Annotated in this window: 54 protein-coding genes (2 of these 54 cut by a window edge); 24 read left to right on the top strand and 30 right to left on the bottom strand. The window is 71.3% G+C overall.

Annotated elements, in window-relative coordinates:
* The 11 genes from obgE to MFF58_RS07635 form a co-directional block, all read left to right on the top strand.
* Positions 1-984 carry the 3' portion of a GTPase ObgE gene (gene obgE, locus MFF58_RS07685; RefSeq protein ID WP_238286422.1) on the top strand. Its footprint begins 45 nt before the window's first position, so 984 of the gene's 1,029 nt are visible here — the last part of the coding sequence; its start codon lies beyond the left edge, outside the window; the stop codon is at positions 982-984.
* A 130-nt stretch (positions 985-1,114) separates the two neighbouring features.
* Complete coding sequence (proB, locus tag MFF58_RS07680) at positions 1,115-2,230, top strand: glutamate 5-kinase (RefSeq protein WP_238286421.1); 1,116 nt, start codon at positions 1,115-1,117, stop codon at positions 2,228-2,230.
* A 160-nt stretch (positions 2,231-2,390) separates the two neighbouring features.
* Positions 2,391-3,689 carry a glutamate-5-semialdehyde dehydrogenase gene (locus tag MFF58_RS07675; RefSeq protein WP_238286420.1) on the top strand — a complete coding sequence of 433 codons (1,299 nt, stop codon included), beginning with the start codon at positions 2,391-2,393 and terminating at the stop codon, positions 3,687-3,689.
* Positions 3,690-3,708: 19 nt separating this feature from the next.
* Positions 3,709-4,383, top strand: coding sequence for a nicotinate-nucleotide adenylyltransferase (locus MFF58_RS07670; protein ID WP_283206427.1), 675 nt, complete (start codon positions 3,709-3,711; stop codon positions 4,381-4,383).
* Between the two features lie 44 nt (positions 4,384-4,427).
* Positions 4,428-4,829 (top strand): ribosome silencing factor, encoded by a 402-nt coding sequence (rsfS, locus tag MFF58_RS07665; RefSeq protein WP_373323296.1) that lies wholly within the window; start codon positions 4,428-4,430, stop codon positions 4,827-4,829.
* Positions 4,830-4,843: 14 nt separating this feature from the next.
* Positions 4,844-5,338 carry a 23S rRNA (pseudouridine(1915)-N(3))-methyltransferase RlmH gene (gene rlmH / locus MFF58_RS07660; protein ID WP_238286419.1) on the top strand — a complete coding sequence of 165 codons (495 nt, stop codon included), beginning with the start codon at positions 4,844-4,846 and terminating at the stop codon, positions 5,336-5,338.
* A 300-nt stretch (positions 5,339-5,638) separates the two neighbouring features.
* On the top strand, positions 5,639-6,940 hold the full coding sequence (locus MFF58_RS07655) for a murein hydrolase activator EnvC family protein (RefSeq protein WP_373323295.1): 1,302 nt from the start codon (positions 5,639-5,641) through the stop codon (positions 6,938-6,940).
* On the top strand, positions 6,940-8,280 hold the full coding sequence (locus MFF58_RS07650) for a S41 family peptidase (RefSeq protein ID WP_238286417.1): 1,341 nt from the start codon (positions 6,940-6,942) through the stop codon (positions 8,278-8,280). Before MFF58_RS07655 ends, MFF58_RS07650 begins: the two co-directional genes overlap by 1 nt.
* A 177-nt stretch (positions 8,281-8,457) precedes the next feature.
* Positions 8,458-9,696, top strand: coding sequence for a divergent polysaccharide deacetylase family protein (locus tag MFF58_RS07645; protein ID WP_238286415.1), 1,239 nt, complete (start codon positions 8,458-8,460; stop codon positions 9,694-9,696).
* Between the two features lie 95 nt (positions 9,697-9,791).
* Positions 9,792-10,346 (top strand): RNA pyrophosphohydrolase, encoded by a 555-nt coding sequence (locus MFF58_RS07640; RefSeq protein WP_238286413.1) that lies wholly within the window; start codon positions 9,792-9,794, stop codon positions 10,344-10,346.
* A gap of 24 nt (positions 10,347-10,370) precedes the next feature.
* Positions 10,371-11,000: a DUF2939 domain-containing protein gene (locus tag MFF58_RS07635; protein WP_238286412.1), complete on the top strand. Its 630-nt coding sequence runs from the start codon at positions 10,371-10,373 to the stop codon at positions 10,998-11,000.
* Between the two features lie 161 nt (positions 11,001-11,161).
* Here MFF58_RS07635 and MFF58_RS07630 read toward each other — a convergent pair whose 3' ends face one another.
* Together MFF58_RS07630 and MFF58_RS07625 are read right to left on the bottom strand one after the other, a co-directional pair.
* Positions 11,162-11,527: a photosystem reaction center subunit H gene (locus tag MFF58_RS07630; RefSeq protein ID WP_238286411.1), complete on the bottom strand. Its 366-nt coding sequence runs from the start codon at positions 11,525-11,527 to the stop codon at positions 11,162-11,164.
* A 23-nt stretch (positions 11,528-11,550) separates the two neighbouring features.
* On the bottom strand, positions 11,551-11,982 hold the full coding sequence (locus tag MFF58_RS07625) for a response regulator (protein WP_238286410.1): 432 nt from the start codon (positions 11,980-11,982) through the stop codon (positions 11,551-11,553).
* Positions 11,983-12,189: 207 nt separating this feature from the next.
* Between MFF58_RS07625 and MFF58_RS07620 the strand changes: the two genes are divergently transcribed.
* The 4 genes from MFF58_RS07620 to MFF58_RS07605 all read left to right on the top strand — a co-directional run bounded on the left by MFF58_RS07620 (position 12,190) and on the right by MFF58_RS07605 (position 15,833).
* Positions 12,190-12,864 carry a YoaK family protein gene (locus tag MFF58_RS07620; protein WP_238286409.1) on the top strand — a complete coding sequence of 225 codons (675 nt, stop codon included), beginning with the start codon at positions 12,190-12,192 and terminating at the stop codon, positions 12,862-12,864.
* Positions 12,861-13,874 (top strand): WD40 repeat domain-containing protein, encoded by a 1,014-nt coding sequence (locus tag MFF58_RS07615; protein WP_238286408.1) that lies wholly within the window; start codon positions 12,861-12,863, stop codon positions 13,872-13,874. The genes MFF58_RS07620 and MFF58_RS07615 overlap by 4 nt, the downstream gene beginning before the upstream one ends.
* Positions 13,875-13,943: 69 nt before the next feature.
* Positions 13,944-14,468, top strand: a complete 525-nt coding sequence (locus tag MFF58_RS07610) for a DUF2937 family protein (RefSeq protein ID WP_238286407.1) — start codon at positions 13,944-13,946, stop codon at positions 14,466-14,468.
* 126 nt (positions 14,469-14,594) lie between these two features.
* On the top strand, positions 14,595-15,833 hold the full coding sequence (locus tag MFF58_RS07605; protein WP_238286406.1) for a peptide ABC transporter permease: 1,239 nt from the start codon (positions 14,595-14,597) through the stop codon (positions 15,831-15,833).
* 4 nt (positions 15,834-15,837) lie between these two features.
* Here the strand turns inward: MFF58_RS07605 and MFF58_RS07600 are convergent, their stop codons facing one another.
* Together MFF58_RS07600 and MFF58_RS07595 are read right to left on the bottom strand one after the other, a co-directional pair.
* Entirely contained in the window at positions 15,838-16,845 is a 1,008-nt protein-coding gene (locus MFF58_RS07600; protein WP_238286405.1) for an alpha/beta hydrolase, read from the bottom strand.
* 104 nt (positions 16,846-16,949) lie between these two features.
* Positions 16,950-18,251: an RsmB/NOP family class I SAM-dependent RNA methyltransferase gene (locus tag MFF58_RS07595; protein WP_238286588.1), complete on the bottom strand. Its 1,302-nt coding sequence runs from the start codon at positions 18,249-18,251 to the stop codon at positions 16,950-16,952.
* A gap of 211 nt (positions 18,252-18,462) precedes the next feature.
* On the opposite strand from MFF58_RS07595, the gene MFF58_RS07590 reads away from it, so the two are divergent.
* Positions 18,463-18,636, top strand: a complete 174-nt coding sequence (locus tag MFF58_RS07590; RefSeq protein WP_238286403.1) for a hypothetical protein — start codon at positions 18,463-18,465, stop codon at positions 18,634-18,636.
* A gap of 22 nt (positions 18,637-18,658) precedes the next feature.
* On the opposite strand, the gene panE is transcribed toward MFF58_RS07590, so the two are convergent.
* From panE to MFF58_RS07575, 3 genes are all read right to left on the bottom strand, one after another.
* Entirely contained in the window at positions 18,659-19,603 is a 945-nt protein-coding gene (panE, locus tag MFF58_RS07585; RefSeq protein WP_238286402.1) for a 2-dehydropantoate 2-reductase, read from the bottom strand.
* An 8-nt stretch (positions 19,604-19,611) separates the two neighbouring features.
* Positions 19,612-21,105 carry an IMP dehydrogenase gene (gene guaB / locus MFF58_RS07580; protein ID WP_238286400.1) on the bottom strand — a complete coding sequence of 498 codons (1,494 nt, stop codon included), beginning with the start codon at positions 21,103-21,105 and terminating at the stop codon, positions 19,612-19,614.
* Positions 21,106-21,360: 255 nt separating this feature from the next.
* A complete protein-coding gene (locus MFF58_RS07575; protein ID WP_238286398.1) occupies positions 21,361-22,251 on the bottom strand; it encodes a DUF3313 domain-containing protein in 891 nt (296 codons plus the stop codon).
* A gap of 207 nt (positions 22,252-22,458) precedes the next feature.
* Here MFF58_RS07575 and MFF58_RS07570 point away from each other — a divergent pair, with 207 nt between their 5' ends.
* The gene (locus MFF58_RS07570) at positions 22,459-23,904 is read left to right on the top strand and encodes an MFS transporter (protein WP_238286396.1); all 1,446 of its coding nucleotides are present in this window, start codon (positions 22,459-22,461) and stop codon (positions 23,902-23,904) included.
* On the opposite strand, the gene MFF58_RS07565 is transcribed toward MFF58_RS07570, so the two are convergent.
* The 4 genes from MFF58_RS07565 to MFF58_RS07550 all read right to left on the bottom strand — a co-directional run bounded on the left by MFF58_RS07565 (position 23,905) and on the right by MFF58_RS07550 (position 27,622).
* Entirely contained in the window at positions 23,905-24,432 is a 528-nt protein-coding gene (locus tag MFF58_RS07565) for a DoxX family protein (RefSeq protein WP_238286394.1), read from the bottom strand.
* Positions 24,433-24,506: 74 nt separating this feature from the next.
* The gene (locus MFF58_RS07560; protein WP_238286587.1) at positions 24,507-25,673 is read right to left on the bottom strand and encodes a multidrug effflux MFS transporter; all 1,167 of its coding nucleotides are present in this window, start codon (positions 25,671-25,673) and stop codon (positions 24,507-24,509) included.
* Positions 25,674-25,865: 192 nt separating this feature from the next.
* Positions 25,866-27,152: an MFS transporter gene (locus tag MFF58_RS07555; RefSeq protein WP_238286392.1), complete on the bottom strand. Its 1,287-nt coding sequence runs from the start codon at positions 27,150-27,152 to the stop codon at positions 25,866-25,868.
* 38 nt (positions 27,153-27,190) lie between these two features.
* The gene (locus tag MFF58_RS07550) at positions 27,191-27,622 is read right to left on the bottom strand and encodes a MarR family winged helix-turn-helix transcriptional regulator (protein ID WP_238286390.1); all 432 of its coding nucleotides are present in this window, start codon (positions 27,620-27,622) and stop codon (positions 27,191-27,193) included.
* A 190-nt stretch (positions 27,623-27,812) separates the two neighbouring features.
* On the opposite strand from MFF58_RS07550, the gene MFF58_RS07545 reads away from it, so the two are divergent.
* Positions 27,813-32,657 (top strand): NAD-glutamate dehydrogenase, encoded by a 4,845-nt coding sequence (locus tag MFF58_RS07545; protein ID WP_238286389.1) that lies wholly within the window; start codon positions 27,813-27,815, stop codon positions 32,655-32,657.
* Positions 32,658-32,661: 4 nt separating this feature from the next.
* Here MFF58_RS07545 and MFF58_RS07540 read toward each other — a convergent pair whose 3' ends face one another.
* Both MFF58_RS07540 and MFF58_RS07535 read right to left on the bottom strand, forming a co-directional pair.
* The gene (locus tag MFF58_RS07540; RefSeq protein WP_238286586.1) at positions 32,662-33,837 is read right to left on the bottom strand and encodes an MFS transporter; all 1,176 of its coding nucleotides are present in this window, start codon (positions 33,835-33,837) and stop codon (positions 32,662-32,664) included.
* Between the two features lie 320 nt (positions 33,838-34,157).
* Positions 34,158-34,652 (bottom strand): Ros/MucR family transcriptional regulator, encoded by a 495-nt coding sequence (locus MFF58_RS07535; RefSeq protein WP_238286388.1) that lies wholly within the window; start codon positions 34,650-34,652, stop codon positions 34,158-34,160.
* A gap of 320 nt (positions 34,653-34,972) precedes the next feature.
* Here MFF58_RS07535 and MFF58_RS07530 point away from each other — a divergent pair, with 320 nt between their 5' ends.
* Positions 34,973-36,775, top strand: coding sequence for an outer membrane beta-barrel protein (locus MFF58_RS07530; RefSeq protein WP_238286387.1), 1,803 nt, complete (start codon positions 34,973-34,975; stop codon positions 36,773-36,775).
* Positions 36,776-36,781: 6 nt separating this feature from the next.
* Here MFF58_RS07530 and MFF58_RS07525 read toward each other — a convergent pair whose 3' ends face one another.
* Both MFF58_RS07525 and MFF58_RS07520 read right to left on the bottom strand, forming a co-directional pair.
* On the bottom strand, positions 36,782-37,486 hold the full coding sequence (locus MFF58_RS07525) for an SDR family NAD(P)-dependent oxidoreductase (protein WP_238286386.1): 705 nt from the start codon (positions 37,484-37,486) through the stop codon (positions 36,782-36,784).
* Positions 37,487-37,545: 59 nt separating this feature from the next.
* A complete protein-coding gene (locus MFF58_RS07520) occupies positions 37,546-38,034 on the bottom strand; it encodes a nucleoside deaminase (RefSeq protein WP_238286385.1) in 489 nt (162 codons plus the stop codon).
* 162 nt (positions 38,035-38,196) lie between these two features.
* Between MFF58_RS07520 and MFF58_RS07515 the strand changes: the two genes are divergently transcribed.
* From MFF58_RS07515 to rsmD, 4 genes are all read left to right on the top strand, one after another.
* The gene (locus MFF58_RS07515; protein WP_238286384.1) at positions 38,197-38,388 is read left to right on the top strand and encodes a CsbD family protein; all 192 of its coding nucleotides are present in this window, start codon (positions 38,197-38,199) and stop codon (positions 38,386-38,388) included.
* Between the two features lie 74 nt (positions 38,389-38,462).
* Positions 38,463-38,639, top strand: a complete 177-nt coding sequence (locus tag MFF58_RS07510; RefSeq protein ID WP_012317097.1) for a DUF1328 domain-containing protein — start codon at positions 38,463-38,465, stop codon at positions 38,637-38,639.
* A 126-nt stretch (positions 38,640-38,765) separates the two neighbouring features.
* The gene (locus MFF58_RS07505; protein ID WP_238286383.1) at positions 38,766-40,778 is read left to right on the top strand and encodes a pseudouridine synthase; all 2,013 of its coding nucleotides are present in this window, start codon (positions 38,766-38,768) and stop codon (positions 40,776-40,778) included.
* A complete protein-coding gene (gene rsmD / locus MFF58_RS07500; protein ID WP_238286382.1) occupies positions 40,775-41,332 on the top strand; it encodes a 16S rRNA (guanine(966)-N(2))-methyltransferase RsmD in 558 nt (185 codons plus the stop codon). Before MFF58_RS07505 ends, rsmD begins: the two co-directional genes overlap by 4 nt.
* A 7-nt stretch (positions 41,333-41,339) precedes the next feature.
* On the opposite strand, the gene MFF58_RS07495 is transcribed toward rsmD, so the two are convergent.
* The 4 genes from MFF58_RS07495 to MFF58_RS07480 all read right to left on the bottom strand — a co-directional run bounded on the left by MFF58_RS07495 (position 41,340) and on the right by MFF58_RS07480 (position 44,051).
* Positions 41,340-41,684, bottom strand: coding sequence for a cupin domain-containing protein (locus MFF58_RS07495; protein WP_238286380.1), 345 nt, complete (start codon positions 41,682-41,684; stop codon positions 41,340-41,342).
* A gap of 73 nt (positions 41,685-41,757) precedes the next feature.
* On the bottom strand, positions 41,758-42,177 hold the full coding sequence (locus MFF58_RS07490; RefSeq protein ID WP_238286378.1) for a helix-turn-helix domain-containing protein: 420 nt from the start codon (positions 42,175-42,177) through the stop codon (positions 41,758-41,760).
* A 393-nt stretch (positions 42,178-42,570) separates the two neighbouring features.
* Entirely contained in the window at positions 42,571-43,515 is a 945-nt protein-coding gene (locus tag MFF58_RS07485; protein ID WP_238286376.1) for an alpha/beta fold hydrolase, read from the bottom strand.
* Positions 43,512-44,051 carry a phasin family protein gene (locus tag MFF58_RS07480; protein WP_238286375.1) on the bottom strand — a complete coding sequence of 180 codons (540 nt, stop codon included), beginning with the start codon at positions 44,049-44,051 and terminating at the stop codon, positions 43,512-43,514. The genes MFF58_RS07485 and MFF58_RS07480 overlap by 4 nt, the downstream gene beginning before the upstream one ends.
* Before the next feature lie 215 nt (positions 44,052-44,266).
* Here MFF58_RS07480 and MFF58_RS07475 point away from each other — a divergent pair, with 215 nt between their 5' ends.
* Positions 44,267-45,919 (top strand): AMP-binding protein, encoded by a 1,653-nt coding sequence (locus tag MFF58_RS07475; protein WP_238286584.1) that lies wholly within the window; start codon positions 44,267-44,269, stop codon positions 45,917-45,919.
* A gap of 259 nt (positions 45,920-46,178) precedes the next feature.
* Here MFF58_RS07475 and MFF58_RS07470 read toward each other — a convergent pair whose 3' ends face one another.
* From MFF58_RS07470 to MFF58_RS07420, 11 genes are all read right to left on the bottom strand, one after another.
* Entirely contained in the window at positions 46,179-46,502 is a 324-nt protein-coding gene (locus tag MFF58_RS07470) for a DUF6285 domain-containing protein (protein ID WP_238286374.1), read from the bottom strand.
* Positions 46,503-46,504: 2 nt separating this feature from the next.
* On the bottom strand, positions 46,505-47,500 hold the full coding sequence (locus MFF58_RS07465) for a phosphotransferase family protein (protein ID WP_238286373.1): 996 nt from the start codon (positions 47,498-47,500) through the stop codon (positions 46,505-46,507).
* Between the two features lie 18 nt (positions 47,501-47,518).
* On the bottom strand, positions 47,519-48,286 hold the full coding sequence (locus MFF58_RS07460) for an SDR family NAD(P)-dependent oxidoreductase (protein WP_238286372.1): 768 nt from the start codon (positions 48,284-48,286) through the stop codon (positions 47,519-47,521).
* A gap of 1 nt (position 48,287) precedes the next feature.
* Positions 48,288-49,466: an acetyl-CoA C-acyltransferase family protein gene (locus MFF58_RS07455; RefSeq protein ID WP_238286371.1), complete on the bottom strand. Its 1,179-nt coding sequence runs from the start codon at positions 49,464-49,466 to the stop codon at positions 48,288-48,290.
* Between the two features lie 158 nt (positions 49,467-49,624).
* Positions 49,625-50,830, bottom strand: a complete 1,206-nt coding sequence (locus MFF58_RS07450; protein ID WP_238286370.1) for an acyl-CoA dehydrogenase family protein — start codon at positions 50,828-50,830, stop codon at positions 49,625-49,627.
* 39 nt (positions 50,831-50,869) lie between these two features.
* On the bottom strand, positions 50,870-52,843 hold the full coding sequence (mutL, locus tag MFF58_RS07445; RefSeq protein WP_238286369.1) for a DNA mismatch repair endonuclease MutL: 1,974 nt from the start codon (positions 52,841-52,843) through the stop codon (positions 50,870-50,872).
* 93 nt (positions 52,844-52,936) lie between these two features.
* The gene (locus MFF58_RS07440) at positions 52,937-53,293 is read right to left on the bottom strand and encodes a hypothetical protein (protein ID WP_238286368.1); all 357 of its coding nucleotides are present in this window, start codon (positions 53,291-53,293) and stop codon (positions 52,937-52,939) included.
* A 91-nt stretch (positions 53,294-53,384) separates the two neighbouring features.
* Complete coding sequence (locus tag MFF58_RS07435; protein ID WP_238286367.1) at positions 53,385-54,371, bottom strand: branched-chain amino acid ABC transporter permease; 987 nt, start codon at positions 54,369-54,371, stop codon at positions 53,385-53,387.
* Between the two features lie 23 nt (positions 54,372-54,394).
* Positions 54,395-55,282 (bottom strand): branched-chain amino acid ABC transporter permease, encoded by an 888-nt coding sequence (locus MFF58_RS07430; protein ID WP_043380394.1) that lies wholly within the window; start codon positions 55,280-55,282, stop codon positions 54,395-54,397.
* A 28-nt stretch (positions 55,283-55,310) separates the two neighbouring features.
* Entirely contained in the window at positions 55,311-56,528 is a 1,218-nt protein-coding gene (locus MFF58_RS07425; RefSeq protein ID WP_238286366.1) for an ABC transporter substrate-binding protein, read from the bottom strand.
* A 94-nt stretch (positions 56,529-56,622) separates the two neighbouring features.
* Positions 56,623-56,822, bottom strand: the final stretch of a protein-coding gene (locus MFF58_RS07420) for an ABC transporter ATP-binding protein (RefSeq protein WP_238286365.1). The gene runs 544 nt beyond the window's last position; 200 of the gene's 744 nt are visible here — the last part of the coding sequence; its start codon lies beyond the right edge, outside the window; its stop codon occupies positions 56,623-56,625.

The raw sequence follows: 56,822 nt of genomic DNA, 5'->3' as shown, positions 1-56,822 counted from the left end.
GGCGGTCCCGGCTGTGTCTCGTTCCGGCGGGAGAAGTTCATCGAGTTCGGAGGTCCGAACGGCGGGGACGGCGGCCGCGGCGGCGACGTCTGGGTGGAGTGCGTCGAGGGTCTCAACACCCTGATCGACTACCGCTACCAGCAGCATTTCAAGGCCAAGAAGGGCGAGCACGGCATGGGCTCGAACTGCCACGGCGCCAACGGCTCCGACACGGTCCTGAAAGTACCGGCCGGCACGCAGATTTTCGCCGAGGACGGCGAGACCCTGCTCGCCGATCTGACCGAGGTCGGCCAGAGGATCCGCCTCGCCAAGGGCGGCAACGGTGGGTTCGGCAACGCCTACTTCACGACCTCCACGAACCGCGCCCCGAAACACGCCAATCCCGGCCTGGAAGGCCAGGAAATGTGGATCTGGCTGCGGCTCAAGCTGATCGCCGATGCCGGCCTCGTCGGACTGCCGAACGCCGGCAAGTCGACCTTTCTGGCGAGCGTCACGGCGGCCAAGCCGAAGATCGCCGATTACCCGTTCACGACTTTGCATCCCGGGCTCGGCGTGGTGCGGTCGGATGGGCGCGAGTTCGTGCTCGCCGACATCCCCGGCCTGATCGAGGGCGCGCACGAGGGTGTCGGTCTCGGCGATCGGTTCCTCGCCCACGTGGAGCGCTGCCGGGTGCTGCTGCACCTCGTCGACGGCACGAGCGAGCATGCCGGCAAGACCTACAAGCTGGTACGCGGCGAGATCGAGGCCTACGGGAACGGCCTGGCGGAGAAGCCCGAGGTCGTTGCACTCTCCAAGGCCGATGCCCTCGATGCCGATACCTTGAAGAGCCAGGTCGCCAAGCTGAAGCGGGCCGCCGGCCGCGCGCCTCTGGTCCTGTCGTCGGCGAGCCGGAAGGGCGTGCCCGAGGCGCTGCGGGCGCTCCAAGCCGAGATCGACGCCAGCGCCGCGGCCGAGGCGCAGCCCGTTGCGGCGTGGCAGCCGTGATCCGATGAGAGCACCGCGCAAGATCTGAGTCCGGCGTCGACGGACCTGCGACCCGGGTCTGCCGCGGGGCGCTTGTCCGACGGCGCGCTGTTCTCCCGATCGTCCTGGCTCCGGTACCCTGCGAAGCATCATGATCCCGGTTCTCGAAGATTTCCGTCGCGTCGTCATCAAAGTCGGATCGGCCCTCCTGGTCGACCGGGCCGCCGGACGCCTGCGGCACGCCTGGCTCGCGGCTTTGGCCGAGGACATCGCCGAGCTGCACGCGCGTGGCGTCGACGTTCTGGTCGTCTCCTCGGGCAGCATCGCGCTGGGACGGACCGTGCTGGGGCTGCCCCCCGGCCCCCTGCGGCTGGAGGAGAGCCAGGGGGCCGCCTCGGTGGGGCAGATCACCCTGGCGCGTCACTGGGCCGAGGCCCTCGGTCATCACGGCATCGTGGCCGGTCAGATCCTGGTGACGCCGCAGGACACCGAGGAGCGCCGTCGCTACCTCAATGCCCGGGCGACGGTGCTGAAGCTCCTGGAGATGCGCGCGGTCCCCGTGGTCAACGAGAACGACACGGTGGCGACCTCCGAGATCCGGTACGGCGACAACGACCGGCTCGCCGCCCGGGTCGCCACCATGATCGACGCCGACGTGCTGGTCCTCTTCTCCGACATCGACGGCCTCTACACCGCACCGCCCTCGAGCGATCCGCATGCGAAGCATCTGCCGGTGATCGAGCGCATCACGCCCGAGATCGAGGCCATGGCCGGCGGGCCGGCCTCGGAACTGTCGCGGGGCGGCATGCGCACGAAGGTCGAAGCGGCCAAGATCGCGGTCTCGGGCGGCACGCATCTGGTGATCGCCGACGGGCGCGGTAAGAACCCGCTCCGCGCCGTGCGGGACGGGGCCCGCTGCACGTGGTTCCTCTCCGGCTCCACGCCGACTGCGGCCCGTAAGACCTGGATCGCCGGCTCTCTCGAGCCGCGCGGCATTCTCACCATCGACACCGGCGCCGTGAAGGCCTTGCGGGGCGGCGCGAGCCTGCTGCCGGTGGGCGTGCGGGCGATCGAGGGCAGCTTCTCCCGCGGCGACGCGGTGGTGATCCGCGACGGGGAAGGCCGGGTGCTCGGTCGCGGCCTCGTCGCCTACGACAATGCGGAGGCCGCTCTGATCATCGGACATCCGAGTGCGCGGATCCCGGAGCTGCTCAATTATCCTGGTCGTGCCTGGATGGTGCATCGCGATGATTTGGCATTGTTCTAGGGTTCTTGTCAGATTTTGAATTAATCACAATCTTGCGGTCACTGACTATTGTGACTTCTAGAGCTCGGACACCCTTGTGTCCGCGGCGCGCGATATGCAAATACGGCCTCACCCTTTGTCGAGCCCCCCTGAAGGCGGCCGAGCAACCGAGGACGCCAGCGTGCCCGTCCTGAATCTGAGATCGGACTTCGCCGAGGCCGAGGCCCTCCCAGAGCAGATGGCCGCCATCGGCCGCCGCGCGCGCGCCGCCGCGCGCCTGATGGCGCTGGCCTCCGCCCGGACCAAGGACGTCGCCCTGAAGGCGATTGCCGAGCGCCTGCGGGCCAGCCGCGACGAGATCCTCGCCGAGAATGCCCGCGACGTGGCGGCCGCCCGGAGCGCCGGCCAGACCGCCGCGCTGATCGACCGGCTGACTCTGGATCCCGGTCGGCTGGGGGCTATGGCGGACGCCGTCGAGAAGGTCGGATCGCTGGCGGACCCGGTTGGGCGCCAGCTCGCCGCGATCGAGCGCCCCAACGGTCTGCTGATCGAGCGCGTCGCGGTACCGCTCGGCGTGATCGGCGTGATCTTCGAGAGCCGTCCGAACGTCACGGCGGATGCCGGCGCCCTCTGCCTCAAGGCCGGGAACGCCGCCATCCTGCGGGCGGGATCGGACAGTCACCGCACCGCCATGGCCATCGCCCGGTCCATGAGCCGCGGCCTCGCAGATGCCGGCTTGCCGGAGAACGCGATCCAGCTCGTGCCGACCCGCGACCGGGCCGCCGTGGGCCTGATGCTGGCCGGCCTCGACGGCTGCGTCGACGTGATCGTGCCGCGCGGCGGGCGCGGGCTCGTCACGCGCGTCCAAGCGGAGGCTCGGGTTCCCGTCTTCGCCCATCTCGACGGCATCAACCACGTCTACGTCGCCGCCGGGGCCGATCCCGAGATGGCGCGCAGGGTGCTGCTCAACAGCAAGATGCGGCGGACCAGCGTCTGCGGCGCCGCGGAGACGCTGCTGGTGGACCGAGCCTGCGCGGCGACGCAGCTCGCGCCGCTGGTGCGGTCGCTCCTCGACGCCGGCTGCGCCGTCCGCGGGGATGCCGAGACCTGCGCGGTCGATCCCAGGGTCACGGCGGCCTCGGAAGAGGATTGGCACACCGAATATCTCGACGCGATCATCGCGGTTCGGGTGGTGGAGGGGATCGACGCCGCGATCGAGCACATCGAGACGTACGGCTCACATCACACCGACGCGATCATCACCGAAGACGACGCGGAGGCGGCGCGGTTCCTAGCGGAGGTCGATTCGGCAATCGTGACCCACAACGCCTCCACGCAGTTCGCCGATGGCGGCGAGTTCGGCTTCGGCGCCGAGATCGGCATCGCCACCGGGCGCATGCACGCACGCGGGCCGGTCGGGGTCGAGCAGCTGACCACATTCAAATATCGCGTCCACGGCAGCGGCCAGACCCGCCCGTGACGCCGATTCAGGACCCGGCGTGCGGCTGACCCTGCCGCCGAGCGCCCCCGGCATGCGGATCGGCCTCTACGGTGGATCCTTCAATCCCGCCCATCTCGGCCACAGGCACGTCACCGTCATGGCGCTGCGCCGGCTCGGGCTGGACCGGGTCTGGTGGCTGGTCAGTCCCGGAAACCCGCTGAAGAACCGGAACGCGCTTCCTCCCGTGGTGACCAGGTGCGCGCAGGCGCAGCGGGTCGCCCGGCACCCGCGCATAGCGGTGACCGGCATCGAGGCGGCGCTCGACGTGCGCTTCACGGTGCAGACGCTCCGGTTTCTCGTCCACCGCCGGCCCGGGGTGCACTTCGTGTGGATCATGGGCGCCGATTCGCTCGGTACGTTCCACCGCTGGAAGGGCTTCGCCGAGATCGCCCGCCTCGTGCCGATCGCCGTCATCGACCGGCCCGGCTTCACCATGACGCCGTTGAGCGCGCGGGCGGCGCGCCGCTTGGCGAAAGCGCGGCTGCGCGAGACGGCCGCGCCCACGCTTGCGCTGCGCGAACCGCCCGCCTGGGTGTTCCTGCACGGGCCCCGCTCGACCCTGTCGTCGACGGCGATTCGCGAGGGCCTCCAGGGACGCACTGCGCATTCGGGGACGCCACGGTTGCAATCGGCGCCCGATGCCGCCAATTTCACAGGATCCCGCGAGGCGTGACTTTGCCCGCGGCACCACGAGGAACCAGGACTCTGCCCGAGACCATCCGCACGGAGACGATCCGCACCCCCGTTCAGGCTCCGGGTGAGCCAGGCCAAGCGCGCTCGGACGACCTGAAGGCCCTCGCCCTCGGATGTCTCGACGAGATGAAGGCCGAGGAGACGATCGCCATCGATCTCGCCGGGAAGACCTCTCTCGCCGACACGATGATCATCACATCGGGGCGGTCGCAGCGCCATGTCGGCTCCATCGCCGACAAGGTCATCCAGGAGATGAAGAACCGCGGCTTTGGCAACGCCCGCGTCGAGGGCCTGCCGGCCTGCGACTGGGTGCTGATCGACGCCGGCGACGTGCTCGTGCACATCTTCCGCCCCGAGGTGCGCGGCTTCTACAACCTCGAGAAGATGTGGGGCGCCGATCGGCCGATCGGACTCGCGGCCGGCTAGAACGGACTGCACGGTTGCGCCTCATCCTGGCGGCGGTCGGGCGGCTCAAGGCCGGCCCTGAGCGCGAACTCGCCTCACGCTACCGCGAGCGGGCGGCGCAGCTCGGACGCGGCTTGGGTTTCCCAGCCTGCGACAGCATCGAGATACCCGAATCCCGGGCCCGGCGTGCCGGCGACCGCTGCGCCGAGGAGGCGGCGGCGCTCCTCACCCACCTGCCGTCCGGCGGGGCGCTGCTGGCCTACGACGAGCGCGGGCGCTCCGATCTCGCAAGCGAAGCGCTGGCGGAGCGCGTGGCCGCGTGGCGCGACGTCGCGCGACCGGCCCTCGTGGTGGCGATCGGCGGACCGGATGGTCTGGACGCCTCAATTCGGACGAAGGCGGAGTTGATCCTGTCCTTTGGGGCCGCCACCCTGCCCCACGGACTCGTGCGCGTGCTTGCCCTCGAACAGATCTATCGCAGCCTGACGCTCCTGGCCGGCCATCCGTATCACCGCGGCGAGGCGGGCTGACCGGCCGTGACGATACTGGGGATCGCGGAGAGGCTTGCCGCTGCATCGGAGAAGGTTTCCGCCGAGGTCGAGCGGCGGGCGGAAGCCACGGGGGTCGGCACGGCTCCGAGGCTCCTGACCGGTGAAATCTCCCGTCGCCGTCCTTATCCCGGCATACCCCGATCGGCGGGCCTCGAAGGCGCCCTCGGGGCGGCTGCGCGATGGCTGAAACCGGCTTTCGACGCCGGCGCCGCACTCCGGCATATCGGTCCGGGCGGGACGGGTGGTGGGGGGCGTCTCGCCCGCCGCAGGCTTTCCGCCCTGGCTCTCCTGGCGCTCAGCGGCGGCACGCTGCCTGCGCGCGCCGAACCCCCCGCGGATGCGGAGGCGAACCAGCGCGCCAGCGAGGAGCGCGACCGTCGCGCCGAGAACCTCAAGCGCGTGCAGGACGCGCTCGCCGCCAGTGCCGGCCAGCGCACCCAGTTCGAGACCGAAATCGCCGCGATCGGCACCGACCGGGCCAAGCTGGACGCCGCGCTGGTCGATGCCGGTCGGCAGGCCCAGGCGACCGAGGATCGTCTGAGCCGCCTGGAAGAGCGCCTCAAGGCGATGAGCGAGAGCGAGTCGGCGATCCGGCGCTCGCTTCAGGCGCGGCGCAGCATCGTCGCCGAGATTCTGGCGGCGCTCCAGCGTATGGGACGCCGTCCGCCCCCGGCGGTGCTGGTGAGTCCCGAGGACATGCTCGCGGCGATCCGCACGTCGATGCTGCTCGGCGCCGTGGTGCCTGAGCTACGCGGCGAGGTCGACACCCTCGCGGCCGACCTGACGGAGATGATTCGGCTGCGCGGCCTGATCGCGCAGGACAAGGAAGGTCTCGCGTCCGACCTCGCCGGCTGGGCGCGCGAGCAGCAGCGCCTGCAGGCGCTGGTCGCCGCCCGCCGCGCCCGTCAGGCCGAGGTCGAGAGCGGTCTCTCCGCCGAGCGCCGACGTGCTGCCGAACTCGGCGCCCAGGCCAAGACCCTCAAGGATCTCCTCGACAGGACCGAGGCGGAGGTCGCCGCCGCGAAACGCACAGCCGACGAGGCGAAGGCCGCAGCCGAGCGCGAGGTGCGGGTTACGCAGGAGCGATTTGCCGCGGCCGGGTTCCGGGATCCGGCCCGGTTGGCCCCGAAGGTGCATTTCTCGGATGTGCGGGGCGAAGTGCCGCGGCCGGTCAGCGGGCGGGTGATGCGTGGTTTCAACCAGCCTGACGGCAACGGCGGCACCACGCGGGGCGTGTCCTACACGACGCGGCCGAAGGCGACGGTCTCCGCCCCGGCCGATGGGTGGGTGCAGTTTGCCGGGCCCTTCCGGTCCTACGGGCGACTCTTGATCATCAACGCTGGCGACGGCTACTATCTTCTGCTCGCGGGGATGGATCAGATCAGCGTCGAGGTCGGTCAGTTCGTGCTCGCGGGCGAACCGGTCGGTAGCATGGGCGAGAAGGGTGCGGGTTCGCCCGGATCCGATGGCGATCCCACCCTGTACGTCGAGTTCAAGAAGGACGGCGGCTCCATCGATCCGGAGCCGTGGTGGGCGAAGAGCCCGAACAATACGGTACTTGGCGAGAAGGTTCGCGGCTGATGCGCAAGACATCCCTGATCATGCTCGGCGCCTTCCTGGGTGCCGGCACCTCCATGGTGGCCACCCAGACCGACTTCCTGTCGGGTCCGCGGGCCGTGGCCGCCTCGGCCGAGACCTACCGCCAGCTCAGCCTCTTCGGCGACGTCTTCGAGAAGGTCCGCACCGACTACGTCGAGAAGCCGGACGAGTCGAAGATGATCGAAGCGGCCGTCAACGGCATGCTGACCTCCCTCGACCCGCATTCGAGCTACATGGACGCCAAGGCGTTCCGCGACATGCAGACCACCACTCGCGGCGAGTTCGGTGGGTTGGGCATCGAGGTCACCATGGAAGACGGCCTGATCAAGGTCGTCACCCCGATCGACGACACGCCGGCCGCCAAGGCGGGCCTGCTGGCCAACGATGTCATCACGCAGATCGACGACGATCAGGTTCAGGGTCTCACCCTGAACCAGGCGGTCGACAAGATGCGCGGTCCGGTCAACTCGAACGTGAAGCTCAAGATCTCCCGCAAGGAGTCGAAGGACCCGATCGACGTCACGCTGACCCGCGACGTGATCAAGATCAAGCCGGTGCGCTCGAAGGTGGAGGGCGGCGACGTCGCCTACATCCGCCTGACCCAGTTCAACGAGCAGACCTTCGACGGCATGCGGGCGGCCATCGACAAGCTGTCGGGCGAGATCGGCAACGACAAGATCAAGGGCTACGTCATCGATCTGCGGAACAACCCGGGCGGCCTGCTCGATCAGGCCGTGATGGTCTCGGACGCCTTCCTGGATCGCGGCGAGATCGTCTCCACCCGCGGCCGCAACCCGGACGAGACGCAGCGCTTCTCGGCGAAATCGGGTGACCTCACCAAGGGCAAGCCGGTGGTCGTGCTGGTCAACGGCGGTTCCGCCTCGGCCTCCGAGATCGTCGCCGGCGCTTTGCAGGATCACAAGCGCGCGACCATCATGGGGACGCGCTCGTTCGGCAAGGGGTCGGTCCAGTCCATCATCCCGCTCGGCGGATCCGGCGCGCTGCGGCTCACCACAGCGCGCTACTACACGCCCTCGGGCCGCTCCATCCAGGCGAAGGGCATCGAGCCGGACGTCGAGGTCCTGCAGGATGTGCCGGACGAGCTGAAGGGCAAGGACGAGACCAAGGGCGAGGCCGGCCTGAAGGGCCACCTCAAGCAGAAGGACACCGACGAGCGCGGCGGATCCTCCGCCTACGTCCCGCCGGATCCGGCCAAGGACAAGCAGCTGATCTCGGCCATCGACTTCCTGCACGGGATCCAGAAGGGGGCCGCCAATGGAACGCCGGCTGCCCAGCAGCAGAAGCCGAGCCTGCCGAACTGATCGATCCCGCTTCGGCGGATCGTGCGCGCTTCAGTCCCGTCCGGCTAGCTGCCGGGCGGGACTTCCGTTTCCGAGGGGCCGCATTAGCGGAACGTTAACCCTATCCGACGGGAATGGGGGTCGGGATCCGCACCGCGCCCGCGGGTGCAGGGACCACGATCCCGCATCGAGAGCCCGTTGACCGAGTCCACCGACGATATCCTCACGCGACCCCTCGGGGTGCCGGAGGCGGAGGCGCCGGACCAGCCCGGCCGCCGTTTCGGACGCCTCGTCGCGGGCGTACGCCGCCCCAGGATCGCCGGCGGTGCCATCATGGCAGCGCTCCTCGCAACGGCGGGGCTGGTGGTCGCTCTCGGCGACCCCACGGGTGGCGAGCCCCGCGCCGAGGCCAAGATCACCCTCCGCGAGCCGATGCCGCGGTCCGCACCGCCCGCGCCGGTCGTCGCCGCGGCGCCAATCGCTGCGACTCAGCCCGGCACATCGCCGCTCCAGCGCAGCGCGGAGGAGATCGAGACCGCCTCTGGCGTGACCGTCGTGCGTCCCGCAGGGTCCGGTCCCACCGACGCCGTACTGATCCGGGTGCCGCCGCCCAACGTGGCGCGGCTCGCGCCGGCACCGGACCCACGGATCAGCGAGGCGGGACGCCACGGGCTCATGCCGAAGCTCGGCGAGGGCCGGGTGCGTGCCCTCGATGTTTATGCCCGCACCGAGGAACCCGGCACCGGCCCGCGGATCGCCGTCGTGATCACCGGACTCGGCGTGGGCCAAGCCGCCACCGCCGGAGCGACCGCCCGGCTGCCGGCGGCCGTGAGCCTCGCGTTCCTGCCCTATGGCGGCGAGGCTGAGCGGTCGGCGGCGAGGGCCCGCGATGCCGGCCACGAGGTGTTCCTGCAACTCCCCATGGAGCCCTTCGATTACCCCGACAGCGATCCCGGTCCGCAGGCCCTGCTCACGGCCCTGAAGGGACCCGAAAACGCCGACCGCCTCGCCTGGGCGCTGGCCCGCTTTCCCGGCTATGTCGGTGTCGCGAACTTCATGGGCTCCAAGCTGATGGCGGATGCCGCCTTCGAGCCGGTTCTGCGCGAGATCGGCGCCCGCGGCCTGGGCTTTCTCGACGACGGCACCGCCGCCAAGGCGGCGAGTGCTCCGGCCAACAAGGCGCGGACGCCCATCGCCCGCGCCGAGATCGTCCTCGACGCCACGCCGCGCGCTGATGCCATCGATGCCGCCCTGGCGCAGGCCGAGGCCCGCGCCAGGGCGAATGGTTTCGTCCTCGTCTCGGCGAGCGGTGCGGCGCTCAGCGTCGACCGAATCGCCCGTTGGGCCAAGGATCTCGATGCCCGCGGGCTTCGACTCGTGCCGGCCAGCGTGGCGCTGCGCGGCGCGCGCGACAAGCGCGTCTCGACGGCCGATTGAGTGTCCGCGCGTAAATCATCCGTCAGAGTAGGCAAACCGGCTCCGTCGGGTTCGAGGTCCCTGGTCGGCGTTGCCGCCCCCGGCGTGCCTGACCTATGCTCGCCGCGATGACGACACATTCGGATACCGGCAGCACCCTGCCCTACCGCCCCTGCGTGGGCGTCGCCCTGATCGCGCGATCGGGCGGCGTCTTCGTCGGACGTCGGAGCAAGAATGCGGGCCCTGAGCACGTCGCCGGCCCGCACATGTGGCAGATGCCGCAGGGCGGCATCGACCCCGGCGAGGAGCCGGAGGAGGCTGCCCGCCGGGAACTCTACGAGGAGACGAACGTGCCGCCGGACGCGCTCGAACTGCTCGGCGAGATCCCGGATTGGCTCGCCTACGACCTGCCGCAAGACGTCATGAAGCAGGCGTGGCAGGGACGCTATCGCGGCCAGTCGCAGAAGTGGTTCGCCTACGGTTTTCGGGGCAGCGAGGACCTGATCGACGTGCTGAACCCGGGTGGGGGCGCGCACAAGCCCGAATTCGACGCGTGGCGCTGGGCGCGTTTCCCGGAGCTGCCGGAACTGATCGTGCCGTTCAAACGCCCCGTCTACGAGCGCGTGGTGGCGGCCTTCTCCGGGCTCGAGCGGTGGGCGCCCGAGTCATGACGCCGCGAAGCGGGTTCTGATCCCGTGCGCTGGCTCGCGATCCCGCTTGCCCTCGCCCTGGCATGGCTGGCCTTCACGCTGAGCCCGCTCTGGTCGCTCTACGATCTCGCGCAGGCGGTGCGCCGGCACGACGCCGCCTATGTCGAGAGTCACGTGAATTTCCGGACGCTCCGCCTGTCGCTGGTCCGGCAGATCACGGCGGCCATGCGGGTTGCGGCCGAGACCGACACGGATCTGGAACCCCGCGACCGCCAGCGGCTCAACGATGCCGCCTACGGTCTGGCACTCGCCCTGTCCGAGACCATGGTGACGCCGGAGACCGTGATCGATCTGCTCGCCAACGGCTGGCCCGACAAGCTCGATGTCGAACGGCCGGCGGGGGCGCGGCCGGAGGGTCTCGCGATCCGCAATCTCGGCCGGCTGATGCCCTATTATGCGGCGCTCGAAATGCGGGGTTTCCGCGCCGTCGTGATCCCGATCCCCCCCGAGGCGCCGCGCGCGGAGCGCACGCGCATCCGGCTGCGCCTGCGCGGGCTCAGCTGGCGGCTCGTCGATATCGAGATGGCCGACATGTTGCGCGAGCAGATCGCCGCCAAGCTCGGCCGCGCCCTCGCGCGCGCCAAGATCGGGGCGAGCGCCGGCGAGGAGCGCTAGTCGCCGGCCAAGCGTCGCGACGCTCCGGCAACGGCGCTCCCAGTTGCGCCGGAGGTGAGGGATCGGAACCACGCCCCCGCGGATGGCGGCGGCTCCAGGGTGATGGTCGGCCGCGCAGACGTGTCGGAGCGCCGCTGCCGAGAGCCCGCCGGGCCCCCCATTCACTTCGCCTTGGTGCTGCCGGCGGCGTCCTTGGGTTCGCGCGCTTCGCTGAGGCTGTCGGCCTTGTCCTCGTCGGTGTCGCCGCCCTGCTCGATGGTCTTGGACGGATTGGCCAGGAGCGATTTCGCGATCCCGAGCAGGTTCTCGCACTCGCCCGGGAACTTGTAGGTCTCGAGCACGATGGCGGCGTCGCGCAGCGTGCGCAGATCGCGCACGAGCTGGGTGTTCTGATCTGCGCGCAATTCGCTCTTGGCGGCGATCGCCTCCTCGATCTGTGCGCCCTTCACGTCGCAGGCGGCGACGGCCGGCGAGGCGGCAGCGGACAGGGCGAGGGCGAAACCGGCTGCGGAAAGGGTGCGCCGCATGGCGTGGGTCCTTGGGGGCGGGATCAGGCGTGGTCGAGGGACGCGGCGCGCAGGACGTCGCGGGTGAGGGTCACGAGCTGGCCCGGCCGGTAAGGCTTCGGCACGAAGATCGACCCCGGCACGGCCTCGTTGGCCGGCAGGCAGGCGCGGCCGCCGGAGGTGTAGACCACCGCCAGCTCAGGGCAGAGCCGCCGCGCCCACCGCGCCAGCGCGAGGCCGTTCGTGTTGCGGGCGAGATCGATATCGGTGAAGAGCATGTCGATGCTCTCGCCGGCCAGGATGGCCTCGGCCTGCCAGGCATCCGCGGCGGTGATCACCCGGTAGCCCTCGTCGAGGAGCGTCTCGGCGGCAAGCTCGCACACGGTCGGCTCATCCTCGACGACGAGGATGGTGGCGGCGGCCGGGTCCAGGACCGGCATGGACGGGCAGACGAAAGCGGCGGCGAACGGAACCATGACGCAACTCCCACTCACCCGGCGGGGGCGCGATGTCCCCGGACCGGATCGCAGGGGCAACGGCCCCTCCCGACACGGTGTTCACCCTGTTTGCATCGAATTGCCTGGGTTTGGTGAGTGTCGCGTTAACCGCAGCCCGGCAGTGCTGAACGAAGCGGCCGGAATGGTTAACGGAAAGTTACCGGCCGCGCGCCGGGGAGGCCGGGCGTGACCCGGCCATGGCAGCTCGGCATCGGCCTGCTCCTCACGGGGCTGGCCGGCTACGTCGATGCCCTGGGCTTTGTGCGCCTGGGCGGCCTCTACACGTCGTTCATGAGCGGCAACACCACCCAGTTCGCGGTCTTCGGTGCCGAGGCCGAGCTGCATCGCATGGTCCTCCCGGCGGTCCTGCTGCTGGCCTTCCTCACCGGCTCAGTCCTCGGAAGCGGGCTCGCCATCCTCACGCCGCCGCGCTGGACGACGCCGATCGTCCTTGCCTACGAATCGCTGCTGATCCTGGGCGGTCTCGGGCTGGGCCTGGAATCGCCGGAGCTGGGCCTCGCGGCCTTCTTCGTCGCCGTGGCCATGGGGTCGCAGAACGCGGTCCTCGCGCAGGTCAAGGGGTTTCGCGCCGGCACCACCTTCGTCACCGGCGCCCTGTTCAGCCTGGGCCAGAAGATCGCCCAGGCCTTGACCCGGACCGGCGACCCCCTGGGCTGGATCGGCGACGGGCTGGTCTGGATCTCCTTGCTGTTCGGCGCATTTCTCGGCGCGCACGCCTACGGCCTCTTCGCCCTCTACGCGCTGATCGCGCCGGCGGCGATCTCGGGCGGGCTCGCGTTGATTACGGCGTTCCTGGTCTTGCGCGCGGCGCCGCCCGCCGCGAAGGTCCCCCCGACATGACGAGCCCCCTCAGCAATCCGTCCCTCACCAGCCACGTGGCCGCCCTGGAGCCGGGTGCCCACGTCGTCGCGGCCCATTTCCTCAAGGACGTTCCGGTGCTCGCGCTGAGCGACGGCACGGTCGCCCTGGCGCGCGACGGTGGCCTCGATCGGCTGGCAGCCCATCCCGACAGCGGGATCCTGGTGGCCGCGGGCAGCGGCGACCGCCTGGTCACGGGCGGCGACGACGGGCGCGTGGTCGAGATCCGCGCCGACGGCGCGATGGAGCAGCGCGGCCGTTCCAACGGCAACGCCTGGATCGACGCGCTGGCGCTTCATCCGGACGGTGCCGTGGCCTGGTCTGCGGGCCGCAACGTCGTGACGCGGGACGCCAAGGGGCGCGAGAAGCAGTTCCAGGCGCCCTCGACCGCCCGGGGCCTCGTCTTCGCCCCCAAGGGCTACCGCCTCGGCGTCGCCCACTACAACGGCGTGAGCCTCTGGTATCCGAACCTCGAGACGCCGGCCGAGGTGATCAGCTGGAAGGGCTCGCATATCGACGTGACGTGGTCTCCGGACGGCCGCTTCGTGGTGTCCACCATGCAGGAGAATGCCCTGCACGGCTGGCGGCTTCAGCCGGACCGCGGCCACATGCGGATGTCCGGCTATCCCGGCAAGGTCCGCTCGGTGGCGTGGTCGTTCGACGGGCATTGGCTCGCCACCGGCGGCGCGGAGGCGGCGATCGTCTGGCCCTTCGACTCGAAGGAAGGACCGACCGGCAAGGCTCCGCGGGAATGCGGCGTGCGGCCGGCCCGGGTCTCCCGCGTCGCCTTCCACCCGAAGGCACCGGTTCTGGCGGTCGGCTACGAGGACGGCTGCATCCTGCTGGTCCGCTTCACCGATGCGGCCGAGCTGCTGGTACGACCGGCGGTCCCGGGCAGCACGGTCACGGCGCTGGCCTGGGACGGGCGCGGCGCGCGGCTGCTGTTCGGCTGCGCCGACGGGGCGGCTGGCCTGCTCAGCCTTCCGAGCTGAGTCGGGCTGGAACCCCGGCCTTCGGCATGCTCTTTGTCGAGGGACGATTCCCCGTGCCGGAGGCCAGACGTGTTCCGCGTGTTCCGTACCCTCGGCCTCGCCCTGGGTCTGCTCGGCGGCGTCGTGGCGGCGCAGGCTCCAGAATTCGCGCAGCAATACACGCAGCGTCTCGGCGGTGCCGCCGATGAGCTGCGCCGGCAGGTCGCCATCCTCGAATCGGACGCGCAGGCCTCCGGCACGACCCGCGACGACGCGGTGGACCGGCTGCGCACCAACCCGGATCAGCTCGTCGCCCGGCGCGGCGACGCAGCCCGGGCCGACATCGCCCGGCTCGCCCGGCTCAGCGCCCAGCAGCAGGCGCTTGCCTCGGCGACGAGCCCGCTCGGTCGCGTGGTGGCGATGCTGCGCGATCCCGATCTGTCGGTGGCCCAGGCCGCCTACCGCGACTTCAGCCCGGCCATTCCCACCAATGCGGACGGGCTCGCCGCGGGATTGATCGGTTTCTTCGCCGCCTGGGGCGGTTGGCGGGTGGTGTCGGATCTCGGCCAGCGTGCGGCGCGCCGCCGACCGCGCCGGACCGTGACGGCCGCCTGAGACGGCCGGAGGCCGCCTGACGCCGCATCGTGCGGCCCGAAGTGTGGCTTCGCGTCTACAGCGGCTTGCGCGCGCCTTGCGTATCGAGCAGGGATCCGGCCGTCCCGGTTCGGAAGAAGGCGCCAGATGCCTCGCGCGTCGAACTCGTCCACCATCGATCCGGCCCTCGACGCCGCCGCCCTGCTTCGGCGCATCGGCTTCTTCGGCCTGTTCGTGGTGCTCCCGGTCCTCGCGCAGGTGGCGCGCCGCGCCTCGGTGATCCTGGCGCCCATCGCCGTCATCCTGCTCATCATCGCCAGCGTGATCGACCGGCGCCAGCGCCCGGTGCGACTGGCCACGCGCCGCCTGCTCACCGCGCCGGCCTTCCTGGCGGGCATGCTGGTGGTGCTGTGGTCCGCGCTGTCGCTGACCTGGACGCCCTTCCTCGGACCCGCCCTCGAGCGACTGGCGAATCTCGCGGCCACGATCGGGCTGGCCCTCCTGGGCTACCTCGCCCTGCCCGATCGGATGCGCTCGGCCAACCTCTACCTGCTGCCGCTCGGCGTGGTCGCGGGCGCCATCGTGGCGATCATGCTCGGCCTCTTCGGCGCGCACATCGCCCCGCCCGGCACCGAGGATGACGGGGCGCTGGATCGCGGCTTGGTGCTCCTGATCCTGCTGCTCTGGCCGGCGCTCGCGTGGCTCAGGTCCCGCCGCAGGGACCGGGAGGCGCTGGGATTGGCGCTGCTGGTGGCCCTGGCACTCACGGTCCAGCCCGACGCAACCCAGATCGCGGCACTCACCATCGGAGCCCTCGCCTTCGCGCTGACCAGCTACCGGCAGAAGCTCGGCGTGGCGCTGACGGCGATCCTGTCGGCCGCTCTGCTCGCCGTGGCGCCGCTGCTGCCCTTCCTGGCGCGCCCGGTGGGCGCCGCACTGCTCGGCCCCCTGGCCCCTTCGGTTCTCTCTTTGAAGAGCTGGCAGAAGGTCGTGACGGGCGATCCGGTCCGGCTGATCACCGGCCACGGCTTCGAGACCGCGCTGCGCGGGCGCCTCGTCGGCCTGCTCCCGCTGAACGCGCCGACCACGGCGCTGTTCGAGTTCTGGTACGAGCTCGGGATCGTCGGCGCCCTCGCGGCCGCCTTCGCGCTCTACGCGTCGATCCGCCGGGCCGGTCGGGACGGGCCCGCGCTTGTGCCGGGCGCCATGGGATGCTTCGCCGCCGCCTTCACGGTGGCGTGCCTCGGCGCGGGCATGACGGCGATCTGGTGGCTCACGACCCTGGCCATCGCGACCGTCGTGTTCGTCTCCGTGGAGCGGGGTCAGTTCCGCACCAGCCGGCCGAAGGTCGCCAAGCTGCACCGCCTTCAGACGGGCGAGGGCTGACGCCTCACCGGCGCAGGAATCCGTGAAGCCGGATCCAAGCCAGGAACAGACCGGGCCACGCCGCCGCCGGCGTGCCGGGTGCGCCGAGGCCGAAGCCGTGGCCGCCGCGCTCGAACAGGTGCAGCTCGGCCGGCACCCGCGCCTTGCGCAGGGCCGTGAACATCAGCAGCGGATGATCGGCCACCGCGACCGGATCGTCGATCGCCTGGACGAGGAACGTCGGCGGCGTCTCCGGCCCGACCTGAAGGTCGACCGAGTAGGTCTTCATCTCGGCGGGGGTGACGTCATCGCCCACCAGGATTCGACGGGTATGGGTCCGGTCGAAGGGCTTGCGCATGGTGATGACGGGATAGATCAGGCCGGCCAGGACGGGCCGCACCGGCTGTGCGTCGCCCGCGTCGACCCCCGGATAGAGGTCGTGGGCGCTCCCGACCGCCGTCTCGCCCATGAGGTGCCCTCCCGCCGAGAAGCCGAGGACGCCGACCCGCTCGGGGTCGACGCCGAACTCCGTGCCGCGGGCCCGGACCAGCCGCAGGGCGCGCTGCGCGTCCTGCCGGGGGGCGTCGGGACCCGAGCCCCACCCCTCCGCTGGCAGGCGATAGACGAGCAGGAAGACCGTGATGCCCGCCGCGTTCAGGACCCGGCCGACCGGGACACCTTCGTTGCCCAGAGCGATGAACTCGTAGCCGCCGCCGGCGGCGACGATCACCGCGGCGCCGTTGGGATTGGCCGGGCGCATCACCAGCAGGCAGGGACGCGCCACCCGGGTGATGTCGCCGAACGGGCCCTCCACGTAGCGATACCCGCGCGCGTCGGGTCCGCTGCCGCCGCCCGGTGGTTCGCCCGGCCAGAGGTCGATCACCTGCAGGTCCGCGCCCGGCAGCGATTGCGGTAGGGCCCGCACGGCTTCGTGCGCCGCCGGATCCGGCGGTCCGTCGACCTCCGCTCGGGCGGAGCGAAGGCCGAGGGCGCTCCCGAGTCCGGCGAGCAGGAGTCGGCGATCGAGGCGCACGGGCATCTCCCGGATCCGGCCGCAGGCGGGAGCCCACCTCGGCGACCCCGGCTCCCGCGGGAGCGCCGGTCCAACGTCGCGGATGCGGGTGCGGGTTCCCCTCCTCAGCCCCGACGCGCGACGGTGGCCACGTAGAAGCCGTCCGTGCCGGTGCGGAGCGGGCTCATCTGGATGCCGTGGGCGGTCATGCGCACCGCGTCCCGGAGCGTGGCCGGCCCCGCGGCCAGCACCTCGGACGCCGGCACCACGTCGAAGCGCCCGCGCCAGCGCGACAGCAGGCCGGCCACCGCGGCGTCGTTCTCGGCGGCGAGCAGCGAGCAGGTGATGTAGACGATCCGTCCGCCCGGCTTCACCAGCCGCGCCGCCCGGTCCAGCACCTGGGCCTGCTCCGCCGTGCGAAGCGCGAGGCTTCCAGGCCGAAGCCGCCACTTGGCATCCGGATTCCGGCGCCACGTGCCCGATCCGGTGCAGGGGGCGTCGACCACGACCCGGTCGACGGTGCCGTCGAGATCCTCCAGCACGTCGGCCCGCGTCTTGCCGGTGCGCGGGGTGCGAACCTCGGCGACCGCACCGGACCGGCGCAGCCGTTCGTGGATCGGCGCCAGCCGTCGCGGATCGCCGTCCGTGGCGATCAGGCGGGCGCCGTTGCCGGTCTCGGCCGCCAGCGCCAGGGTCTTGCCCCCGCCTCCGGCACAGAGGTCGACGATGGTCTCGCCCGCCCGGGGCGCCGCCAGGAGCGCGGCGAGCTGGGAGCCCTCATCCTGGATTTCGTACCAGCCCTCAAGGAACTCACCCTCGACGTGCAAAGCCGGGCCGCGCCCGTCCGCCCCGATCGGGATGCGCAGGCCGTAGGGGGCGTGGGGCGTCGGGGCCGCCGCGAAGGCGGCCAGAGCCGGTGCGACCGCGTCGCGGTCGCCGCGCAGGGCGTTGACCCGGATGTCGAGGGGCGCGCGCCGGGCCAGGGCCTTCAACTCCGCGACGAGATCGTCGCCGAGGGTCGCCGAGAGGTCGGGCAGGATGAAGGCCGGCGCGTCGCCCGCCACCTCGGGCGGGGCATCCTGCAGGGTCGCGGCGTCGAGGCGGGCACGCTCGTCGTCGCTCAGGGGCTCGGGCGCGAAGCGCTCGCCCGAGAACAGGCTGGCCACGGAGGCGGCGGCGAGGCCCTGCTGCAGCCGCAGGGCGCCGATCAGGACAGCGCGGGGCTTGTCCGAGCCCATGATCCAGGCGGCGGACGCGCGCCGACGCAGGGCGTCGTAGACGAGGCTCGCGATCCCGGCCCGGTCGCCAGAGCCGGCGAAGCGGTGCGCGAGACCCCAATCCTTCAGGGCGTCGGCGGCGGGCCGGCGGCGCTCGGAGATGTCGGTCAGGATCTCGATGGCTGCGGAGCAGCGGGCGGCGGGTGTCAGCGGTCTGGTCCTTCAGAATGGGTCTACGATGACGCGAAACGGCCACGCTTGGTCCGCGATGTCGCCACCTTACGGCCGAGCTTCAAGCACGTTCCCGGCGCAGACGATGGTTCAGGCGGCGCGCCGTGCGGGCCGTCGCGTGTCGTATGGCATCGGCCGGCCGCGGACCAGAGCGGTCTCCGGACCGGCGAGCCCCGGAGTGTCCCAGCCCATGATGTCTGCCGCTCGCGTCGCCCTCGCGTCCCTGGTCGTCGCCGCCCTCGCCGCCTGTGCGAGCGCCCCCGCCGCCCAGCCGGATCTGACGCCGCCGCCGCGCCGGCCGGTGGATGCCAAGACGCAGCTCGAATACGGCAATCCGCCCCCGCCCCCGCCCGGCCGCTACTGAGAACCCGGCGCGGGAGGGGAGCTCAGGCCGCCTCCCGCGCCTGCCGGGCCTCGTAGGCCTTCAACCCGGTATAGACCGTGCCGAGCAGCGGGAAGGCGGCCTCGGGCGCGAGCCGCAGGCCGCGGGCGATCAGGTCGCCGATGACGTGATCCGCCTCGATCCGCCCCTTGCCCTCGATGTCGCGCAGCATCGAGGCCGTGAAGGTGGAGCCGGCCGTGGTCAGCTGCGCCCGCGCTCGCTCCGCCACCACCGCCCGCGGCGCGAAGCCGCTCGCGGTCGCCACGGCCGTGCATTCCGCGTGGAGCGCGGCGATGAAGGCGGTGCCCCCGGGCGTCGCCACGATGTCGCCGACCGCCGCGCGCATCAGCGTGGTCGCCCCCGCGAGAGTCGCCAGGAACACCCACTTCTCCCACATCTCCTGCAGGATCACGTCGCTGAGACGCGGCTGGAACTTCAGGCCGCGCATCAGGGAGTCGACAGCCTCGATCCGCGCGGAGCGTGATCCGTCCCGTTCGCCGTAGGTGATGCTGCAGAGTTCGCTCATGTGGCGGATGGTGCCGTCCGGCGCGAGCGTCGCCGCGATGGCGCAGGATCCGCCGAGGACGCGCTCCGGGCCGAAGCGGGCATCCAGGGCGTCGAGATGCGACATCCCGTTGAGCACCGGCAGGATCGCGGTCCCCGTGCCCACGGCGGGCGCGAGATCCGCGATGGCGCTGTCGAGGTCGTAGGCCTTGCAGGACAAGACGATCAGGTCGAACCGCCCCGCCTGCGCCAGCCGGTCGGCCGTGACGGTGGGCGGGTTCGGCAGGTGCAGGTCGCCGAGCGGGCTGCGGAGGTTGAGGCCGCCCGCGGCGAGCTTGGCGGCCCGGGCCGGCCGGACCAGGAAGGTCACGTCGGCCCCCGACTCGGCAAGCCGTGCGCCGAAATACCCGCCGGTCGCGCCGGCCCCGACGATCAGCGTGCGCATCAGGTTCCTCAGGTCCGCGAGGGATAGTTCGGGCTCTCGCGGGTGATCGTCACGTCGTGGACATGGCTCTCGCGCAGGCCCGCGTTGGTGATGCGGATGAACCGCGCCCGCTCCTGGAATTCCGGGATCGTCGCGCCGCCGACATAGCCCATGGCGGCGCGCAGGCCGCCGGCGAGCTGGTGCAGGACGTTGCCCACCGGGCCCTTGTACGGCACCTGCCCCTCGATGCCCTCCGGCACCAGCTTATGGGTGTCGTTCACCTCGGCCTGGAAGTAGCGGTCGGCCGAGCCGCGCGCCATGGCGCCCACCGAGCCCATGCCGCGGTACGACTTGTAGGAGCGGCCCTGGTACAGGAACACCTCGCCGGGGGCCTCGTCGGTGCCGGCCAGCAGCGAGCCGAGCATCGCCACGGAGGCGCCGGCCGCGATCGCCTTGGCGAGGTCGCCCGAATACTTGATGCCGCCGTCGGCGATGACCGGGATGTCGGCCTCGCCGGCAGCCTCGACGGCCTCGATCAGCGCGGTGAGCTGCGGCACCCCCACCCCGGCGACGATGCGGGTGGTGCAGATCGAGCCCGGCCCGATGCCGACCTTGATGGCGTCGGCGCCGGCATCGATCAGCGCCTGGGCGCCGTCGCGGGTCGCGACGTTGCCGGCGATGACCTGCACGGCGTTCGAGAGCTGCTTCACCCGGGCCACGGCGTCGAGCACCTTGATCGAGTGGCCGTGGGCGGTGTCGACCACGATCACGTCGCAGCCGGCGTCGATCAGGCGCTCGGCGCGCTCGAAGCCGCTGTCGCCCGTCGTCGTGGCCGCCGCGACCCGCAGTCGGCCCTGTTCGTCCTTGACGGCGTTCGGGTAGGCGACGCGCTTCTCGATGTCCTTGACGGTGATCAGGCCGATGCAGCGGTAATGGTCGTCGACGACCAGCAGCTTCTCGATCCGGAACTGGTGGAGCAGGCGCTTGGCCTCGTCCTGGGTCACGCCCTCGCGGACCGTGATCAGGCGGTCGCGGGTCATCAATTCGGCGACGGGCTGCGAGGCATTCGTCGCGAAGCGCACGTCGCGGTTGGTCAGGATGCCGACCAGCTTGCCGCGCGAGCCGTTCGGGCCCCGCTCGACCACCGGGATTCCGGAGATGCGGTTGCGCTTCATCACCTCGAAGGCGTCGGCCAGGGTCTCGTCGGGGTGGATGGTGATCGGGTTCATCACCATGCCCGACTCGTACTTCTTGACGAGGCGGACCTGCTCGGCCTGCTCCGGCGGCTCCAGGTTGCGGTGGATCACGCCCATGCCGCCGTTGGCCGCCATGGCGATGGCCATGGGTGCTTCCGTCACGGTGTCCATCGCCGAGGCGACGATCGGCAGGTTCAGCGGGATAGTCCGGGTGAGCCGCGAGGCCACGTTCACCTCGGTGGGCATCACCGACGAGGCGGCCGGTCGCAGGAGCACATCGTCGAAGGTGAGGCCCTCGATGATCGATGCGGTTTCTACTCGGGCCATGTGCCAACTTTCCTCGGACGGCGGCGCGCAGGGGTGGCGCTGCGGGATCGGGTTGGCAAGTGCCAGTATCACGGGCTCCGCGACGGCGCCAATGCGCGCTTGATGCGTCGCAGCGCGAAATCGCGCATGGCTCGGGTCTTATCCACCTCGGTCGGATCCCCCGGGTCGCACCGGAAGGTGCCGCGACCGTTCTGGCTGGGCTTCAGCGATCGACCGGACGGATCGGCGCTCGCGGGCCGCGCGGCGTGGCGTGCCCTAGCGCAACGCCGGCACGGCAGGCCCCTTGTCGGTGTATTCGGGCGGCAGGCCGATATAGTCGCCCAGGATGCCGTCGATGCCGGGGGCGCGGCCGAACGCCTCGCAATCCGGGTCCAGGGGCGCCTCACCCAGGGTGGTGATGCGGATGCGGTCCCAGGTCGGGAGCGTGTTGGAAGCCGTGAACGGGTCCTCGCCGGTGGCCAGCATGTAGCCGAAATCCTGTCCGAACTCGCCCGCGAGATCGTAGGCGTCGCTGGCGCGGGAGAAGCGCGGCTGACTGGTGAAGGAGTTTGCCGCACCACCCCAGACCATCGCGGCCCGCTGCTCGCGCCGCCGGTCCAGCGCCTCGGCCTCCACCGTGAGGCTGCCCAGGCCGATCGGCACCCGCGGGATCGGCACGCGGCCGACGCCTTCGGCGAAGCTCAGGCCCAGCTGCGACGCCACGGTCACCCCGGCCGAGCCCGCGATGGTCGCGCCGGCGCCGAGGAGGTCCGTGGGATCGACGCGGGTGACCTGCGCGCGCACGGTCAGGTCCGCGTCGCGGCTCGTCACGATGTCATACTTCAGCGACAGGTCGTAGCAGAGCGCCCGGTCGGCGGCGTTGGCGATGAGGCGCCGCTCCGCCGGCGTCAGCGGTGCCGCCCCGGCTACGTCGCCGTGGAAGGCCGTCGGGATGATGCGCACCGTGCGAGCCTTGGCCAGAGCCGGCTGGTCGACGTAGATCCGCGACGCCGAGGCGACCTGGTCGCTGGATTTCAGGCGATCGTAGCGCGTCAGGGAACCGCGGTCGTTCAGCAGGACGGTGCCGCAAGCGGCCACCATCGAGAGGAGCGCGACGCCGGCGGCGATCCGCGGCAGGGAGCGGACCTTGCTGGGGCTGGACTGCATCATTTCCTCTTGGGCCCGGCCCCGGGCCGGCTGGAGCGGACTCACGGCCGCGTGACGGAAACGTAGCCATTGGAGCACCCGCAAAAAAGGTGGGCCTCGTCAGGCACGCAACGTCTGTTGCAGGAGGGATACAATCGCGAAACACGAGGGTGCGAGGTGGCCGCTCGGCCGTGCAACCGTCGCGGCGCGACACGCGTCTGCTGTCTGATGCCCGCCGCCACCCAAAGACCGATCTGGATCGTCCCCCTGACGGTCGCCACCGCGCTGTTCATGGAGAACACCGACTCGACGGTGATCGCCACGGCGCTGCCGAGCATCGCGGCGAGCCTGAACGAAGATCCGATCGCCCTGAAGCTCGCCCTGACCTCCTACCTGGTCAGCCTCGCGATCTTCATCCCAGTGAGCGGCTGGATGGCCGACCGCTACGGGTCGCGGACCGTGTTTCGGGTCGCCCTCGTGGTGTTCATGGCCGGCTCCCTCGCCTGCGCGGCCGCGAACGGCCTCGCGTGGTTCGTCGCCGCGCGGTTCCTCCAGGGGATGGGCGGCGCCATGATGGTGCCGGTGGGTCGTCTCGTCGTGCTGCGCAGCGTGCCGAAATCGCAGCTCGTGACCGCTCTGGCCTACCTGACCTTCCCGGCCCTCGTCGGCCCGGTGCTGGGGCCACCGGTCGGCGGCCTGATCACCACGTGGTTCGACTGGCGGTGGATCTTCTTCATCAACCTGCCGATCGGCTGCGCTGGGATCGTCCTGGCGAGCCTGTACTTCGAGGACGTGCGCGAGCCTGAGCGCCCGCCCCTCGACCTCGCCGGCTTCGTGATCCTCGGTACCGGACTTGCCGCGCTGATGCTCGGTCTGGCATCCCTGGGCCGCCACCTGCTGCCGGCGGCCGTCTCGTGGGGCTGCCTCGGCGCCGGCGCGGTGCTGCTGCCGCTGTATTGGGCGCATGCCAGGCGGGCCGCCCAACCGATCGTGCGGCTCGACCTGATGCAGCGGCCGACCTTCCGGGTCGCGGTGATCGGCGGCAGCCTGTTCCGCATCGGTACCGGCGCGATCCCGTTCCTGCTGCCACTGATGCTGCAGGTCGGCTTCGGCCTCGACGCCCTGCATTCCGGTCTGATCACCTTCGCGGCGGCGGCCGGCGCGATGTTCGTGAAGACCCTGGCGCCGAGGATCCTGCGCCGCACGGGCTTCCGGACCCTGATGGTCTGGAACGCGCTGGTCGCGTCGGTCTTCCTGGCGGTCAACGGGTTCTACACCGCGCAGACCTCGCACTGGATCATGGTGGCCCTGCTGTTCGCCGGCGGCTGCTCGCGCTCGATCCAGTTCACCTGCGTCAACGCCATCGCGTACGCCGATCTCGAATCCCGCGAGATGAGCGCGGCGACGAGCTTCGCCAGCGTCTGCCAGCAGCTGTCGCTGAGCCTCGGCGTCACGCTGGGCGCGCTGGCGCTGGAGGGAACGGCCGCGTGGCACGGGCGCGCGCAGATCGAGGCCGGTGATTTCGGGCCGGCCTTCTTCGTCGTCGCGATGATCTCGGCGGCGTCCGTGCTGGGGTTCCGGAAGCTGGTGCCGGATGCCGGCGCGGAGATCTCCGGCCGGACGACCGCCGCCGCGCCGCCGCCGGTCGCCGAGATGAAGCCGCGGCACGGCTGATCAGGCCGCCGCGCGGGCGGGGGCGCGCCCAGCGGGCCGCTTGCCGCCGCCCCGTGCGGCGTTGCTCTTCGCCGCGGTCTTGGCGGCGGCGGGCTTCGCGCTCGGCGCGGACCCCCGGACTTCGCTGCGCCAGCCCTGCCAGCTCCACGCCCCCGGGCCCGTCAGGGCGTACATCAGGAAGCCCCCCGCCAAGCCCAGATCGGCCAGCATCAGCGTGCGCTCCGCGACCGCCGCCGGGCCGACGAAGTGCCAGAACGGGTGGAGCACGAAGGCCGTCACGGTCGCGAAGGCGGCGAGCGCCACGCCGGTCAGCCGCGGCAGCACGCCGAGCATCAACGCCAGGGGGCCGAAGACCTGCACCACCACGGCGGCGGTGGCGACGCCGTTCGGGAACGGCATGCCGCTGCCGGCGAGCGTCAGGGCGAATCCCGAGACGTTGAGCGCCCGCGCGATCCCGGTGGGCAGGAGCGCGGCCGCGAGCAGCATGCGCGCAGCGAAAAGGGTTCCGTCCTGGGCGCGGGCGATCATGGGTGGATCCGGTCGGCGGGAATGACAACTGGAGCTTGGCGATCTCCGCTGAAGACCGCGTTAAGCGGGACGCCTCAGCCGCCGACCCCACCGCGGAACAACCGGCCCCGCTCCGTCCAGGCGACCACGAGCAGCGCGAGCCCGCCGAGGCTGGCGTAGCCGAGCGACACCGGCAGAACGGTGCCGTCGAAGGCCTGCCCGATCAGGAAGCCGCAGAAGGCGCCGAGGATGGTCGTGTAGAAGCCGAGGAACGACGAGGCCGTGCCCGCGATGGCGCCGAGGGGCTCCAGCGCCAGCGCGTTGAAATTCGGCATCGCGAAGCTCATCAGGAACTGGTTCAGCGCGAGGAGCGCCAGGAACAGCACCAGCGGCGGACGGCCCTGGTAGGCGAACCCGACGCAGACCTGCATCAGCGCGACCACCGTGAAGGCGATGACCCCGCCGTGGGACATCGCCCGCATCCCGACCCGCCGGACGACGCGGGCGTTGATCAGCGTCGCGGCCCCCATGGCACCCGCCACCAGCCCGAAGGCCAGCGGGAAGAGCGGTCCCAGGTGGTACAGGCCAGTGTCGAATACCTGCTGGGCCGAGCCCACGTAGCCCATGATGCAGCCGGTCATCAGGCCCAGGGCCGTGGTGTACCCGATGGCGACGCGGGTCCGGAGCGTCAGGCGGATCGCCTCCCAGGTAGCGGCGGGCGAGAGCGGGCGGCGGTATTCCGGGTGCAGCGTCTCCGGCATCCGCAGGGAGAACCACACGCTCAGCCAGAAGGCCAGGACCAGCATCGAGACGAAGACGTAGATCCAGGAGCCCAGCGCCAGCATCATGCCGCCGATTGCGGGGGCGATCATCGGGACGATCAGGAACACCATCATGGTGAGCGACATCACGCTCGCCATCTCGCGACCGGCGAAGCGGTCGCGCACGATCGCCACTGAGAGCACGCGCCCGCCGGCCGCGCCGATGCCCTGGATGATCCGCGCGGCCAGCAGCCACCCGAAGCTCGGAGCCACCATGGCGAGCCCGCAGCCCACCACGTAGACGGCGAGGCTGGCGAGCAGCACCGGCCGTCGGCCGAGGGCGTCGGAGACCGGCCCGTAGACGATCTGCGCGAAGCCGAAGCCGATCATGTAGACGTAGACGAGGAGCTGCAGCCGGTTGGGATCCGGCACGGCGAAGCGCGCCTCGATCGCCGGGAAGGCCGGCAGCAGGTTGTCGATGGAGATCGCCGTCACCGCCATCATGAGCGCGATGATGGCGACGAACTCGGCGAAGCCCGGTCCCGACCAGGGGCGCGGGGCGCGAACGTCCTGGACCGGCGGCACGGGCCGGATCGCGATGGTCAAGGCGGACTCTCGGATTGCGAGGAAGGCGGCCGATCAGGGCTCGTCCTTCGCGGCGCACTTGTGACAACCCCGCCCGCGCGGCGCAGTTCAGGCCGTCAGCGGACGCAGGACCGGCTCGGCGGGCTTGCGGCCGACGAAGACCGCCATCAGGGCGGCGACGAGGCAGAGCAGCCCCGCCGACACGAAGGCGCCGAGATAGGTGCCGCTGTCGGTCCGGACCATGCCGGCGAGCCAGGCCGCCGAGGCCGCGCCGATCTGGTGCGCGGCCGCGATCCAGCCGAACATCAGCGCGGCGTTCTCCTCGCCGAAGGACTTGCCCGCGAGCTGGACGGTGGGCGGCACCGTGGCGATCCAGTCGAGCCCGTAGAAGACCGCGAACAGCGACAGGCCGTAGAAGCTGTAATCGAAGGAATAGGGCAGGAAGATCAGCGAGAGCCCGCGCAGGCCGTAGTACCAGGCCAGGAGCTTGCGCGAATCGAACCGGTCCGTGAGCCACCCCGAGGCGGTTGTGCCGATCAGGTCGCAGATCCCCATCAGCGCCAGCAGGCCCGCCGCCGTGACTTCGGCGATGCCGTGGTCGATGCAGGCGGGGATCAGGTGGGTGCCGATGAGGCCGTTGGTCGAGGCGCCGCAGATGAAGAACGTGCCGGCGAGCAGCCAGAAATCCCGGGATTGCAGGCCGATCCGCAATCCGCGCAGGGCGCGCACCGCCGGGTTCTCGGCCAGGACCGGCGTCGGCGTCACCGTGTCCTCGCCGTAGCGGGGCAGGCCGAGATCCGCCGGCCGGTCGCGCAGCAGAAGCGCGGCCAGCGGGATCAGCGCCAACGTGGCGGCCGCGACCACCAGGGAGACCGAGCGCCACCCCTGCCCGACCGCGAGCGAGGCCAGCATCGGCAGGAAGACGAGCTGGCCGGTGGCGCTGCTGGCCGTGAGCAGGCCGAGCACGAGGCCGCGGCGCTTGGCGAACCACCGCCCCGCCACGGTGGCGCCGAGGACGTTGGCGACCATGCCGGAGCCCGATCCGACCACGAGGCCCCAGAGCAGAACCATCTGCCACGGCGCGGTCATCAGGCTGGTGGCGGCGGTGCCGATCGCCAGGATGAGGAGCGCCGTGCAGACCGAGCGCCGCAGGCCGAACCGCTCGATGATCGCCACCGCGAAGGGACCGATCATTCCGTACAGGAAGATGTTGAGTGCGATCCCCACGCTGATCGTGGCGGCCGTCCAGCCGAACTCCCGCTCCCACGGCACGATCAGCACGCTCGGGGTGGCGCGCACGCCGGCGCCGACCAGCAGCACCACGAAGGTGATCGCCACGACCACCCAGGCATAGTGCAGGCGCTGCCCTGAGGGCGTCTCGAGACTGGCGGACATGGACGGGCTCCGGGGTACGAGGGCCTGGGGCGACGGATTCAGGAGGCGGAGATCAGGGCATCCGCCAGGGCCGCCACGGCCCCGGGCGCGACCCGGGCGTTGATGCGGGCCTGGGCGTCCCGCCAGTAGGGGATCGCCGCCGCGATGGCGTCGCGGCCGGCCTCGGTCAGGACCACCACGCGCTCGCGGGCATCGACCGCACCGGCCGCGATCCGCACGAGGCCGCGCCGCTCCAGCGGGTCGAGGTTGCGGCCCATCGTGGTCCGCTCCAGGGCCGCCTCGGCGGCGAGCCGCGTCACCGGGGTCGGACCCAGGCGGTCGAGCAGGCGCAAAATGGCGAACTGGGTCACCCGCAGGCCCGACGGACGCAGGGCCGCGTCGTAGGCCGTGGTCACGGCGCGCGTGGCGCGCCGCAGCGCCGAGCAGGTGCAGGGCTCCAGGGAAGCCCGGGGGTGCGATTCGTCGGACACGATGCGGGTATATGCACGTTTCGCGGCGTCGGCAAGGCGCCTGCAAGGCGACGGCGAGGTGGTGGGGAGCGGGTCCTGACGGTTCGCGCCGATCGACACCCGTCGACCGGCAAACTGGCGGGGAGTGTCATCGACACGGCCGATCACGCTGCTATCGCTTGGGCGAGTGACCCGGTTCGGGAGACGCGCGATGACACTCGAGACCGCCACGGCACTGTCCTCCTCGGAGCAGAAGACGGCCCGGACCGGGCTGATCGAGGCGGCCGCCGACATCGTCACTGGACAGGGTGGCCCGGGCGGCTTCGTCCGCGACCTGTTCGGACGCGTGACGCCGGAGGATCTCGCCTCCTACGGCGCCGGGGCTCTCGCCGAACTCGCCGGGCGCGCCCGGTCGTTCCTGTCCGAGCCCCGCCGGCCGGGCGATCCGGCACGGCTGCGCCTGAGCGAGGGTGAACTCGCGCGCGACGGCCGGGCGCGGGAGATGACGATCCTCGAAGTCGTCAACGACAACCGGCCGTTCCTGCTGGATTCGACCCTCGCCGAACTCGCCGAGCAGGGCCTGTCGGCGCAGCTCGTCGCCCACCCGATCCTCGGCGTCGAGCGGGATGGCGGGGGCGCGCTGATCCGCGTGGTCGGAGAGACCACCGCGGATGCCCACGGCAGCCTCGCGCGCGAGAGCTTCATCCACATTCACCTCGACCGCCTCTCCGACGAGGCCGGGGAGCGGCTGCTCGCCGCCCTCGCGCCGGTCTACCGGGACGTCGCCCTGGCGAGCGCCGACCACGACGCCATGCTGGCACAGCTGAGCGACCTCTCCGAGAATCTCGGCCGTTCGCCGACTCCGATTCCGGAGGGAGAGACCGCCGAGGCGCGGGCCTTCCTCGACTGGCTGAAGGACGGCCAGTTCCTGCTCCTGGGGATGCAGCAGCACGGTATCGACGGCGAGGCGCATCCCCTTGTCGAGGGTTCGAGCCTCGGCGTGCTGCGCGATCCGGGCGCAACGCCCCTGCGCCGCGGCCGCACGCCCGTCGACTACACCCCGGAAATCCTCGCCTTTCTGGAAGAGCCGCAGCCGCTCATCATCACGAAGGCCAGCGTGAAGTCGCGGGTCCACCGGTCCGCCTACCTGGACTATGTCGGCGTCAAGCTGTTCTCCGGCTCCGGCAAGCTGTCGGGCGAGGTGCGGATCGTCGGCCTGTTCACCGCCTCGGCCTACACCAGCCCTGCCCGCGAGGTGCCGGTGCTTCGCCGGAAGGTCGAGGCCGTGGTCCAGCGCGCGGGCCTCGACCCGACGAGCCATGCCGGGCGCAGCCTGCTCGCCGTGCTGGAGAGCTACCCGCGCGACGAGCTGTTCCAGATCGACGGCGAGCGGCTCTTCCGGTTCACCCTGGCGATCGCGGCGCTGGCCGACCGGCCGCGGGTGCGCGTGCTGTCCCGGCCGGACCGGTTCGGCCGCTTCGTCTCGCTCCTCGTCTACGTGCCGAAGGACCGCTACGATTCAACCGTGCGCGGCCGGATCGGCGGCTACCTCGCCGAAGCCTATGGCGGCCGGCTCAGCGCCGCCTATCCCGATTATCCGGAGGGCTCGCTCGCCCGAATCCACTACATCATCGGCCTGCCCGATCAGGGCAGCCCGGAGCACGATCCCGCGGCCCTCGAGGCCGGCATCGCCACCCTGGTCCGGACCTGGGGCGACGCGCTGCGGGCCGCCCTCGCGGAGGCCCAGGGCGGTGATCGAGCGCGCCTGCTGGCCTCGCGCTACGCCGAGGCTTTCTCGGTCGCCTACCGCGACAACTTCCATCCCGAGGCGGCGGTCGCCGACGTGGCGATCCTGGAGGGCCTCGGCGAGGCACAGCCCCGGGCCGTGCATCTCGGACGCCGGTCGAGCGACCCCGCCGCGCAGGTTCGCCTGAAGGTGTTCTCGCGGGGCACCGCCATCGCCCTCTCCGACCGGGTGCCGGCCCTGGAGAATCTCGGCTTCCGCGTCATCAACGAGCGCACCTACCGGATCGTGCCCACGGGCGCCGACGAGGCGGCCCGGATCTGGCTGCACGACATGCTGATCGAGCGTGCCACCGGCGAGGCCGTCGACCTGGCGGCGCTGGAGCGGCCGCTGGAAGTCGCGATGCTCGCCATCGCCGAAGGCGCCGCCGAGTCGGACGGTTACAACCGGCTGATCCTCGAAGCCGCCCTGCCCTGGCGCGAGGCGGCGCTCCTGCGTGCGCTCGGGCGCTACCTGCGGCAGCTCCGCATCCGCTACGGACAGGATTACCTCGCCGGCACGCTCAGCCGCCATGCGGGAATCGCCCGAGCCATCGTCGCGCTGTTCCACGCCCGGTTCGACCCAGCCGCGACAGCGGATCGGTCGGACCGGGAGGCGGAGATCCGCGGCGGCATCGAGACGGCGCTCGCGGACGTCACGAGCCTCGACGACGACCGGATCCTGCGCCGCTTCGTCAATCTCGTCGAGGCTGCGGTGCGGACGAACTTCTTCCAAACCGGCGCGGACGGGCAGCCCCGGGAGACGATCAGCTTCAAGTTCAGCTGCGCGAAGGTCACAGCGATGCCGCTGCCGCGGCCGTTCTTCGAGATCTTCGTCTATTCGCCCCGGGTCGAGGGCGTGCACCTGCGCTTCGGCTACGTCGCCCGTGGCGGCCTGCGCTGGTCCGACCGGCCGGAGGATTTCCGCACCGAGATCCTGGGCCTCGTGAAGGCTCAGCAGGTCAAGAACGCCGTGATCGTGCCCGTGGGCGCCAAGGGCGGATTCTTCCCGAAGCGCCTGCCGCCGGCCTCCGACCGTGCCGCCTGGATGCAGGAGGGCACCGAGAGCTACCGGATCTTCATCCGCACGCTGCTGGAACTCACCGACAACATCGTCGACAACGCCATCGTGCCCCCGCCCGATACGGTCCGGCACGATCCCGACGACGCCTATCTGGTGGTCGCCGCCGACAAGGGCACCGCCACCTTCTCCGACATCGCCAACGCCCTCTCGCTGGAGAAGGGCCACTGGCTGGGCGACGCCTTCGCGTCCGGCGGCAGCCAGGGCTACGACCACAAGGGTATGGGCATCACCGCCCGTGGCGCCTGGGAGGCGGTGCGCCGCCATTTCCTCGAAATCGACGTCGACGTTCAGCGCGATCCGATCACCACGGTCGGCGTCGGCGACATGTCGGGGGACGTGTTCGGCAACGGGATGCTGCTCTCGGAAAGCATCCGGCTGATCGCGGCCTTCGACCACCGGGACATCTTCCTCGACCCGAATCCCGACGCGGCCGCGAGCTTCAAGGAGCGGCGGCGGCTGTTCGATCTCGGTCGCTCCTCCTGGGGCGACTACGACCGATCGCTGATCTCCGCGGGCGGTGGGGTGTTCTCCCGCAGCCTCAAGACCGTGCCGCTCTCGGAGCCGGTCCGCGCCGCCCTCGGCTTCGACCGGCCCGAGGCGACGCCCACCGAGCTGATGCAGGCGATCCTGAAGGCGCCCGCCGACCTGCTGTGGTTCGGCGGCATCGGCACCTATGTCCGCGCCACCGCCGAGACCGACGAGGATGCCGGCGACCGTGCCAACGACGCCGTCCGCATCACCGGGCCGGAGCTGCGCGCGAGGGTCGTCGGCGAGGGCGCCAATCTCGGCCTGACGCAGCGCGGGCGCATCGAGGCGGCGCGCGCGGGTGTGCGGCTCAACACCGACGCGATCGACAACTCGGCCGGCGTGAACACCTCCGACGTCGAGGTCAACATCAAGATCGCCCTGATGATTCCGGAGCGGGACGGGCGGCTCAGCTACGAGGCGCGCAACGCCCTGCTCGCCACGATGACCGACGAGGTCGGGCACCTCGTCCTGCGCAACAACGCGTTGCAGACGCTCGCGCTGTCGCTCGCCCAGCGCGGCGGTCTCGGCGAGACCGGCTTCGCCATGCGGACCATGCAGGCCCTGGAAGCCCAGGGCCGGCTGGACCGGGCGGTGGAGTATCTGCCCGACGACGCAGCGCTCACCGAGCGGATGCGCCGGAACGAGGGCCTGACGCGACCGGAATTTGCCGTGCTCCTCGCCTACGCGAAGCTGTCGCTCCACGACGCGATCCTCGACAGCGCCGTGCCGAACGATCCGTATTTCGACCGCGAGCTGCAACGCTACTTCCCGAGGGCCCTGCGCGAGCGGTTCCCCGACGCCGTGAAGGCGCACCGCCTTCGCCGCGAGATCATCGCGACGGCGCTGGCCAACATCATCGTCAACCGCGGCGGCCCGTCCCTGGTCAGCCGCCTGACCGACGGCACCGGCGCCGACGCGGCGACCATCGCCAAGGCCTACGCGGTGACCCGCGACGCCTTCGGGCTGATGGAGCTGAACCTCAGCATCGACGGACTCGCGGGCCGGATCCCCGGGCAGGGCCAGCTCGGCCTCTACGCGGAGGTGCAGGACCTGCTGACCAACCGGATCGTCTGGTTCATCCGCAACCTCGACCTGAGCGGAGGCCTCGCGCCGGTGGTCGCCCGCTATCGGGACGGCGTCGCCGCGGTGGAGGCGGCCCTCCCGAAGGTGCTGGGCGACGAGGCGCGTGCCGCGATCGCCGCCCGCGAGGCGGACCTGGCCGGGTTCGGCATGGCGGGGGCGCAGGCCCGGCGTCTCGCTTCGCTGACCGCCCTCGTCTCCGCCCCCGACATCGTCCGGGTCGCCGAGGCAAGCGGCCGGCCGGTGGAGGAGGTGGCGGCGACGCATTTTGCCCTAGAGCACGCGTTCCGCCTCGACGACCTCGCCGCCGCGGCCCGCACGGTTCCGGTGGCCGACACCTTCGACCGGGTCGCCCTGGAGCGCGCGGTGGCGGGCATCGCGGCCGCCCACCGCAAGCTCACCGCCGAGGTCGTGGCCGATCTCGGGGCCGGCCCGGGGGCGGTGGAGGCCTGGGCGAAGGCCCGCGGCGCGCCGCTCGCCCGCATCCGCGAGGCGGTGGACGCGATCAGCGCCTCTGGCCTCACGGTCTCCAAGGCCACGGTGGCGGCGAGCCTGCTGGGTGATCTCGTCCGGACCGACTGACCGGTCAGGCCCCGGGCGCGGAGACCGAGACGATCCCGCGCCCGCTGCGGCCCACGGCCGTCAGCACCAACCCGAGCCCCGCGAGCGACACCGCGGCCGCGATCAGCGGGAGCTCACCGTAGCCCGCGCCCAGGGTCAGGGCCGTGCCGCCGATCCAGGCACCGGCGGCGTTGCCGAGGTTGAACGCGCCTTGGTTGAGCGTGGAGGCGAGGTTCGGCGCATCGCTGGCGGCCTCCACCACCCAGATCTGGAGCGGCGAGACCAGCGCGAAGACCAGGGCCGACCACAGGACGAGAACCACCAGCGTCATGCCCGGGTGGTGGGCGACGGCGGCCAGCAGGAGCAGCGCCGCCACGATCCCGAGGAAGCTGCCGATGATCGTCGCCATCTGCGCGCGGTCGGCGAACTGGCCGCCCGCGAGGTTGCCGATGGTCAGACCCACGCCGGCGGCGAACAGCACGCCCGTCACACCCTGCGGCGTGAACCCGGTCACGCCGGTCAGGAATGGCGTGATGTAGGTGAACACCGTGAAGAAGCTCACCGAGGACAGCGTCGAGATCAGCATCGGCCGCAGCACCGGCCAGCGGCCGAGGGCCCGGAACTCGCTGACGAGGCGACCCCGCGTTCCCGGCAGCCCGGCGGGGACGCAGAGCTGGATTGCCAGGGCCGCCGCGAGCCCGATGATCACCACGGCCCAGAACGTCGCGCGCCACCCCGCGATCTGGCCGAGGGCGGTGCCGAAGGGAACGCCGAGGACGTTGGCCAGGGTCAGGCCGGCGAACATCAGCGCGATCGCCTGCGTCCGCTTCTCCCGCGGCACCAAATTGCTCGCCACGACGGCGCCGATCCCGAAGAACGCCCCATGGGCGAAGGCCGTCAGGATTCGAGCCGCCATCAGCAGGGCGTAGCTCGGCGCCACCGCGCAACCGAGGTTGCCGACGAGAAAGACGGCCATCAGCGCGAGGAGGGCCTTCTTCCGCGGCATCCGCGCGGTGGCGATCGCCACGATCGGGGCGCCGACCACCACGCCCAAGGCGTAGCCGGAAACCAGGTAACCGGCCTGCGGAATGGTGACGCCGAAGCTCTGCGCCACCTCCGGAAGAAGGCCCATGATGACGAATTCGGTGGTGCCGATCCCGAAGGAGGCAACGGCCAGGGCGAGGATCGGCAGGGGCGGCACGGCGAAGGTCTCCGGCGCAGGGAGCGGTGCGATGGTGCACGGCAGCATGCGCAGGATGGCAGCCCGGGACGGTGTCGATTACCCCCGATGACGCGGCGCACGGTTGTGCGGCGCGCAAGGGGTCACCCCGACCCTGGTCGCAGCCGGTCCGGCCCGGGTGCCGGCCTCCTCTCCGGCGAGACGTGGCAGGCGCGTGACGGCACGCCGCTCCTCGTCCGGGATTCACCGGCCCCCGTCCGGGGACGCCTCGTCCCTGCCTGCAGGGGCGGGACGGCTGTTGCAGCCAGGCTGGAGCACTCGCCCGGCGTCGCGGCGCGCGCCTATTCCGCCGGAGCCTTCTTCCGGCTGCGCGACTTCGGGGCCGCCGCGGCTGGCTCGTTCGCTGTCACCGCCGTCCGATCCTTGCGGCGCTGCTGCCCGAGACCCAGCGCCCTCGCCAGCTCCGACCGTTGCGCCGAGTAGCTCGCTGCGGTCATCGGGTAATCGCGCGGCAAACCCCACTTCTCGCGATAGGCCTCGGGCGACAGCCCGCGCAGCGTCAGGTGCCGGCGAAGGGTCTTGTAGGGCCGTCCGTCCTCGAAACTGACGATGTGGTCGTGAGTGACGGATTTGCGGATTTGCGCCGCACTCATCTTCTCGACCGGCGCATTCGAGCTGCGCCCCGCAGTCGAAAGGCTCGATAAAGCGGTATGAACACCGCCGATCAAACCTGGAAGATCGGACGGAGGCACCGAGTTGTTCGACACGTACGCGGCTACGATATCGACGGCAAGCTCAATGTGCTCGACCTGTCCGCTTTCGATGCTCTCGCTCACGGCCGACCCCCGTCGTTGTAATAGTGGTACCGATCAATCCCTCGCGGATGCGATCGAATTCTGCCCGATGATAGCGGATCTAGAGCGATTTCTCAATCGGACTTCGTATGCTCCGTGGAGGTCTCGGCGCTGACTGCGGTCGCCCGTGAACAGCGCCGTTGACGGGGAATTAACCACGACGGCCTAGCCTTCATTAACCATGCCGATGACCAGTTTGGCCGCGGCGCGGTCAGCGAATCCCAGCATCCGGCGCTCGGGACGAAGGCGGAGACCGAGATCAGGTGCTGACGGCGGGGGCTGACCGGCTGGAAGGGCGACAGATGCGGCTCGGCGTCGCGGCGCTGGCTGTCGCGCTCGCGACGACGCCGGCCGTGGCCCAGCGGTTCGACGCGACGAGCCCCGTCGCGGGACAGCCCGACAATCCCGGCATCGGTCAGGATACCGCACCGAACGGCCTGCCGACGCTCCGCCGGCGCATTCCCGACGGCCTGTCGCGCGACGAGGGGCGCGCCTCGCCGGGCGGCGACGCGACCAGCGGAGAGCAGACCGGCGGCGACAGCCTGCGGTCGCCCCTGTCGCCGGCCATCCCGACGCAGTCGCAGGCCCAGCCGGGCCTCTCCCAACTCGACACGCGTATCACCACCGGCGGCCAGCGCACGGGCGGCAGCTCGACGGCGCCGCGAAACCTCGCGCCGTCGAGCTTGCTGCGGACCCGCGCGGCGCCGCCGCGGCGGCTCGGGACCGCTACCCGGCGGATCACGCAGGAGATCACCCAGGTCCCGAGCCCGGCCCTCCGGCTGACACCGATCATCCAGCAGCCCGTGGTCGGGGTGCCGCTGCCGCAGGCGACGACGCCGGTGCGGCCGATCCTGTCGCTCCTGCCGCTCTCCTCGGCCCTCGGCCTGCTGACACCCGGCTTCATCCTCGGGACGGATCTCGCCCGGGCGATCCCGACCGACCCCGCCTATGCGCCGATCGGCTATCAGGTCGGCACCTTCACGGTGCTGCCGAGCTTCGCACAGAGCATCGGCTATGATTCGAATCCCGATCAGACCAGCCGGGAATTCGCGAAGGGCTCGGTGGCGCTCCGCACCGAGGCGGCGGTCGATTTCCAGAGCAACTGGTCGTCCAGCGCGCTCCAGGGCTCGCTGCGCGGCGCCTACCTCGAGACACCCCAGAACGAGGCGGCCAGCCGCCCGGCCGCGGACGGGACGGTCCGCCTGCGCATCGACGCCAGCCGGGACCTCCACATCGACGCCGAAGGGCGCTTCCTGGTGGACACGCAGCGCACCTCGAGCCCGAACCTCCAGGCCGCGGCCGGCAACCTTCAGGTCGCCACCGCGACGAGCCGGCCGCTCCTGGCGGTCTACGGGGCCTCCCTCGGCGCGACGGAGACGTTCAATAGGCTCTCCGTGACGCTGCGCGGCTCCGTCGATCGCTCCGAATTCGACAACGCGCGCCTCTCCGACGGGACGATTATCAACCAGGCCGATCGGAACCTGAACCAATACAGCCTACAGCTGCGCACGGCCTACGAGGTCAATCCGGATTTCAGCCCCTTCGTCGACCTCCTTGGCGACACCCGCGTGTACGATGTTAGGCGCGACCCGACCGGGGTGCCGCGGGATTCGGACGGCGTCGCCTTCGCGGTCGGGGCCAGCTTCGGTCTCGCGCGGACACTCACCGGCGAGGTCTCGGCCGGCATCCAGCACCGCACCTACGTCGATCCGAGCCTGCGCGACGTCAACGCACCGCTGGTCAACGCCGCCCTCGTCTGGTCGGCGAGCCCGCTCACGACGGTGCGGCTCACGGCGGCCACCGGCGTCACCGAGACGACGATCCCCGGCTCCAGCGGCATCCTCACCGATGTCGGGACCCTGGAGGTGCAGCACGATCTGCTGCGCAACCTGTCGCTCGTGGTCGGCGGCTCGTTCCTGCGGAACGTCTACCAGGGCAGCACGATCCGGGAAAACGGGTTCTCGGCCACCGCCCGGCTGGACTACCACCTGACGCGCTGGCTGACCCTGCGCGGCACCTACATCTACCAGCAGATCAACAGCACGGTGCTCGGGTCGAGCTTCAACGAGAACACGGTCCTGCTGGGCGTGCGGGTCAATCCGTAGTCCGGATCAGAACCGCTCCACCCAGGGGCGCAACTCCAGCTCGGACGTCCAGGCGCTGCGGTCCTGCCGCAGCAGATCGCGGTAGGCGCGGGCGATGGCATCCGGATCGAGGTGGCTGTCGGGCGCATCCGCCGGCTCGCCGCCGCGCATCGGATTACGGATGGCGCCGTCGATCACGACGTGCGCCACGTGGATCCCCTGCGGCTGCAACTCGCGGGCGAGGCTCTGCCCGAGACCCCGCAGGGCGAACTTGCCCATGGCGAAGGGCGCCGACCCGGCATAACCCTTCACGCTCGCGGAGGCGCCGGTCAGGAGGATCGCGCCGTGGCGGTGCGGCAGCATGCGACGCGCCGCGGCCTGCGCCACGAGGAACCCGCCGTAAGCCGAGACCATCAGGGCCTGGGCGACGGCGCCTGGATCCAGATCGATCACCGGCCCGCGCAGCCGCCCGCTGGCATTGTACACCACCACGTCGGGGGCGCCCCCGAGGGCCGGCTCCATCCCGGCGAACAGCGCCTCGACGTCATCCGGCCGGCTCGCGTCGCAGGTGTGGACGACGGCGCCGGTCTCGGTGGCCAGATCGGCGAGCTTCTCGATGGTCCGGGCCGCGAGGCCGACCTTGAGGCCGTCGGCGGACAGGAGCCGGGCGAGCGACGCGCTCAGGCCCGAGCCCGCGCCGACGATCAGGGCGCGGGAATATGTCGGTGTCATCGGGCGGCCCTCCAGGTCGTGAACGGGGTCCGCAGGGTCGGCGGCCGGGGGCCCGCGGGTCAAGACCGCCTCTGCGCGAAGAAGGCCCGCAGCAGGGCCGCCGCCTCCCCCTCGCGGAAGCCGCCATAGACCTCCGGCGCATGGTGGCAGGTCGGCTGGTTGAAGACCCGCGGACCGTGCTCGACGCCGCCGCCCTTCGGGTCCGCCGCCCCGTAGTAGAGCCGCCGGATCCGCGCGAAGGAGATCGCTCCCGCGCACATCGGGCACGGCTCCAGCGTCACGTAGAGGTCGCAGCCGGTCAGGCGTTCGTCCCCGACGGCCGCGCAGGCGGCCCGTATCGCCAGGATCTCGGCATGGGCCGTCGGGTCCCGCAGGGTCCGAGGTTGGTTATGCGCGACGGCTAGCACGGCGCCGTCCCGGACGACCACGGCCCCGACCGGCACCTCGCCGAGGTCCGCCGCCGCGCGGGCCGCCGCGAAGGCGCGATCGAAGGCCGTCCCCACGCTCGCAGATGTGAACTCCGCCGGCCGGATCGGATCTGCAGCCAAGGTGTTCTCACTCCATCGCCGAAGCGGGCCATCGCGGACGCGGATACGGGCGGCGCAGCGAACTAACACAGGGCAATGTTAAGGCCTGGAACATTCGAGCGACTGTGACCGTTTCTTGACCGATTGCGGCGTCGCCGCAGCAACCGCAAGAAGGACATCGCCATGAGCAGCACCACCGACAAGATCAAGGGCGCCGCCAACGAGGCCCTCGGCAAGGCCAAGCAGGGCCTGGGCGACGTGACCGGCAACGACAAGATGAAGGCCGAGGGTGCGGCTCAGGAGCTCAAGGGCAAGGCCCAGGGCACCGTGGGCGACGCCAAGGGCGCGGTGAAGTCGGCGACCGACAAGCTCTGAGCGGCGACGATCGGAACGGGACCCGCATCGCGCGGGTTCCAGTCTTGAACCGGCTTGAATAACGCGAGGATGCCATGATCGGTTGGGCGGTAACGTTTCTCGTCGTCGCGCTCGTCGCGGCGCTGCTGGGTTTCGGCGGCATTGCCGGCACCGCCATGGAGGCGGCGAAGATCGTCTTCTTCGTGGCGATCGCTCTCTTCCTCATCTCGGCCGTGTTCGGCGTGATGCGGGGCCGCTCGCCAAGACTCTGACGCCGGCCGATCGGCATCGTCGACGGGGCGGTCCATGGGGCCGCCCCTTTTCGTTGGGCGCGCGCGTCCAGGCCCGTTTTCGAGAGCAGTCTCGCCTGTCGGTGATGGCTCTGATAAGGCGCGGTCATGAGCGACACGCCGAACGACAACCCGCCGGAGGGCTCCGCCCGCCCCGAGCCCGAGACCACGCGGTCCGCAGAGTGGGCCCCGAGCACCGACGCGAGCCTGCCCGCCGAACCCGAGTCCCGTCCGGTGAAGGCCCGCGCCGCGAAGCGGCCGGCCGGACCGGCCGCGCCCGAGCGAGACCCGGAGCCGGAGACGGAGGGGGAGAGCGGCGAGGACATGTCGGCCGTGACCCCGCCGGGCGAGCGCATCGCCAAGGCGATGGCCCGGGCCGGCATCGCGTCCCGGCGCGATGCCGAGGTGATGATCCTGGCCGGCCGGGTGAGCGTCAACGGCGAGACCTTGACCTCCCCGGCGCGCAACGTGACCGAGGACGATCGGGTCCTCGTCGACGGCGCCCCCATGCCGTTGCGCGAGCGCAGCCGCCTGTGGATCTTCCACAAGCCGCGCGGTGTCGTCACCACCGCCAAGGATCCGGAGGGACGGCAGACCGTCTTCGAGGTGCTGCCCGAGGAGCTGCCCCGGGTCGTGGCCGTAGGGCGGCTCGACATCAACACCGAGGGCCTGCTGCTGCTGACCAACGACGGCGGCCTCGCCAAGGTGATCGCCCATCCCGACACGGGCTGGCTGCGCCGCTACCGCGTCCGTGCCCACGGGGATACCGATCAGGCGCAGCTCGACCGGCTGGCGCGCGGCGTGACGATCGACGGCATGGAGTACGGTCCGATCGAGGCGACCCTGGACCGCGTTCAGGGTGACAACGTCTGGCTGACGCTCGGCCTGCGCGAGGGCAAGAACCGCGAGGTCAAGCGGATCCTCGAACATCTCGGCCTCTCGGTGAACCGGCTGATCCGCCTCTCCTTCGGGCCGTTCCAGCTCGGGGATCTGGAGGTCGGACTCGTCGAGGAGGTGCGGACCCGCGTCCTCAAGGATCAGCTCGGCAAGAGTCTCGCCGAGCAGGCCGGCGTGGATTTCGAGAGCCCGGTCCGCGAGCCCATCACGCCCTTCGGCGGGCCGAAAAAAACCGATCGGGATTCCGCACCGGCCCAGACGGCCGCCAGCCGGCGCAACGCAGCCCGCCCCGCACCGACGCCGCGCGTCTCGACGGGCGGCAGCGGTTCGGGGCCGCGCAACGCCACGTGGCGCGACGACGACGGAACGAAGCCGCGCGGCACGCGCATCCCGCGCCGGGGGGCCGATCCCCGAGCCGCGCAATCCGCCGCGGCCGAGCGCGGCCGTGAGCGCGTGGGCTCGATCAAGTCCGGCGAGCGCCGGGTGGTCGTGGAACGCCTGGCGGCGACGCCGGTCGAGGCCGCGCCCGCCGAGCAGCCGCGTCGCCGCTATGCCGACGACGGACGGTCCGAGCGGTCGCAGCGCGGCCCGGGGGGGCGCCCTGGGCGCGAGGGCGGATCCGGCGGCGAGCGCGGCTTCGCTCCGCGCGGCGACCAGCGTCCGGCACCGCGCGGCGAGGGCAACTTCGCACCGCGCGGCGAGCGTGGCTTCGCCCCGCGCGGCGAGCGCGGTGCCGGGGACCGGCCGCATCGGGACGCGGCGCGCGCCGCCGAAGGTCCCCGCGCGCAGACCCGTCAGGATGACCGCCGTGGTCCCAGGCCTGCTGGCCGTGAGCGCTCCTTCGACGGTGCTCCGTCGGAGGGCGCACCCCGCGGCAAGGGCGGGTTTCGGTCTCAGCGGCCGGACTCCGCCGGTGGCAGGCCGGCCTTCGATGGTCCGAAGCCCCGTGGCGCCAACCCGGGTGGTGGCAAGCCCGGCGGCTTCGCCGGCAAGGGCTTCGGCAAGAGTTTCGGCAAGGGTGCGTCCGGCGGAGGCGATGCCAGGCCCGGCGGCCGCCCCGGCGGTGCGCGGGACGGTAAGCCCGGCGGTTTCAAGTCTGGTGGGTTCAAGCCTGGCGGTGCCAGGCCGGGTGGCGGTGCCAGGCCCGGTGGCGGTGCGAGGCCCGGCGGATCCAGGCCCGGTGGTTCCAAGCCCGGCGGCAGGCCGCCGCGCGACGGGCGATGAGGATCGTCGGCGGTGCGTGGCGGGGCCGAAGGCTCGCGACGCCGCGCACCGACGCGATCCGGCCGACGTCGGACCGCCTGCGGGAATCGCTCTTCAACGTGCTGACGCATGCCTACGATGAGGCCATCGCGGGCGCCCGGGTGCTCGACCTGTTCGCGGGTACCGGGGCTCTCGGCTTCGAGGCGCTGTCGCGCGGGGCCGCCTATGCCCTGCTGGTCGATGATGGTGCCGAGGCCCGCGCGGTGATCCGCTCCAACATAGAGGCGCTGGGGGCTGAGGGCGTCACGCGCCTGTTCCGCCGCGACGCGACCCGTCTCGGGCCGGCTGGCACCGCCGGACAGTTCACCCTGGCCTTCTGCGATCCACCCTACAACCGCGATCTGGCGCCGCGGGCGCTGTCGAGCGCCGCCGAGGGCGCGTGGCTCGCCGCCGGTGCCCTGGTGGTCGTGGAAGAGGCCGAATCCGTGCGGATCCCGTGGCCGCCGGGCTTCACCGAACTGGAGCGCCGCATCTACGGCGACACGGCGGTCGCCGTCGCGCGCTACGCCGCCTGAACCCGTGTCACCCGTCCTCCGGAACTTCGATATCCGGACCGAAATGAACCGCTAGCCACACGGTCGGAGACTCCGTGCGTTCCACCCGGTGACGGCGGTGCGGCGCGATTAGGACCGAGTCGCCCATTCTGAGATGCCGCAGCGTCGCCTCGTCGGCGAATCGCAGATCGGCCGAGCCAGCCAGGACGGTGACCCACTCGGAATGCGGCTGGTCGTAGTGAAACCCGGGTGGGCTCGCATGGCCATACGAGACGATGCGCTCCACCCGAAGCCCTGGCGCGGCGACAAGCACCGACACCTCCTCGTCCGGAGCCTGAACCGGCAGATCTTCGAGCAGGTTGACGGGATCCATCGAACACACCGGCCTTCACCCCCGGAAACCGATCGCCGGAGCTGAGCGAACCGCCCCGCGCGAGACCCGGATCTCAGTCGCCGGACGCGATCCGGTCCGCCGCACGGCTGTGGGCGAGCCGCGCCGCGGATTTCACCAGGGCCAGCACGTCGCGGCGGATCTGATCGTCCAAGATCTGGTTGTAGGCCCGCAGAAGCTCAAGGGAGCCGGAGACCCTCAGCAGCGTCGGCCCGTTCTCCAGTCCGGTTTCCGGTTCCGGATCGAAGAAGCTGGCGACCGGCACTCCGAGGCGCTCGGCGATCGCCTGCAGGCGGCCGGCCCCGACGCGGTTCTTCCCGGTCTCGTATTTCTGGACCTGCTGGAAGCTCACGCCCAGCGCGCTGGCGAGGGCGGACTGGCTCAGCCCGTTGGCGGCACGCAGGAACGCGATGCGGCTGCCGACCCCGTGATCGATCGCGGTGGTCTGCTTCGGCTTGGGGGTGGGATTGGCCATGGGAAGTCGTCCGAACGTCAAATCTGTGGTTGGCCAGCCCGCCCGCGTCGTCGGCCGCGGATCACGACCCACCGGCACTCCGTCGCGCGGCCAAGCTTTCGACCTGCAGTCGTTGATGCCACAGGCGGACACTGCACGCAATGAATGGTTACGCGGGAGAAACATGAGATCAGCAGCACAGGTCTGGATCGCGTCGGATGTCGGAAAGGGTTTATCTGAACCAATCGACGCTATTAGAGAAATTGAGTCGGGTGAATGCGTAGAATTACATCTGTAAAAACTGGCAGAGGCGGACGAACTGTCCGGAGAACCGCGATCTTACGCGGGCTGGACTGCCGGACGGCCGATGCCGAAATGCGCCCCGTTCCCAGCACCGACGCCCGGAAGCGCGACTCAGGCGGCCGGACCGAGCCAGTCCGTCACGATCTTGAGTTGGGCATCGTCCAGCAGGGCCGGCGCGTGGCCACAATCGGCGATCTCGACCCGCTGGGTCGGCGGCCCGCGCCGGGTCATCTCATCCGCGGTGCTGGCCAGGAGCAGCTCCGAGAGCGCCCCGCGCAGCAGCAGCACCGGACACGCGATGGCGTCCCAGTCCCGCCACATGCTGACGCTGTAGACCCGACCGGGCCGGAACGCGTCGCCGATGCCGGGATCGTAGTGGGGGCGCCAGCCGCCGCTGGGCTCGCGGAAGAAGCTGTGCTTGGCGATGTGGCGCCACTGCTCGTCGGTGAGCGGCCCGAAGGCCCCCAGCACGATGCGCAGACGCGACTCGCCCGAGGCGAGGTTGTGGTGGAGCCGCGGCGCGTCGCGCAGGCGCGAGCCGATATGGCGGATCGGCGCCCAGGGCAGGAACGGCCCGATATCGTTGATGACCATGCGGCGGATCGGCGTGTTGGCCGCGGCGGCCAGCACCATGCCGGTGAGCCCGCCCAGGGAGGTGCCGACCCAGTCGATCTTGCCGGGGATCCGCAGGTGCGCGACCAGCGCTGCCATGTCGGCGGCGTATTGCGGAAGGCCGTAGAGTTCCGGATCCTTGAGCCATCCGCTCAGGCCGCGCCCGGGCAGGTCCGGGCAGATGACCCGGTAGCCCATCTTCGCCAGCCGGTAGCCCAGCGGATCGAAGTCCCGGCCCTGGCGGCTCAGGCCGTGGACGCAGACCACCACGTGCGGCGAAGCGGGATCCCCCCATTCGACGTAGGCGATGCGGTGGAAATCGTGCGGCGCGTAGGCCCAGAAGTGACCGGTCCGGAACGGCACGTCGGCGCGGCTGAGGTCGTCGAGCCGCGGCATCGCCGCGCCCGGATCCGCAGCGGCCTGCTCCGCTGAGGTGACGCTCACGGCTTTTCGGATCGGGCAGCGGCCTCGCGGGCGAGCCGGCTGGTCGTCTGGTGGAGGTCGACCATCTGGTCGGTGATGCGGCGCGACTGCTCCTGGAGGAAGGCGAGGTTCAGCGCCGCGGCCTCCTGCGCGTCCGAAGCCTTCGCGATGCGGTCCGCGAAGTCCAGGTTGGCGCGGATGTTCGTATCCGCCGCCACCAGCACGCGGTGCCCGATCTCGCGCATCGCCGCCATGGCGTGGACCGCGTTGTCCTCGAAGGCGTTGTACAGCCGGGCGCCCGCGGCCTCCCACTGCTCGCGCATCCGGCGGGTGCCCGCCACGTTGCTGTCGGCCAGCTGATGGGCGGTCTCGCGGCTGGAGCCCATCACGGCGCGCCAGCCGTCGAAGCTCTGCGCCATCGTGGTCTCGAAGGCGTTGAGCGCCATCTCGCCGGCCTCGGCGAAGCGCTCATAGGCCTCCCGCGCCCGCGCGACCCCGGTCTCGGCCGCCTCGCGTCCGGCTTGCATGGAGACGGCCGGCAGGTTGTCGTTTCCCAAGGTCGTCCCCCGCATCGCCAGTTGCGCCGCCAAGGGTGGCGCGTCGATCAGAAATGGCCTTCCGTCAGGGCGGTCCCGCCGTCAACCATGCGTCGTGACAGAATGCGACCCGGTCGGCGATCGCGACCGCGGCGGCGATTGACAGCCGTGGCAGCCGCGAAAACTCTTCCCGCGGAGCGAACGCCACGCCCGCCGCCCGCGCAGAAGGCCGCATGATGACGGAGACCCCTCAGAGCCCCGCGCGCCCAGAGGGCGCCGGTCGGCACCGGTTCGAGTCCGGGCTCGATCGGACGCCCGCCAATTACGTGCCGCTGACCCCGGCGAGCCTCCTGGCGCGCGCGGCCGCCGCCGTTCCCGGCCGGGTCGCGGTGATCGACGGCGACCGGCGCCTCACCTACGCGGACCTCTACGTCCGGTGCCGCCGCCTCGCCTCGGCCCTGGCGGCCCGCGGCGTCGGGACCCTCGACACCGTCGCGATCCTCGCCCCGAACGTGACCGAGATGATCGAGGCGCACTTCGCGGTGCCGATGCTCGGCGCCGTGCTCAACCCGCTCAACACCCGCCTCGACCCGGCGACAATCGCCTTCTCCCTGGCGCATGGCGACGCCCGGGTGCTGATCGTCGAGGCCGAGTGCGCGCCGCTGGCGGCGCGGGCGCTCGCGGACCTCGCGCAGCCCGTCCTGGTGGTGGCGATCGGCGAGACGGGCCTCGACGGCGCGATCCCCTACGAGGCGCTCCTCGAAGCGGGGGACCCGGACCATGCCTGGGCCGGCCCGGCGGACGAGTGGCAGTCCCTCTGCCTGCTCTACACCTCCGGCACGACCGGCGACCCGAAGGGCGCGGTCTACAGCCACCGCGGCGCCTACCTCCAGGCGCTCGGCAACGCCGTCACCTTCGGGCTGACCGCCGAGAGCGTGTATCTCTGGACCCTGCCGATGTTCCACTGCAGCGGCTGGTCCTACCCGTGGGCGAGCGTGGCCGCCTGCGCCACCCAGGTCTGCCTGCGCAAGGTCGAGCCGTCGGCGATCTTCCGTCTGATCGCCCGGCACGGCGTGACGCATCTCTGCGGCGCGCCAATCGTGCTGTCGATGCTCGCCCACGCCCCGGCCTCCGACCGCACGGCCTTCCCGCAGCGGGTGCGCTGCGCCGTCGGCGGCGCGGCGCCGTCCTCCACGATCATCCGCACCATGGAGGAACTGGGCTTCCAGGTGACGCATCTCTACGGCGCCACCGAGAGCTACGGCCCGGCCACGGTCTGCCTCGCGCAGCCGGACTGGGCCGAACTGTCCGACGCGGACCGCTACGCCCGGATGGCCCGCCAGGGCGTACCGCTCGCCACCCTCGAGGCGGTGGCGGTCGTCGATCCGGCGGGCGGCGAGCCGGTGCCGCGGGACGGTGCGGCGGTCGGCGAGATCGTCCTGCGCGGCAACACCGTGATGAAGGGCTACCTCGGCAATCCCGACGCCACGGAGCGGGCGCTCGACGGCGGCTGGTATCGGACCGGCGACCTCGCCGTCTGGCACCCGGACGGTTCCGTGGAGATCAAGGACCGGGCGAAGGACATCATCATCTCGGGCGGCGAGAACATCTCCAGCCTGGAGGTCGAGGAGGTGCTGATGCGCCACCCCGCGGTGATGCTGGCGGCCGTCGTGGCGCGTCCGGACGCGACCTGGGGTGAGAGCCCCTGCGCGTTCCTGGAGATGAAGCCCGGGGCCATGATCCCCAGCGATCAAGAGGTGATCGCCTTCTGCCGGGACAGGCTGGCGCGGTTCAAGGTGCCGAAGACCGTGGTGTTCGGGGCGCTTCCGAAAACCTCGACCGGCAAGATCCAGAAATTCGTCCTGCGCGACCAAGCGCGGGCACTGTGATCGCGCGATGCCGACGGGAGGCCCCACAGGACCTCGCGAGCGGAGCGGGTCGGTTCTCGGTCCGGCGCCACGATCCCGGACTGGCGCCGTGCCGGGGCGCCGCAGGTCGCCCAAGACGTCGCCGACATCGGTGCGAAGGCGGGCCCGGAAACGGCGACGGGGCCGGACGGTCCCGCCCTCCCCGATCGCGGCCCGCGCCTGACCGCGCGCGACCTCGAAGCCCCATCCGGTCCGTCGACGCGAATCCGCCCAGGGCGGCTCACGCGCCCGGGGCGGCCGGCTTCCAGATCTGCGCGGCAACCTCCGCCGCCGCAGTCAGGGCGGCGTGCAGCTCCGGATCGGCGTCGCGTTCGCCTGCGCGGATCGCCTCGATGAGCGTCTCGACGGGTTCTCCGGCCACGACGCGTCCGGCCGTCGCCCGCCAGAATTCGGCCTGGGTGATGTCCCGGGCCGCGATGCCCAGAGCGTTGGCCACCATCAGGGCGACGTAGCGCGGGCGGCCGGTGAGGCCGGGCACGACCTCCTCGGTGAGGGCGCGGCGGGCCGCGTCGAGGAGGGCGGCGCCGGAGGGTTCGTCCTGCATGCTCAGCTCCATGCGGCGGGGGCGGTCGCCCGCAGGATCGCCCGTTCCAGGTCGGGCACCATCCGGCCGGTCAGCGCCAGTTCGAGGGAGAACTCGCGTCCGGAGACGTGGCGCGCGCCCTGCTCCAGCGCGATCACCGCCCAGCGCACATGGGCCATCACCTCCCAGTAGGCCACGCGCGCCGGATCGACCGTCCGCCCGCTCTCGGACGTATAGCCCCGGTAGAAGGCCGCGCGGGAACCGACGCCGCCCGCCTCACGCTCGGGCCGGCCGAAGCGCCAGCAGGCGGCGCAGAACCAGCCGAGGTCCTGATCCGGGTCACCCCAGCCGGCGAACTCCCAGTCCAGCACGGCCGTGAGGCCGGATCCGTCGACCATGTAGTTGCCCGTCCGGAAATCCCGGTGCACGAGGGTCGGCGCCGGGCAGGCCGGGGCGCGGACCTCCCCCCAACGCAGCCCCCACTCGATCGCCGGGCGCCGGACACCGATACCGTCGAGGCTCGCGCGCAGACGCGCGATCTCGGCTCGCGCAGGATCCGGTTCGGGCGCGCCCAGGAAGGCGAGCCCGGCCGGCAGCGCCCGCGGGTCGAGCGCGGCGTGGATCTTCGCCAGCTCGCGGCCCAGGGTCTCGGCGAGCTGCTCCCGGTCGCCGCCGAGGCTCGGATCCTTGGCGATCCGCGGGCCCAGCCCCACGCCCTCGACCAGCCCCATGACCGCGAACGGGGCGCCGATCACCTCCGGATCCTCGCAGAAGGCGACGGGTTCGGGCACCCGGACCCCGGCGTTCCAGACCGCCTCCAGGATCCGGAACTCCTCGGCACGGGTCCGGCTCGACGCGATGGTGGCGGCCGCGTCCATGCGCAGCACGAAGGCGCGCACGTCGTCGCCGACCCGGCAGCTGACAAGGCGATTCTCCTGAATGGAGCCGCCGCCGAGGGGACGCGTATCCGCGATGGCGAGGTCCGGGCAGCCGAGCGTCTCGGCCAGCCAGATGCGCAACCGATCCTGATCCATCCGCTACAGGCCCGACACGAGGTGGCCGCCATCGACCGCCACGACGCTGCCGGTCATGTACGCGCCGGCATCGGAGGCGAGCAGGAGGAGCGGCCCGTCGAGTTCGGCCGCCTCCCCCAGACGCCGCTGCGGCACCCGCTTGATCAGGGCCTTGCCGGGCTCCGATTCGAAGAACGCGTCGTTCAGCTCGGTCTTGATGTAGCCGGGCGCCAGGGCGTTCACCCGGATGCCGTAGCGCGCCCATTCGAGGGCGAGGCTCTTGGTCAGCTGGACGACCCCGGCCTTCGAGGCCGCGTAGGGCGCCAGTCCGCCGGTGACCCGCAGGCCCAGGATCGACGCGATGTTGACGATGCTGCCGCCCGCGCCGTGGCGGACCATGCGCCGGCCGGCCGCCTGAGCCACCAGCCAGACGCCCTTCAGGTTCGTATCGAGGACCCCGTCCCAGTCGGCCTCGTCGAGGTCGAGGGCGGGCTTCGTCGCGGTGATCCCGGCATTGTTGACGACGACACGGACTGGACCGAAGCGGGCCTCGGCGGCGTCGAGGGCCCGCTCGATGCTGGCCGCGTCGGTGACGTCCATGACGACGGCCTGCGCTTGCCCGCCCTCCCCGGCGACCCCGGCGACGGTCTCGGCGAGGGCGTCCGCCCGGCGCGCGCAGAGGGACAGGTGCGCCCCCGCGCGCGCCAGCGTCCCGGCGAAGTGGCGGCCGAGGCCGCTGGAGGCGCCGGTCACCAGGACGTGCCGGCCGGCGAGATCGAAGAGGTCGGCCATCTCAGCGCAGCCGCTCGACGGCCATGGCGATACCCTGTCCGCCACCGATGCACATGGTCACCAGCCCGTAGCGTCCGCCCGTCCGGGCCAGCTCGTAGAGCGCCTTCACGGTGATGATCGCCCCCGTCGCGCCGATCGGATGGCCGAGCGCGATGGCGCCGCCGTTCGGATTGACCTTCGCGGGGTCGAGGTCGAGTTCGCGGGAGACGGCGCAGGCCTGGGACGCGAAGGCCTCGTTCGATTCGATCACGTCGAAATCGGCGGCCCGCAGGCCCGTCCGCTCCAGCAATCGGCGCACGGCCGGGACCGGACCCATGCCCATCTCGGACGGGTCCACGCCGGCATGGGCGTAGCCGACGATGCGGGCCAGGGGCGTGCGGCCGTCCCGCTCCGCCCGGTCGGCGCTGGACAGGACGAGGGCGGCGGCGCCGTCGTTGAGGCCCGAGGCGTTGCCGGCCGTCACGCTGCCGGTCTTCGAGAAGGCCGGGCGCAGCTTCGCCAACTCCTCGGCGCTCGCGGCCTTGGGGTGCTCGTCGGTGTCGAACGCCACCGTCTCGCGCTTGCGCTGCACGGCGACCGGCAGGATCTGGTCGCGGAACCGTCCTTCGCGGATCGCCCGCGCGGCCCGGGCCTGGCTCTCGGCCGCGAAGGCGTCCTGCTGGTCGCGGGAGACGGCGTAGCGCTCCGCCACGTTCTCGGCGGTGACGCCCATATGGCCGTTGCCGAACGGGTCGTTCAGCGCGCCCAGCATGTAGTCCACCAGCACGGCATCGCCCATGCGCTGGCCGGTGCGCCCGACCTTCAGCAGATGCGGCGCGCGGCTCATGCTCTCGGCTCCCCCGGCGACTGCCGTCTCGGCATCCCCGAGGAGGATCGATTGCGCGGCCGAGACGATCGCCTGCAAGCCGCTGCCGCAGAGGCGGTTGACCGTCATGGCAGGCACCTCCTTGGGGATGCCGCCCTCCATGGCGGCGACGCGCGCGAGGTAGGCGTCCCGCGGTTCGGTGGGAATCACGCTGCCGAAGACCACGTGGCCGATCGCTTCGGGCGCGGTCGCGGCGCGCCTGAGCGCCTCCGCGACGCACTGCGCCGCCAACGCCGCCGGCGGGATCGATGCGAGCGACCCCCCGAACGTGCCGATCGCGGTCCGTACCGCCCCTGTGATCACGACATCGGTCATCGTCATAAACTCCACGCTTCGGTGCGCCTGTCAGATCCTGTCGCGGGACGCGGACATCGGATCCCGGCCCCGCGTGCGGCGGTGCCGGACCGCGGGCGCGGGCAGATCAGGATGCGGGTACGGGGTCGGATACCGGCGCGTCGTCGCCGGCCCGGCGGTCACGCCCCGACGGTCCACGTCCAGAAGGCATCGCCCTCCGCCTCCAGGTTGCGGTTCAGCACCATCTTGTGGACCTCGTCGGCGCCGTCCACCAGCCGGGCCTGCCGGGCGTAGCGGTAGATCCATTCCAGCGGCGTGTCGGTCGAGTAGCCTCGGGCGCCGTTGATCTGGATCGCCACGTCGGCCGCCGCGTGGAGGAGGTTGGCCACGTGCACCTTGGCCATCGAGACCTCCTTGCGGGCGAAGCTGCCCTGATCGAGCGCCCAGGCGGCCTTCATCACCAGCAGGCGGCCGACCTCGATCCGCATCGCGAGGTCGCCCAGCATGAGCTGGATGCTCTCGCGGTCGGCCAGCCGTATGCCGAAGCCGTGGCGCTCGGCCGCGTAGGCCCGGGCGATCTCGACGCAGCGCTTCGACAGGCCGAGCCAGCGCATGCAGTGCGTCAGCCGCGCCGGCCCGAGGCGGATCTGCGTGAGCTTCAGCCCGTCGCCCTCGTTCATCAGGACGTTTTCGGCGGGGATCTCCAGACCATCGAACAGCAGCTCGCAATGGCCGCCATGCTCCTCCGGCCCCATGATCGGGATGCGGCGCAGGATCTCCCAGCCGGGCTGGTCCTTGTGGAACAGGAAGGCGGTCAGACCTTTCCGCGCGTCGTCGGAGGTGCGCGCCATCAGGATGAAGTGGGCGGCCTCCTCGGCGCCGGTGATGTACCACTTGCGGCCGGTGACCACGTAGGTGTCGCCCCGCCGCTCGGCCCGCGTCTGGATCATGCCGGGATCGGAGCCGCCGCCGGGATGCGGCTCGGTCATGGCGAAGGCGGAGCGCACCCGGCCGTCCACGATCGGCGCGAGCCAGCGCTCCTTCTGGGCGGGGGTCGCCACCTTCTCGAGCACCATCATGTTGCCGTCGTCTGGCGCCGCGGAGTTGAACACGACCGGCCCGAAGATCGAGCGGTTCATCGCCTCGTAGCAGACCGCCATGCCGACCTTGTCGAGGCCGGCCCCGCCGGTCTCAGGCCTGAGCTGGAGGCACCAGAGACCCTGCTCCTGCGCGAGGCCGCGCAGTCGGGCCAGTTCGCCCAAGCCGATGTTCCCGTGCCCGTCATAGGCGGACGGGTCCGCCTCCAGGGGCAGGATGTGCGTGTCGACGAAGGCCGCGATCCGGGCGCGGTACGCCTCGACGCGGGGCGAGATGGTGAAATCCATGGGTCGGGGCCTCCGGCGGGTGCCTGTGCGCGGTGAAACCTATCGGCGGCCGAACAGCCGCTCGATGTCGGAGAGCTTCAATTCGATGGAGGTCGGCCGGCCGTGGTTGCACTGGCCGGAATTCGGCGTCGCCTCCATCTCACGGAGGAGCGCGTTCATCTCCTCGGGCCGCAGACGCCGGCCGGCGCGGATCGAGCCGTGGCAGCTCATCCGCGACAGGACCGCGTCGAGGCGCCGGCCCAGCGGGCCGCCCACCGTCGCGGCGGCGCCACCCTCCTCGTCGCCGCCGGCCTCCAGGGCGTCGAGGATGTCGGTCACGAGGTCGCGCACCGAGGCGCCGATCAGCGCGGCCGGCACCTCCCGCACCAGCACGGCGCCGGGGCCGAACGCCTCGATGGACAGGCCCAGCCGGTCGAGGTCCGGCGCGGCGGCGACCAGGCGGTCGGCCTCCTCAGGGCTCATCTCCACGACGTCGGGGATGAGCAAGCCCTGCCGGGCGATCCCGCCCGCCGCCCGCTCGGCCTTCATGCGCTCGTAGACGAGGCGCTCGTGCGCGGCGTGCTGGTCGACGATAACGAGGCCGTCGCGGGTCTGCGCCAGGATGTAGGTCTCGTGGATCTGCGCCCGCGCCGCGCCGAGGGGATGGTCCACCGCCGCGTCCGCGGCGGGGACCGGACGGCTGTCCGCCTGCGGCGGGGCCAGTGGCTCCTGCGCGGCCGCCGGTCCCGCGAAGGGGGCCTGGGCCGCCTCGCCGAAGCCGGGCGCGGCGTCGCGGTCGAATGCCCACGCGGTCGCGGCCCCGGACGGCGCGGGCCGCCACGCCCCCGGCTGCCGGTAGCCGGCGGGGGCCGCCACCGAGGGCGTGTTTGCCGCGACGGGGTCCGGGCGCGTCGGCCGGAACAGGCTCGGCATCGCCGCGCCCGTATGGGTCGCCAGGGCCGGAGCCGCGGGGCGCAGGGCGTCGAGGGTCCGGGCCGCGCCGGTCGTCGCCGAGTGGGCGCCGCCGCGGCGCAGGGCGTCGTGAATCGCGCTCACCACGAGGGCCCGCACCAGCCCCGGTTCGCGGAAGCGCACTTCGGTCTTGGCGGGGTGCACGTTGACGTCGACGAGATCCGGATCGCACGCGATCGCGAGCCCCAGCACCGGATGGCGGTCGGAGGCGAGGGTGTCGGCGTAGGCGCCGCGCACCGCGCCGAGCAGCAGCCGGTCCCGGACCGGCCGGCCGTTGACCACGAGGTGGATGTAGCCGGCCGCGCCGCGGTGATAGGTCGGCAGGCCGACATGGCCGGTCACCGCGAAGCCCTCCCGCGCGAGGCTGACCGGCAGCGCGTTCGGCGCGAAGTCCGGCCCCAGCACCGCGGTGAGGCGGCGCAGATCCGCGTCCGCCCCGGCCTCGGCCGGCAGCACGAGGGGCTGGCCGGCATCGGCCCGCAGCGTGAAGCGCACGTTCGGCTGCGCTACGGCGAGGCGGCGCAGGGTCTCGGCGATGGCGGCGTTCTCGGCCCGGTCGGATTTCAGGAACTTCAGGCGGGCCGGCGTCGCGGCGAACAATTCGGTCACCTCGATGCGCGTCCCCCGCTGCGCCGGGGCGGGACGGACGGCGCCCTTCAGCCCCGCGTCGACGGTGAGGCTCGCGCCGGCCTCGGCGTCGTGGGTCCGGGTGACGAGGGTGAGCCGCGACACGGCGCCGATCGACGGGAGCGCCTCGCCGCGGAAGCCGAGCGTCCGGATCGCCGCGAGGTCGCCGCCCGGCAGCTTCGAGGTGGCGTGGCGCTCGACCGCGAGGTCGAGGTCCTCCGGCGCCATCCCGCGGCCGTCGTCGACCACCCGGATCAGGCGGCGGCCGCCGGCCTCGACCGTGACCTCGACGGACCGGGCGCCGGCATCGACGGCGTTCTCCACCAGCTCCTTCACCGCCGAGGCCGGCCGCTCCACGACCTCGCCGGCCGCGATGCGGTCGACGAGGACGGGGTCGAGGCGCCGGACGTGCAGGGCTGTCGGGGGGGTGGACATCGGCCGCGACGATAGCCGCTGCGGCGCGGCGTTCCAATCGCGCCGGGTGACAGGGACGGGGCTGCGGCGCTCAGGCGCGCCGGGCTGCGGCGCTCAGGCGCGCCGGGCGGAGCCGCCGAGGGAGATACGGCTGCCGCCGCCGCTGCGCGTCCCGTGGCTCGGGGCCGCGTAGGGACGGCGCGACAGGTCGTAGAGGACGTTGCCGACGAGGCCGGCCGCCCGCCGGAGGGTCGCGCCCTCGCAGGTCGCGGCCACGCGGATCCCGATCTCGTGGGTGTGGCTGCGGCCGTAGAGCCACACGGCCAGTCGCGCCCGGGTCGCCTCGGGGATGCCGTCGAGCAGGTAGCGGGCACCCTCGGCATCGGACTTGATCAGCCGCCCCACGGTCTCGGGCGGGACCGGGCAGTCATGGGCGGGGTCGTCGATACTGAGCGCGAGGGCCTTCGTCATGGCGGCACCTGACCGTTCTGGAACTCCAGGTTGAACGCTCTTGGTTAACGAAGGATGACCGCGGGGTCCGGCCCGAGACGGAGTCTTAAGCTCAGAGGGGCTTGCGGATCACCCGGGCGATCAGGCCGACGACGCCCTCGCGGAACAGCAGCACGCAGAGGACGAAGACGCAGCCCTGGATGATCGTCACCCAGGCGCCGAACTGCGCGAGGTACGTCTCCATGGTGACGATGACCAGCGCGCCGACGATCGGCCCGAACACCGTGCCCATGCCGCCGACGAGGGTCATCAGCACCACCTCGCCCGACATCGACCAGTGGACGTCGGTCAGCGAGGCGAGCTGGAAGACGATCGCCTTGGTGGAACCCGCGAGCCCCGCCAGCGTCGCCGAGAGCACGAACACCGCGAGCTTGTACTGGCTCGCCCGGTAGCCGAGGGAGATCGCCCTGGGTTCGTTGTCGCGGATCGCCTTCAGCACCTGCCCGAAGGGCGAGTGGATGATGCGGTAGATCAGCAGCATGCCGGCCATGAAGATCACGCAGACGACCGCGTACATCGCCCGGTCGTCCGCGAGGCTGATCACCCCGAACAGGCTGCCGCGCGGCACGGCCTGGATGCCGTCCTCGCCGCCGGTGAACTTCGCCTGCAGGGAGAAGAAGAACGCCATCTGGGCGAGCGCCAGGGTGATCATCGAGAAATAGATGCCCTGGCGCCGGATCGCCAGCGAACCGAAGATCAGCCCCAGCAGCGCGGCGGTCGCGGTGCCGGCGAGGATCGCGAGTTCCGGCGTGAAGCCGAGCTGTTTGGCCGTGTAGGCGCAGAGGTAGCTCGCCATGCCGAAATAGGCGGCGTGGCCGAAGGAGAGCAGGCCGCCGTAGCCGAGCAGCAGGTTGAAGGCGAGCGCGAACAGCGCGAAGCACAGCACCTTCATCAGGTAGACGGGGTAGAGGACGAGCGGCGCCACGATCAGCAGCACGGCGATGCCGACGAAGATCAGGCGGTGGAGGGCCTTGTCGTCCCGGGCCGCCGGCAGCGCGGCGGCGATCGGGGCGGCGTCGATGGCAGCTGTGTCGGCCATGGGATTCGTCCCTTCGATCGCGATCAGGCCGTGCGCCCGAACAGGCCGGCGGGTTTGACGAGCAGCACCAGCACCATGATCACGAAGATCACGGTGGCCGAGGCCTCGGGATAGAACACCTTGGTGAGCCCCTCGACCAGACCGAGCGCGAAGCCCGTGATCACCGATCCGATGATCGAGCCCATGCCGCCGATGACCACCACGGCGAAGACCACGATGATGATGTCGGCGCCCATGTTGGGGTTCACCGAGTAGATCGGTGCGGCCAGAACCCCGGCGAAGCCCGCCAGCGCGACGCCGAACCCGTAGGTCAAGGTCAGGAACAGCGGCACGTTCACGCCGAAGGCCTGGACCAGGGTCGGGTTCTCGGTGGCGGCCCGCAGATAGGCGCCGAGCTTGGTCTTCTCGATGACGAGCCAGGTGGCGATGCAGACGGTGAGGGAGGCGACCACCACCCAGGCCCGGTAGTTCGGCAGGAACATGAACGGCAGCCGCTGGCCGCCGGACAGCTCGGCCGGGATCGCGTAGGGCAGGCCTGAGACGCCGTACTGGTTGCGGAACAGGCCCTGGATGATCAGCGCCAGCCCGAAGGTCAGGAGCAGCCCGTAGAGGTGGTCGAGCTTGTAGAGCCGGGCGATCAGCACGCGCTCCAGCACGATGCCGAAGGCGCCGACCACGAGGGGCGCGAGCCCCAGCGCCCACCAGTAGCCGAGGCCCACGTAGGTGAGCAGCATCCAGGCCACGAACGCGCCCATCATGTAGAGCGCGCCGTGGGCGAAGTTGATGATGTTCAGGAGCCCGAAGATGATCGCCAGCCCGAGCGACAAGATCGCGTAGAACGAGCCGTTGATCAGGCCGAGCAGCAACTGCCCGAACAGGGCCTGCGTCGGCACACCGAAGATCGTGGTCATGGCCGTTCTCCGCGCCCCGATCTTACCGTCAGCCCTTCACGAGGGGGCAATTGCCCTCGTTCAGCGGCCGGAACACCTGATCGCCCGGGATGGTCTCGAGCTTGTTGTAGAGGTCCCACTCGCCCTTCGACTCGGCGGGCTTCTTGACCTCGAACAGGTACATGTCGTGGATCTTGCGGCCGTCGGCGCGGATCACGCCCTTGCCGAACAGCGGGTCGTCGGTCGGCATCGCCTTCATCTTGGCGACCGTCGCCGCGCCATCGGACGTCGACTTCAACTCGGCCACCGCCTTCAGGTAGTGGAGCACGTCCGAGTAGACGCCCGCATGGTTGGCGGTGGGCTTCGAGCCGCCCTTCATCTGCTTGGCGAACCGGTCCGAGAAGGCGCGGGTCTGGTCGTTCAGGTCCCAGTAGAACGGCTCGGTGAGCACGAGGCCCTGGGCGACCTTGGTGCCTAGCGAGTGCACGTCCGAGGAGAAGACCAGGAGGCCGGCGAGCGCCTGCCCGCCCTCGGTGATGCCGAACTCGCCCGCCTGCTTGATCGAGTTGATCGTGTCGGTTCCGGCATTGGCGAGCCCGATCACCTTGGCGCCCGACCCCTGCGCCTGCAGCAGGAAGGACGAGAAATCCGAGGTCGGGAACGGGGTCTTCACCGAGCCCACGACCTTGCCGCCGTTCTTGGTGATGACCGCGCTGGTGTCGCGCTGGAGGGTCTGTCCGAAGACGTAGTCGGCGGTGAGGAAGAACCACGTGTTGCCGCCGCGCTTGACCATGGCGCCGCCGGTGCCGTTGGCCAGCGCCACCGTGTCGTAGACCCAGTGGATCGTGTTCGGCGTGCATTGCGGGCCGGTGAGGTCGGCGGTGCCGGCGCCGGTGTCGATGAAGACCTTGTTCTTCTCCTTGGTGACCTGGCTGATGGCGAGCGCCACCGAGGAGGTCACCCCGTCGGTGATCATGTCGACGGCGTCGCGGTCGTACCATTGCCGGGCGATGGCCGCGCCCACATCCGGCTTGTTCTGGTGGTCGGCCGAGACGATCTCGACCTTCAGCCCGTGGTCGGCGGCCTTGAAATCCTCGACCGCGAGCTTCGCGGCGACGACCGAGCCCTCGCCGCTGATGTCCGAATAGGCGCCGGAGCGGTCGCCGAGGATGCCGATCTTGACGGTGGTCTGCGCGCTCGCGGTGCCCATCATCAGGGCGCCTGCAAGAGCCGCGAGGGTCACGGGCCGGGCGATACGTCCGAACATGTTCAATTCCATCCTCGAGCGGCGCGGCGGTTCTCCGCCAGCCAAGTATCGGAGCGCCTGTTGCTGGCGCTTCTGCGGTTTCTGCCGGCGAGCTTCAGACGCCGAGATAGGCGTGCAGCTTGTCGATATTGGCGTCTAGCTCGGCGTTGGGGATCATGTCGACCACCCGTCCTTGCTCAATCACGAAGTGCCGGTCCGCGAGCGTCTGCGCGAAGCGGAAATTCTGCTCCACCAGCACGATCGTGTAACCCTGAGCCTTCAATTGCTGGATGGTCCGGCCGATCTGCTGGACGA

It is taken from the genome of Methylobacterium longum, assembly GCF_022179385.1.
Taxonomy (GTDB): Bacteria; Pseudomonadota; Alphaproteobacteria; order Rhizobiales; family Beijerinckiaceae; genus Methylobacterium; species Methylobacterium longum.
The sequence above is the reverse complement of the archived record's forward strand: the minus strand, read 5'-3'. Positions and strand labels throughout refer to the sequence as shown.

Bases quoted from the DNA above. Each gene is read 5' to 3' on its own strand.
- proB (WP_238286421.1), top strand. From the start codon at position 1,115: ATGATCCCGGTTCTCGAAGATTTCCGTCGCGTCGTCATCAAAGTCGGA.
- MFF58_RS07650 (WP_238286417.1), top strand. From the start codon at position 6,940: ATGCGCAAGACATCCCTGATCATGCTCGGCGCCTTCCTGGGTGCCGGC.
- MFF58_RS07640 (WP_238286413.1), top strand. From the start codon at position 9,792: ATGCTCGCCGCGATGACGACACATTCGGATACCGGCAGCACCCTGCCC.
- MFF58_RS07630 (WP_238286411.1), bottom strand. From the start codon at position 11,527: ATGCGGCGCACCCTTTCCGCAGCCGGTTTCGCCCTCGCCCTGTCCGCT.
- MFF58_RS07625 (WP_238286410.1), bottom strand. From the start codon at position 11,982: ATGGTTCCGTTCGCCGCCGCTTTCGTCTGCCCGTCCATGCCGGTCCTG.
- MFF58_RS07615 (WP_238286408.1), top strand. From the start codon at position 12,861: ATGACGAGCCCCCTCAGCAATCCGTCCCTCACCAGCCACGTGGCCGCC.
- MFF58_RS07605 (WP_238286406.1), top strand. From the start codon at position 14,595: ATGCCTCGCGCGTCGAACTCGTCCACCATCGATCCGGCCCTCGACGCC.
- MFF58_RS07590 (WP_238286403.1), top strand. From the start codon at position 18,463: ATGATGTCTGCCGCTCGCGTCGCCCTCGCGTCCCTGGTCGTCGCCGCC.
- panE (WP_238286402.1), bottom strand. From the start codon at position 19,603: ATGCGCACGCTGATCGTCGGGGCCGGCGCGACCGGCGGGTATTTCGGC.
- guaB (WP_238286400.1), bottom strand. From the start codon at position 21,105: ATGGCCCGAGTAGAAACCGCATCGATCATCGAGGGCCTCACCTTCGAC.
- MFF58_RS07575 (WP_238286398.1), bottom strand. From the start codon at position 22,251: ATGCAGTCCAGCCCCAGCAAGGTCCGCTCCCTGCCGCGGATCGCCGCC.
- MFF58_RS07570 (WP_238286396.1), top strand. From the start codon at position 22,459: ATGCCCGCCGCCACCCAAAGACCGATCTGGATCGTCCCCCTGACGGTC.
- MFF58_RS07565 (WP_238286394.1), bottom strand. From the start codon at position 24,432: ATGATCGCCCGCGCCCAGGACGGAACCCTTTTCGCTGCGCGCATGCTG.
- MFF58_RS07560 (WP_238286587.1), bottom strand. From the start codon at position 25,673: ATGGCGGTGACGGCGATCTCCATCGACAACCTGCTGCCGGCCTTCCCG.
- MFF58_RS07555 (WP_238286392.1), bottom strand. From the start codon at position 27,152: ATGTCCGCCAGTCTCGAGACGCCCTCAGGGCAGCGCCTGCACTATGCC.
- MFF58_RS07545 (WP_238286389.1), top strand. From the start codon at position 27,813: ATGACACTCGAGACCGCCACGGCACTGTCCTCCTCGGAGCAGAAGACG.
- MFF58_RS07530 (WP_238286387.1), top strand. From the start codon at position 34,973: ATGCGGCTCGGCGTCGCGGCGCTGGCTGTCGCGCTCGCGACGACGCCG.
- MFF58_RS07525 (WP_238286386.1), bottom strand. From the start codon at position 37,486: ATGACACCGACATATTCCCGCGCCCTGATCGTCGGCGCGGGCTCGGGC.
- MFF58_RS07515 (WP_238286384.1), top strand. From the start codon at position 38,197: ATGAGCAGCACCACCGACAAGATCAAGGGCGCCGCCAACGAGGCCCTC.
- MFF58_RS07510 (WP_012317097.1), top strand. From the start codon at position 38,463: ATGATCGGTTGGGCGGTAACGTTTCTCGTCGTCGCGCTCGTCGCGGCG.
- MFF58_RS07505 (WP_238286383.1), top strand. From the start codon at position 38,766: ATGAGCGACACGCCGAACGACAACCCGCCGGAGGGCTCCGCCCGCCCC.
- rsmD (WP_238286382.1), top strand. From the start codon at position 40,775: ATGAGGATCGTCGGCGGTGCGTGGCGGGGCCGAAGGCTCGCGACGCCG.
- MFF58_RS07495 (WP_238286380.1), bottom strand. From the start codon at position 41,684: ATGGATCCCGTCAACCTGCTCGAAGATCTGCCGGTTCAGGCTCCGGAC.
- MFF58_RS07490 (WP_238286378.1), bottom strand. From the start codon at position 42,177: ATGGCCAATCCCACCCCCAAGCCGAAGCAGACCACCGCGATCGATCAC.
- MFF58_RS07475 (WP_238286584.1), top strand. From the start codon at position 44,267: ATGACGGAGACCCCTCAGAGCCCCGCGCGCCCAGAGGGCGCCGGTCGG.
- MFF58_RS07470 (WP_238286374.1), bottom strand. From the start codon at position 46,502: ATGCAGGACGAACCCTCCGGCGCCGCCCTCCTCGACGCGGCCCGCCGC.
- MFF58_RS07460 (WP_238286372.1), bottom strand. From the start codon at position 48,286: ATGGCCGACCTCTTCGATCTCGCCGGCCGGCACGTCCTGGTGACCGGC.
- MFF58_RS07455 (WP_238286371.1), bottom strand. From the start codon at position 49,466: ATGACCGATGTCGTGATCACAGGGGCGGTACGGACCGCGATCGGCACG.
- MFF58_RS07450 (WP_238286370.1), bottom strand. From the start codon at position 50,830: ATGGATTTCACCATCTCGCCCCGCGTCGAGGCGTACCGCGCCCGGATC.
- mutL (WP_238286369.1), bottom strand. From the start codon at position 52,843: ATGTCCACCCCCCCGACAGCCCTGCACGTCCGGCGCCTCGACCCCGTC.
- MFF58_RS07440 (WP_238286368.1), bottom strand. From the start codon at position 53,293: ATGACGAAGGCCCTCGCGCTCAGTATCGACGACCCCGCCCATGACTGC.
- MFF58_RS07435 (WP_238286367.1), bottom strand. From the start codon at position 54,371: ATGGCCGACACAGCTGCCATCGACGCCGCCCCGATCGCCGCCGCGCTG.
- MFF58_RS07430 (WP_043380394.1), bottom strand. From the start codon at position 55,282: ATGACCACGATCTTCGGTGTGCCGACGCAGGCCCTGTTCGGGCAGTTG.
- MFF58_RS07425 (WP_238286366.1), bottom strand. From the start codon at position 56,528: ATGTTCGGACGTATCGCCCGGCCCGTGACCCTCGCGGCTCTTGCAGGC.